The organism is Falsibacillus albus (assembly GCF_003668575.1).
Taxonomy (GTDB): domain Bacteria; phylum Bacillota; class Bacilli; order Bacillales; family DSM-25281; genus Falsibacillus; species Falsibacillus albus.
Genome location: NZ_RCVZ01000006.1, coordinates 1 through 57,671, shown reverse-complemented (window position 1 = coordinate 57,671; position 57,671 = coordinate 1). Strand labels below are relative to the sequence as shown.

The following is a 57,671-nucleotide window of genomic DNA, read 5'->3' as shown; positions in this document are numbered from 1 at the left end:
TAAAATCAATGATTAGCCTTCAAGCAAAAGGTCTTCAGGATTTTCAAGCAGCTCCTTGACCATTTTCAAGAAACCGACCGCTTCTTTTCCATCGATGATGCGGTGATCGTAGGAAAGCGCGATATACATCATTGGACGGTTTTCCATCGTATCCTTATCGATTGCAACTGGACGAAGTTGAATGCTATGCATTCCCAAAATCCCCACTTGAGGACCATTCAGGATTGGAGTGGATAGAAGTGAACCGAACACACCACCGTTTGTGATTGTAAATGTTCCTCCTTGAAGATCGCTCAATGCCAATTTGTTATCACGTGCCTTTAATGCAAGATTGAGAATGTCTCCTTCGATTTCAGAGAAATTTTTGCGATCGCAATCACGTACAACCGGTACAACCAATCCATCATCAGTTGAAACGGCAACGCCGACATCGTAGAACTTTTTAAGGACGACTTCATCACCTTGAATTTCGGCATTCACATATGGAAACTTCTTCAATGCAGCTACAACCGCTTTTGTAAAGAATGACATAAAGCCTAAGCGTACATCGTGCTGTTCAAAAAATTTATCTTTTTTACGCTTCCTTAGCTCCATTACGGCTGTCATATCAATTTCGTTAAACGTTGTTAACATGGCAGCTGTTTGTTGGACTTCCACTAGGCGCTTTGCAATCGTTTGACGCCTTCTGGACATTTTTTCCCTGACTACAGGTTTTGAATCATCTTGCTTGGCTGCCGGAGCAGGAGCTTTCGCTTCAGCTGCAGGCTTAGCCGGTTTAGAAGGTTGGTTTGAATAAGATTCTACATCTTGCACCCTTACTCTACCCATTGGATCGACGGTCGGAACCTGATTTAAATCGATGCCTTTTTCGCGGGCAAGCTTGCGGGCAGCAGGAGATGCAATTGGTCTTTGTGCCTTATCTTCTTCCGCAGCAGCAGATTTAGGTTCTTCCGTTTTTGGAGCCTCAGCCTTTTCTTCTTTCTTTGGCTCTTCTTTCTCAGCCGATTCAGGAGCAGATTTGCTTGCTCCAGCTTCGCCGTTTTCATCGACAACAGCAATAACCTCACCGACTTGGACAGTATCCCCTTCGCCGGCTTTTAATTCCTGGATAACTCCAGCTTCTTCTGAAATAACTTCCACGTTAACCTTATCTGTTTCAAGCTCAACGATATATTCCCCTTTTTCAACACGATCACCTGGTTGTTTCAACCATTGTGCAATCGTACCTTCTGTAATTGATTCTGCCAACTCTGGAACTTTAATTTCAGCCACTGTGATGTCCTCCTCTTAATTATCGCGTTAATGCTTTCTTTGCAGTACGGGTAATTGCTTCATTTACAATGCGTGCTTGTTCTTTGCGGTGGACCGTCGGATCTCCTTCTGCCGGACTGGAACGTCTGCGGCGTCCAATATATTCGACTTTGATGCCATTTGGAGCCAGTTCTGCGATCCTAGGCTCGACAAAAGTCCATCCTCCCATATTTTTTGGTTCTTCTTGTACCCAAACGATTTCCTTCAGGTTCGGATATTTTTCAAAGTGTGATTTGATTTCCTCCATTGGGAATGGATAGATTTCTTCCACCCTCAATACATGAAGCCAATCAAGGGATTCTTCTGAATCTTTGAGCTGATCCGCAATGTCGATCATTACTTTTCCGCTTCCAAGTACGATTCTCTCGACTTTTTCAGGGCTTTGTCCAAGACCTTGCTGTTCTAGCACCGGCTTGAACTCTCCAGTGGTCAAATCAGCTCCCTCTGCTGCTGCCAATGGATGACGCAGCAAATATTTAGGAGTCATAATGACCAGTGGTCTGACTTCTTCTTTTTGCAAAATCGCAGCCTGTCTGCGCAATATATGGAAATACTGGCCTGCAGTCGACAAATTAGCCACTGTCCAGTTATTTTCTGCGCCAAGCTGAAGGAACCTTTCCATCCTGGCACTTGAATGCTCAGGTCCTTGTCCTTCGTAGCCGTGTGGCAGCAGCATGACCAATCCTGATTTTTGTCCCCATTTCGCCCTTCCGGAAGAAATGAACTGGTCAAACATCACTTGTGCTACATTTGAAAAGTCTCCGAATTGAGCTTCCCAAATAACGAGTGTTTCTGGTGCGAAGACATTATAGCCGTATTCGAATCCAACAACTGCTCCTTCTGTCAATGGGCTATTATAAACGACAAAGGATGCCTTTGCTTGGTCCAAATGATGCAGAGGTACAAGTTCCTTACCAGTTTTCTCATCGTGTAGGACCAGGTGGCGCTGAGCAAATGTGCCGCGCTGAGAATCCTGTCCTGTAAAACGGATCGGAGTACCATCTGATATGATCGATCCGAATGCGAGGGTTTCTGCGTGAGCCCAATCGATTTTTCCATCGCCTTCGAATACGTTTTCCCTTCTTTTCAATATCCGTGCTAATTTTTTAAACGGACTGAATTCTTCCGGCCAATTTAGCAATTGGCTGTTGATGGAGCGAATTTCCTTTTCATCGACGGAAGTATCAATGCGAGGAAGTCCATTTACGATTTCTTCCGGCGGTTCCATGGTAGTATCAGGATCTTTTTCTTTTGCAGGGACTTTGTCATATGCAGCCTGCAATCTTTCCTGAATTTCATTTTCTATTTTTTCAGCTTCTTCTTTCGAGACAACACTGCTTGATGCTAATTGATCCGCATACAATGATCGAACGGTAGGATGATCATGGATCAATTTATACATCATCGGATTGGTCACCATCGGCTCGTCCATCTCATTGTGACCAAAGCGTCGATAGCCGATTAAGTCTATGACGAAATCCTTCTTGAACAGTCTTCGATATTCATATGCAAAGTAAGCAGCCGCCAGACAGGCCTCCGGATCATCTGCATTTACATGCAAGATCGGCACTTCGAAGCCTTTCGCCGTATCGGATGCATAAGTAGTTGAACGGGAATCGTAGCTTTCCGTTGTGAAGCCAATCATGTTATTGGCAATGATATGAATCGAGCCGTTCGTACTGAAGCCTTCAAGCTGGCTCAAGTTTATTGTTTCCGGAACGACGCCTTGTCCAGGGAAAGCTGCGTCACCATGGATAAGGATAGCAAAGGATTTAGATCCATCCTTTTCCGGAACTCCGACAACATGCCGCTCTTCCTGTGCAGCACGTGTATAGCCAACAACGATCGGACTTGCAACCTCCAAGTGGCTTGGATTGTTAGCAAGGGTTATACGTGCCCTCACTGAATCACCTTTTTGAAGTTCGCGATCACCGCCTAGATGATATTTCACGTCTCCAGTCCAACCATATGTGATGCCGGTAGAACCTTCTGATGGGATTAAATCTTTATTCGGTGCATGCTGGAATTCAGCGAATATAAGTTCATACGGCTTTTCAAGCACATGCGCCAACACATTCAAACGTCCACGGTGCGCCATTCCAATATTGACGGTGCGTGCTCCGCTTTGAACGGAATATCCAATCATTTCATCAATCATTGGGATCAGTGTATCCAATCCCTCGACTGAGAATCTTTTCTGGCCGACAAATGTTCGGTGGATGAATTTTTCGAACCCTTCCACTTCTGTCAATCTTGTCAATAAACTTTTTTTATGTTCTTTTGTAAAATTAGGGAAGAAATCACCTGATTCAACTGTTTTCCTGAGCCAGTTCTTTTCATCCAAGTCATGGACTTGATGGAATTCAAAAGCCAATTTTTTCGTATAAACGTCCTTCAGATGATTGATTGCATCCAATCCATCTCGGACGTGTGCAGGTGCATCAGGCAATAAAAATTCAACGGGAACACCCTTCAGGTCTTCCTCCGTCAAATCGAACGCAGCCAATTCAATGCGGCGTGTATCCTTTTCACGATCTTTCAGAGGGAAAATATCTGCTGCCAGATGGCCATATGCTCTGATATTGTCTGCCAGCTTGACTGCGGAGACAATTTTATTGAACATAGATGGATTGACGGGAAGATTTGAAAGAGCTTCTCTCTTTTTGTTTGCCATCGCTTCAGACGGCGGTCCCCACTGTTCAAATAAAGCCTTCATTTCAGGATCGACACTTTCCGGGTCTTGTTGGTATTGTTCAAATACCTCCATCACGTACCCGAGGTTAGGACCATATAAATTTTGCCATGGTTCTCCTTGGTTCGATGTTTGTTTTCTCATCATGAAAAACCTCCAACCATATTACCTTGAATAATTTTCGATAAGGATTACATTCATGGATTCATTAATAATGAATAGATGTTTATGTAATTATTATTTCAATGTAGAAATAAAAACGCTTTCACATGTATTTTATCACTCTAAAGCGTCAAGATAAAGGCTTAAAACAAATTTTTATACAAAAAGTTTGAACCGTCATTCAGCGTTTTGATGCCAGTTTTTCTTCATAGACGAAGAAAAAAGCTGCTGAAATCATCGATTATTCTGAAATAACAATTCATTCGTTTTTCTTCTTTCTGTTCCACCTTCTATCGACACTAGGAAACTAGCTATTTTTTTCATTAACCATCTTACTACTATTGCCTTAAAAAACCAACTTTTTTTTCGAATATTGTCTTATTTTCTTTATTTTTCGAATAGACGCAACTGACAATTTTTTCTTTACTTTAAAGTCTACCCTTTTCCACCTTTTGCAAACAAAAATCCCCAGTCATATATTTTATAGATCTTCCCTACTTGTTTTCAACGAACGTATGGGCATGTATCTGCATAGAATACACCATCATGAGAAAAGGATGTGTGTGGATGCAGACAGTGATCAACATCTTCAGCCTGAAAGTGAACAGCGTCTCCAACAACGGCTCTATCAATATCGGTGAAGCCCTCCACAACGCTCCTACAGCAAACTCTAAATCGCAAGGACAAAATTCAGCCTATGGGGATTTTGCTGCTACAAATTCAGCGATGGAGAATGTCTATATCGATCCTGATTTAAACGATCAAGGCGATATCGCCAACCCTTCACCTGTCATTTCCAGCCAAATGTAATTAAGGTCGCTCTAAAGGGGGAGGACCATGCCATTTCAAATAAATGTATTTAATATTAAAACCAATGGATTGGCCAATAATGCGAACATAAATTTAGGTGCAACTGTTCATAACAGCCATACCGCCAACTCTAAATGGATCGGGGCAACATTTGGATTCGGTGACTTATCCGCAGTTGGAGCGATAGTTGGAAACAACTATATTGATACAAACTTTAGCCAGCAGGACCAAATTGCAAACCCATCGGCACCGATTACGTCCCAAATTTGATTTTGGATATTTGTTTAAGAAAGGCTTGTTTCTGGTTAATTGTTGTTTTTAGGAAAGGATGACCAACTATGTTTCCATGGAATATGATGTTTCCATTCAATAAAGACACGAAAAATGTAATGAAGCAGATGAAACCGGAAGAAGTCGAGGGATATGTGGAAGGGATGATGTCCAAACTATTCCCTGGCCAAATGCAGTCCATGTTCAATCCCGATGATTTGATGAAGCAAATGAATCCATTCTTTCAGCAGCAAAAAGAGCAAAGGCCACAGGCATCGTCATCCATCGACGCCCAGGTTTTCGAAACGTTCGAAGATGTTTATGTACGCATTCCTGTCAAGGAAGATGAAAGCATCAGTCATATGCGGGTATACCATACTTCCAATCAGGCAATCATCGAAAATATGCCAAAGTTAGGGGACCGCCATGTGGTCACCTTGCCTTCCCTCGTCAAGAAAAAAGGGTCATATGCACAATATAAAGAGGGTATTTTGGAAATCAAGATTCCCAAAAGCCTAGATATGCAGTTCACTGAAGTTGACGTCTCTGAAAAAGTCTGAGGCGTTTTTCTTTTTTAAAAGCTGTTTTTTAAAGATGAGTGTGTCAACAGATTTTCTTTAAAATAACTCATCATACGATGTTGATTGGAGCGGCAGTTGCGAGACTCCGTGGGGATCACCGCCCGCCCTCCGAAATATTTTATTTTATTCCGCTGAAGAATCATGAAGTATTCTTTTTACCAATAAAATAGTGTAAAGGACCTTTTAAGGGAGTTGAATATATGGACATGGAAAAACTCAAGCAGTGGCTTGATTTGACTAAACAATACCAATCAGAAAATTTCTGGCATCAAGTTTTCGATCAAAGTACGGCCAGTGATGAATTGTTCGGAGCCTTTCCTCAATCAGCTGATCAAAAAAGAGAAGTCTTTCAAGGGAATTCAACGTTTCCCCTCTGTGATGTTTATGAAAAGGATGATCTTTTCATCATTGAAGTAGAAGTCCCAGGTCTGAAAAAAGATCAGATTGAAATCACATATGAAGAGAAATATATTTTGATCAGAAGTGCATTCAGAAACTTCCAACCTTCCATTCGATATCACAAAAAGGAAAGGCTGAATAAAGCGTTTGAAAAGAAAATTTTTTTGCCTTATGAAATGAAAGCCCACTCCATCAAATCTTCCATTCAAAATGGCGTTTTAACCATTCAATGCCCTTTCCAAAGACATCAAAATAAAATGTCAATCCAGATCGACGAGGTGGAGGAGCCATAGGAGGCATGAGATGTTTACCTGGGGAAAGAAGAAAAAGATAAAACAACTGGAAAAGAAGCTGGATCATGTTGCTGAATCATATACTGCCTTAAGCCAATGGAAGGAACATATCGACCAAACACTGGAGTCGCTTAAAAAGCTTCCTAACCAGCCAAACATTCAGATTGAAACACTCCAAGTGGATAAAATAATTGTGGAGCAGCTCCAATACAGCAATAATTTTGGCCAGCTCGGCATAAAGGAGCTTACAGGCAAATTAAATATCGGAACAAGCTATGAAGGAAAGACTGAAAAGGATGAGGATTCCGCTCCAACTTCCCCACCTCAAGGGCCGAAGTTGAACATGATGCCGAGAAAGGTGGAAGAAAAATTAGAAAAGACAAATAAGAAGATTCGCTCCGTTCAAAAAAATCTCAAAGAAAAACCAGTGAAGAAATGATCCTCACTGGCCGCCATGACGGAAAGGCAAAATAAATTGTACTTTTGTTCCTTTTCCCACTTTGCTTTGAGCAGAAATGGAGCCCCCATATCCCTCAATAATTTGCTTCGCAATGGCGAGCCCCAATCCATTGCCTCCTTTTTCCCTGCTTCTCGCTTTGTCCACACGGAAGAACCGATGAAAGATACTTGATAGCTGATCTTCTGGAATTCCAATCCCGTGATCCTCAATAACGACCTTGACATCCTCTTCTATCTCTTCAATCGTAATGGAAATATCTTTTTCCTTATCGGAATACTTTACGGCATTATCCAATAAGATGATTAGAATCTGTTCTAAATGATGTTCGCTGATACCCACTTGATGCGTCAAGTTCCCTCTCGTATCAAATATGAAAGTAAACTCCTTATGAAGCAGCTGAAAGTTTTTCAGCACTCTTTCAATTGTAGCGACAATATCCGCAGACACTTCCCCGTCGCCTTTTTGAATTTGCTCGGCACGGGATAACTCCAGAAGCTCATGTACCAAGTATTTGATTCGATCAAGCTCCTGGAGGGATGCCAAGAGTGATTCATCCAATATCAATTGATCCTTTTTCCCCCATCTATTCAATAATGAAAGATGACCTTCCATAATTTGAATCGGGGTGCGTAATTCATGGGATGCATCTTCGACGAACTGTTTCTGCTGAGCAAAGGATTTTTCAAGCTTATCCATCATTTCATTAAAAATCACGGTGAGATCTCCAATTTCATCCTGTGACGGACTCGATTCCATTCTTTGATGGAATCCCCTCCTCTGGATGGCCCTCATCGTATTGGACAGCCTCTGCAATGGCTTTAAGAAGTTCTTGGCCATCAGGAAACCGAAGAGTGCACTCAACACCAGAGCACCCAAGCCGAACATGCTCATGACAAACCATAAGTTTCTCATCATTTGGTGGTACCTTGTCAATGGATAAATGACCTCGACATATCCATTGAATTGCCTTGATTCAATGGGCATCCTTCCTACATATAATTTCTTCCCGTTAGTTTGAAGCTGCATGATTGTTTTTTCGTTTACAGGCTGAAATGGAATATAATAAGAAGGCTCTTGATCACTCTGAACCACAAAGACCTCTTTCCCTGATGTATCCGTGATTCGGATGGTCTGATTTTTCTCCACGATTTGTTTAATTAAATCTTCACTGTCATAAATATCAGACATTGTGATATTCGGTCCACGCTGTTTATAAAAAATCGCCAATTCATCTAGAACTTGGCGGACATTGTTTTCTTCTTCGTTCAAAAGCCAATTGCTGATCACATGATATTGAAAAAAACTAAAAATAAAAAAAGTGAAAAAGATGGCAGCGCTAGCTCCTATCGACCATTTGACCTTTAGGGAACGATTATTGATCCACTCCATGAACTTATTCATTTCCTCATCACATAACCCGTTCCCCTTACGGTCTGGATATAGCTCTCTTCGTCGGGATCATCGATTTTATTTCTGAGATAACGGATATAGACATCCACCACATTCGTTTCAACCTCAGTTTCATAGCCCCAAATTTTATTTAACAAAGCTTCACGGGTCATGACTATATTTTCATTTTCCAATAGCGTGAGAAGCAATTCATATTCCCTTTTGGTGAGGTCGATCACTTCTTCACCTTTTTTTACAATTCGTGATTCTTTTTCCAATGTAATATCCCGATAGCTGTAAGTCGTGATGGAATGCTTTTGGGGTGCCGCAGTCTCCATTCTTCTGAACACCGATCTCAACCTTGCCAGCAGTTCCTCGATTGCAAATGGTTTGACGATATAATCATCAGCACCATGATCCAATCCAGAAACACGATCCATTACGCTGTCACGTGCTGTGATCATCATGATCGGAGTTTGTCTTGCATGGCGAATCCTTCTGCATACCTCCATCCCGTTCAAGCTGGGCAGCATTAAATCGAGCAGAATCACATCCCACTCCTGATCCAATGCCAGCTGCAGCCCTTCCCTGCCATCATTGCAAACGATTGTTTCATAACCCTCGTATTGAAGTTCCAGCTCAATGAACCTAGCCAAATTCTTTTCATCTTCTATTATTAAGACTCTTTTCATTCTGTACACACCTGCTTTATAGACAAATAAATCTCTTACCTACTATTTTAATCGACTTTTTTGAAAAATTAAATCGGTAAAAGCATGAATGATTTCAACTGATTGAAAAGCAATTAAAGAAATAGCCGATAAACCGAAGAATGCAATCGGAATGAGTCTTAACCAAAACATATCCATGCGCCTCCTTCTATAATTATCTTCATTTTGACAAATAAACATTAAAATTACATGAAAATCACCTGATAAACAAATAAAAAAAGAGGCTGATCGAGACAGACTCACCATAAGAGCCTGTCTTAATCAACCAAAGCAGAAACTTTAGAATGGGTATTATCGAGATTAACACAAAAGAGATCCACCGAGTTGGCTGCAAGGTTGCTCGGCGTCTTCTTGAGAGTCAATCCAATCCTTAATAAAAAAGGGGTTTTCCATCCTTGTCCTAACTGAACACCATAGTCATCATAAAACACTAAAAAGAAAATCCAATGAAAACAAGATTAAAATTTCATGAGAATCAAATATTTTCATAGAATTCAACCTATAATCCTGGAATCCTTCTACATTCAGAGAATCATAGTTTACAAGTTGCAGCATAACGGATTGAACGTCCTTAGTGAATTTGATACGATAACACTATTACTGTCAGAAAATTTAGCGAAATGAGGCGTTCGATATTGGCTTCTTTCTATTATATTGCTCCATTGGGAGATCAAGCAATGATCGTTTCCTTTACAAATGAAATTTCAAATGAGATCAATAGGCTTGTCCATTGGGCTGCCGAGCAGATTATAGATGCACAAATACCAGCGATCACAGAGGTCGTTCCTGCTTTTTGTACATTAACCATCCATTATAATCCCCTGAAAGTAGATGGCGAATATCCATTCGAAATTGTGAGAACTAAAGTATCCGATGCTTTAACAGATGATCCTTCACAGCTTCAGTTGAATAAGGAATTGATCAAAATCCCCGTCTGCTATGACTTGAAATGGGGAAAAGACCTCGAAGAAGTGGCGAAATATAACAATCTTTCTGTAGATGAAGTCGTCAAAAGGCACTGTCAAAAAAAATATTTGGTTTACTTCCTTGGATTCACACCAGGGTTTCCTTTTATGGGGGAAGTCGATCCAAAAATCGCCATGCCCAGAAAGAACACGCCGAGAACCTCCATTCCAAAAGGATCTGTCGGCATAGCTGGGATTCAGACAGGAATATACCCTGTTTCCAGCCCTGGCGGCTGGCAAATTATCGGCCGCACTCCAGTAGACCTCTTTAACCCAAATAATGAAACTCCTGCCTTATTGAAACCCGGATATCAGGTTCAGTTTTTTCCTATATCTGAAAATGAATTTATTAATTGGGGGGAAGATTGAAATGGGGATTTTGGTTCTTAAGCCAGGGCTGCTGACAACGATTCAGGATCTCGGGCGTATAGGGTATCAGAATTTGGGTGTAATGATCGGCGGTGCAATGGACAAATTCGCACACTCCGCTGCAAATGTGCTTGTTGAAAATGATGTGGATGAACCTACCATTGAGGCCACACTTGCCGGACCGCACCTGCAATTCAGACAATCCGCACTTATCGCTTTATGCGGCGCCGACTTCCACCCCTTATTAAATGACAAAAAAGTGGAAATGGGGAGTCCGCTACACGTGAATCAAGGTGATATATTAAAATTAAACAACGCCTCCAATGGTGCAAGGGCTTATATTGCAGTTAAAGGAGGCATCATCTCTGAAACATTCCTGGGAAGCTGCTCTACAGACATGAAAATGCAGCGCGGAGGATTAAATGGAAGAAGATTCAAGAGGGGCGATGTGATTGAACTGAAGGCCACCCATTTGAAATCCAGCATTCATTCCGGCTGGAAAGCATCAGCCAGTCTTTTCACTTATCTGGAACAAAAAACGATCCGCGTCAATGAAGGATTGCAATACAATTGGTTTTCCGAAGAAAGCCGACACCGGTTCTTCGAAGAGAAATTTACTGTCCTTCCCCAATCAGACCGGATGGGCATACGACTGCAAGGTCCAAACCTTTCAAGATTAAGCAAAAATGAACTTTTAACGGAAGGCGTCACAATGGGAAGCATCCAGGTCCCCCCATCAGGTGCTCCAATTGTACTGATGGCCGATCGTCAAACGACCGGAGGATATCCTAAAATAGCCCAGGTCATCAGCCGTGATTTGCACGCTTTGGCCCAAAAAAAACCTGGGGACACATTGTCATTCGAGTTCATTTCCGTTAAAGAAGCGCAAAGATTAATTAAGGAAGAGAATAAACTGATGTCACAGCTGAGTTTTGCTGTTACCGCCAAATCATGAGGAGTGGGAAACTTGACGAAGAAAATCGATCTCAATTGTGATATAGGAGAAAGTTTTGGCCAATATAAACAAGGAAATGACCGGGATATTATGCCGCATGTAACATCAGCCAATATTGCGTGCGGATTCCATGCCGGCGATCCAAATGTAATGGCTGAGACCATTGCATTGGCAGTAGAAAACAAAGTGGCGATCGGGGCACATCCCGGCCTTCCCGACCTTGTCGGATTCGGAAGAAGAAAAATGGAAATCACACCAGAAGATGCCTATTGTATCACAACGTATCAAATCGGCGCCCTCGAAGCATTTTTAAGGAGGTACGGACGTAGATTACACCATGTAAAGCCACACGGTGCACTATATAATATGTCAGCAGTGCATCGAACTCTGGCAGAAGCAATCGTGAAAGCGGTCCATGATTTCGATTCATCACTGATCCTTTACGGTCTCTCAGGAAGTGAACTGACCCACTCTGCGGAAAAAATCGGTCTCCAAGTCGGGTATGAGATTTTTGCCGACCGCACATACCAACACGATGGCACATTGACTCCCAGGAATCATCCACGTGCCATGATCACCGATATTAACCAATGCATAGAGCAATCTATGGAAATTATGACTCATCAACGCGTGAAAACCGTAGACGGCAGCGTCATCCCTTTAAAAGGAAATACTATTTGCCTTCACAGCGATGGCAACCATGCCTTATCATTTTCCAAAATGCTGAAAGATACATTCCAAAGTCAAGGATTTGAAGTCGCTGCTCTGTAGGGATCCCCCTTTATTGCCATCCAATTGAACCAAACCTAAAGATGACAAAGAAGATGGACAAAAGTATTTTTGACGAAGAAAAGCCCGAACTATAATGCGAAATCTTCCCTTAGATTTCGCATTCGTTCGGGTCTTCATGTTAAAGCGTGTTTGTTGTTTTTAGCATATTCCAGCTGTTGATTGGAGTGCAAGACGAAGACTCCGGCCGCCCGCGGAAAGCGAAGTCTTGCGCGGGACAGCGGTGTAATAGAAACTAACAACATGTTTTTTGTTTACTTTGTTCTTCTCTAGAGTGGAGTGAATAAATTATGTCAAACCTCTTTAGCTTACAAACTGAAACAGAATCATTTGGTCACATATTTATGCTGGAATTTCGCAATTTCGCTATATTCCTGTTCCAATAATCGGGAAATCCTGATGAACATCGGAATCAATTCCTCATAAATCTCAGCAGCTTCGGAACTTGGCTTGTGTGAATGAACTGAGCCAACCATCTCTTTGACCACAGAAAAATCTTTTATTTCACCCATACCATACATCCCCAGCACAACAGCTCCCAAGCATGAACTTTCAAAGCTTTCCGGTACGGTCACTTCATGTCCGAAAACGTCCGCAAGCAATTGTCTCCAAACTTGTGACCTTGCAAAGCCACCGGTTGCTTGAATCTGCTTCGGTTCCCCGACCAACTCTCCGAGTGCCAATAGAACGGTATATAAATTCATGACTATTCCTTCCAACACTGCTCTGACCATATGTTCCTTCTTATGATGCAAGCCAAGGCCGAAGAAAGATCCTCGCGCATCTGCATTCCATAAAGGTGCCCTTTCACCAGCCAAATATGGGTGGAAAAGTAAGCCTTCGGAACCTGGTCCAACTTTGTCGGCCATTTCAGTCAATAAATCGTATGGATCGACTCCAAGTCTTTTTGCCGTTTCAATCTCTGATGCTGCCAATTCATTCTTCGCCCAGCGGAAGATCATTCCTCCATTGTTCACAGGTCCGCCGATTACCCAATGATTCTCAGTCAACGCATAACAAAAGATCCTGCCTTTAGGATCCGTCACAGGATGATCGGAGACGGTCCGTATTGCACCGCTTGTCCCGATCGTCAAAGCCACAACACCAGGATCAATTGCGTTCACTCCCAGATTGGATAATACGCCATCACTCGCCCCCACGATAAATGGAACGCGGCGTGTCAACCCCATAAGTGATGCATGCTCCTCCGAGAGCCCTTCTAAAGCATATGTTGTCGAAACAGGTTCAGATAATTTATCTTTGGTTACATCGATCAAGGCGAGAGCCCCTTCGTCCCAATCCAATTCGTTTAAGTTGAACATCCCTGTTGCTGACGCAATGGAATGATCCACAACATAAACACCAAATAATTTATAAAAAACATATTCCTTAATGGAAATATATTTGGCTGCCTTCGAAATCAATTCAGAATGTTCTTCATTTAGCCAGAGAATCTTGACCAATGGCGACATCGGATGAATGGGAGTACCCGTACGCAAATAAATATCGTGGCCATTGCCATTCTTTAATTTCTCAGCCCAGGCCGCACTTCTATTATCTGCCCAAGTTATTGACTTCGTAAGGGGAGTACCATTTTCGTCCACTAAAATCAAACTGTGCATCGCAGCACTGAATGACACAAACTCGATATCTTCAGGTCTGATGCCCGTTTCATCGATACAGCCCTTAATCGAGGCCAGCACCGCACGGAATATTTCATCCGGATCTTGTTCGGCAGTCGCAGGATTAGGGGTTAATAAGGGGTATTCAACTGCATGTCTGCTCAGAGCACTGCCGTCTTTTTTAAATAGGACCGCTTTTGTACTTGTAGTCCCGATATCGACACCGATCATATAAGGTTTTACATTGTTTTTCATTTGACTGCCTCCTAGTTGAAGAAAGGAAGAGCGGCAAAGATGCCACACTTCCTTTCATATTCCTCTATTAGTCTATATTATGCAATAAATAATCCGATTACAAATACGGTGATGAATCCTACCACCGCGATTATCGATTCCATCACTGTCCAAGATTTCAATGTATCTTTGACATCAAGACCGAAGTAGCGGTTGACCAGCCAGAAACCAGAGTCATTTACATGCGAGAAGATTGTTGCACCTGATGCAATCGCAATTACAATCAGGCCAAGAACTGGACCTTCTAGCCCTAAAGTGCTGATTACCGGTGATATCAATCCTGCTGCAGTGACCATCGCTACTGTCGCAGACCCTTGGGCAACCCGAACAATCGTTGCAATGATAAAAGCCAGCAAAATCGGCGGCAAGCTTGAACCTGCCATCATGTTTCCGAGAACATCACCAACACCTGAATCAATTAATACTTGCTTGAACACACCGCCGGCACCAGTGACCAAAATAATGATTCCAGCTGGCTCGAGTGCTTTTGTTGCGATTTCTTGAACATCGTCACGGGAATATCCGCGCTTCGTTCCCAATAAAATGAAAGTTGATATCGTAGCGATTGTCAATGCCACGAATGGATGACCTAAAAAGGTAAAGAATGTACGTACTTTATTACCTTCAGGAAGTATTGCACCAGTAAATGTATTCAATAAAATCAATACTAGTGGAATGGATATCAATGATGCAACCAGTGCAAAGCTCGGCAAATCTTTACTATAGATTTTATCCGTATTAGCATGTTCTTTCATATATTCAGGCATTTCTGCATGAATCTTCTTGGCTATGTACTTACCAAAAACCGGGCCAGCCAAGATCATAGCTGGAACCCCAGCAATCGCCCCGAATAGGATTACCCAGCCCAAATCGGCGCCAATCAGATTTGCAACGGCTATAGGCCCTGGAGTTGGCGGAATGAAGCTGTGTGTGACCGCTAATCCAGCCAATAATGGAATTCCATAATACAATAATGATTTACCTGTTTTCTTAGCCAATCCGTAAACAATCGGAACAAGAATGATGAATCCAACATCAAAGAATACAGGAATTGCAACTAAAAATCCAGTAATCCCTAATGCCCATTGAGCATTTTTTTCACCGAATTTCCCGATCAATGTTTGAGCCAGTCTTTCTGCTCCCCCAGATACTTCAAGCATCCTGCCAAATATTGCCCCGAGACCAACGACCACTGCTACGAAACCGAGTGTTCCCCCCATTCCTTTCTCAATGGTTTTCACAACATCGCCGAGCGGCATGCCTGCGCCAATACCTACCAGCAAGCTCACTAAAAGCAAAGATACAAATGCGTGCAGCTTTGTTTTCATGACAAGAAATAATAATAAGAAAATTCCGGCTAACGCTACTAAAATTAATGTAGAATCTGACATTTCGTTTTTCCCCCGATCTAGTTTCTATTAACTTAAAAGAAAAAAATTTTCTATCATTCTAGAGAAAGCCCTTTCAAAAATCATCATTTTCATATTTTTATAGTAATATTTAATGTTTTTAAAAGAATTTTTTTCTCTGTTAACTCTATTATAGAAAAATATTTTTCTTTTGCAACCGTTTTCAAAAAAATATTTTTCTTTTTCTTCATCTTCTGTATAATATTTTATAGAAAGCCCTTACAGGAGAGGATTATTTTGAACCAACAATATTGTATAGCCAGCATTCGTTCTCATTATTCTCAGTTCAGTGATACAGAGAAGAAAATCGCTGATTATATACTGGGGAACCCTGATAAAATCATCCATAGTACAATCAATCAGCTGGCAGAGGATCTTGGTGTTGCCGATTCGACTGTCTTCCGTTTCTGTAAACGGATCGGTTTTAAGGGGTATCAAGCAATGAAGATTGCCCTCGCTTCAGAAATCGTCACCCCCATCAAGGATATACATGAGACAATAACTGAAGAGGACACAGTTCAGACGATTACCGAAAAAGTGTTTCGATCGAACATGAAGACGATAGAGGATACTCTGCATATCACAAATGAAAGCGCTTTAGAGTCTGCGGTGAATATGATTTGTTCCGCTAATAGGATTGATTTTTTTGGCAATGGCGGTTCTGGGATCATCGCCATGGACGCTTATCATAAATTCATCCGAACCGGGCTTACCGTGTATGCGTCGAATGACAGCCACATTCAATTGATGACAGCCTCACAGCTCACAAAAAATGATTGCGCCGTTTTCATCTCCCACTCCGGGTCGACGACTGATATTCTCGAGGTATTGAAAATAGCAAAAGACGCAGGTGCGACAACAATCGGAATAACCAATTATGGAAAATCCCCTTTAAGCAAAAGTGTGGACATCCCATTATATACGGTTTCGGATGAAACAGATTACCGATCCGAAGCACTATCTTCAAGGATCGCGCAGCTTACCTTGATCGATGCACTTTATGTAAATATCATGACCAAGAGACAAAGTGAAGGAAAGCAAGCACTCAAGAAAATGAGAAGTGCCATATCCCTTAAAAGATTATAAAATACAAGCCTCCCAGTGGTTCGTTTCAACGAACCATTGGGGGGCTGTTTTTCTTTTTCAACCAAAGCACATGAAATTCCGGATTTGATTATATCGATAACTGACCTTTTGCCTGCGTCCACGGTTCCATGTATATCCGGATACGCCGTTCTTGCGGATTTCTGTCGGGTAGAACCAAAAATCCCTTCCCGGGCGGCGCAATCCCATGTATCCCCACTGCCCCAGACAATTACACATCCATCTTCTCAGCTGATCTGATTGCTGCTGTCCTGACTTAAATTGAGCGGGCACCTGTGGAACCTGAGCCGGTGGAGGTCCAGGGGGTGCATCTTCTGCATCATCCGGACGGTATATCTGTTCTTCTAAATCCCTAACATCGAAATTGCCATTAGCTTCAACACCGGAATAAGGCCAATAGTGTGGGTGCACACTATAGTTCGGAAACTGCATCGGGTGGTTGTTCATTTATCATTTTCCTCCCTTACCAAGATAAACATCTATGGTAAAGTATGTTTTGCTTTCCGAATTTGAAGCTTATTTTCCGGTAAAATTTCCTCTAATCCGCTCCGGTTGAAATGATTGCATTCAATATTCCCCCAAGGATGATGATCATGGCAGACAGATAAAACCACAGCATCAAAACGACGATGCTTCCTACTTGTCCATACAAAACAGAGTAATTATTTTCCTTTACATATGCGGCAAAACCCAATGATACAAGCTGCCAGCATATAGTAGAGAACACCGCCCCCGGAATGACCGTGCTCCATTCCAGCTTTATGTTTGGAGAAAAATAAAAGAGGATTAGAAAAAACAATAATAAAAAGAGACTTCCCATTCCCCATTGGACGATCAATTGAAGCTTATAAAATTGCTCCATCGGAATGGCTTCATTAAGCGTGTGGCGCAAAAGGCGTTCAATGACAGGGACAAAAACAGATATTAAGATGGCAAACATAAACCCGACCGTCATGATGAGTCCTTCCAATACCTCTTTCAGAAAATGATGCTTCCCTTTGATGCCATACGCCTCATTCAAGACTCTTTTCATGCTTTGGAAGCCCATTGAGGATAACCATAACGTAAAAAACAGGCTCAATGATAATAGATTGCCTTTATGTTCCGTCACTGTATATGCCAAAGTATCGTTTATCAGGCGATAGGTGCTTTCAGGTGCATACGGTTTAATCATCTCAAGAATCGCATTTTCTTGAATCGGGATATAACCGACAAGGGAATAAATGAGGAGCAGAAATGGAAACACGGAAAGTAAAAAATAATAGGCCATTTGAGCAGATAAATCATATACTCTCAAAGTAAAAAAACGGAGACCCATCTCTTTTAATAAATTTACGCTGTTCATCCCCCACCTCCACAGGAGCAATTTATCATTCATTAATTCCCCTTACAAATGCAGTTTCCCTATTTTTAATGAAAAATAAACCAGCATTAAATTATCATGAGATTGAAACATAAAAAAGGCTGCCATGAATTTCATGACAGCCTGAGTCCATGAGGTGTCAAACCCCTTTTTTATTTCCCCATACATACGTATGAAGCTGCGGCAATACACGTACATTGTTCAAGTCGCTGCTGCCCATCGTTTGTTCGATAAGCCATTCATATCTTTTGACCAGATGCTGAAGCAGCTTTCCGTCGTCATCTTCCGCAAGTAAATCATTACCAGCTTGCAAATAAAAGGGAACATCAGGATAACGCTTATGCACATCTTTTGCATAAACAAAATCTTCTTCATTGAAGATGACCACTTTTAGACTGAAATTGCTTCGATTTTCCTGTAAACGGGAAATGATTTCGCTTAGGATGTGAAAGTCGGTTTTCATCAAAGAACTTGGTGGTTTAGGAGAAATGGTCAGGTCGTCAATATGGAGGAACCAATCCTGCCACTTGCTTCCTTGGGTTTCCAACGCAACTTCTATTCCGTTTTCATGCAGCAAACCTACAAGTTCATGAAGGTTCTTCAATAAGGCAGGGTTTCCCCCGGAAATCGTTACATGGGAGAAGCGGTCTTCTCCAATCATTTTCAGCTGATGAAATATTTCCTCTGCCGTCATCATTTTGATTTCATCTTTGGCAGAACCATCCCATGTAAATGCGGAGTCACACCATGAACAGGAATAATCGCATCCTGCAGTCCGCACGAACATCGTTTTTTGGCCGACTACCATTCCTTCCCCTTGGACGGTAGGGCCGAAAACTTCGAGCACAGGGAATTTATTCATTCTTCCCACCTCTTTTTGGCCGGTAAACAACATAGCTGGTAGGTGTTTCCCTGAGGAAAACCTGTACACAACGCGGCTTATTCTCCAGCTCATCCAAATGATTTTGGATCACTTCAAAGATGGATTGTGCCACTATTTCTGTCGTCGGATATTGTTCGGGGGCTTCATCCGAGAATAGGCTGTCATCATTGAGAAGTGTATGATCGAATCGATCATGAATCAGTTTTTTTATCTGTTGGAAATTAACCAGGAAACCAGTATCATCCAACTGATCCCCCACGATAGTCACATTTGCAAAGTAAGTGTGCCCATGCACTTGATGGCACTTTCCTGCACGTTCATCTGGAATATAGTGTGCAGCAGCAAATTGAAAATCCTTGTTTAATTCAAATGAGAAGCCATGGTCGACGGAAGGATAAATCTGTTGGATCATGAATCCATTCCCCCTTCTTTTGCAGCTAGGTATTGATCAAGGCCTCTTTTTCTTAAGTGGCAAGCTGGACATTCTCCGCAGCCGTCCCCTTTAATTCCGTTATAGCACGTTAATGTATTTTCACGCACATAGTCAAAAGCATCCAATTGATCGGAAAGCTGCCATGTTTCAGCTTTGTCCAGCCACATTAGCGGTGTATCAATTACAAATTCATAATCCATAGCCAGATTCAGCGTTACATTTAAAGATTTTACGAATACATCGCGGCAATCAGGATACCCGCTGAAGTCTGTTTCACAGACACCCGTTACGATATGCTTCGCCCCTTTTTGCTTTGCCAAAACAGCAGCAAACGAAAGAAATAATAGATTCCGTCCATCGACAAATGTTGTCGGCAGCTCCCCTTCATCCTGCTTGATTTCCATATCCTTTCTTGTTAAGGCATTTGGGGCAAGCTGGTTCAGAAGGGACATATCCAAAACGTGATGTTCTATATTTAAATCCTTGGCAATTTCGCTTGCACATTGAAGCTCCAAGTTATGACGCTGTCCATAATCAAATGTTACTGCAATGACTTCCTCAAATCTTTGAAGAGCCCAAAAGAGGCAAGTCGTACTATCTTGTCCTCCACTGAATACTACAATTGCTTTTCCTTTTTTCATCATCCTCGATCTCCTCCATAACTATTGTGAAGAAGAAAGAGATTCTTAGAACAACTCTATTGATTAAAAGAAATGTAAAAAAACCATATCTAAGGAGATATCGTTTTTCCTTAGTTTTTTATAGAGGGAGTTCACGAACCTCTCCTGCCATAGAAGGCAGAGTTCTTCTAATATTTACACCTATGTACTATAACATAAAACGCTTGGATTGGCACCTTGTTAGAATATTGGAAACATATCTATAAGCTGCTTTCATGGTTATGTGCTCCTGGAAAAATGTCGATCTTATCAGACTTGATTTTTTGTAGTCGGTTGCAAACGATATCAAAAATGACTGCCCTTCCTGCAGGCAGCCATTTCTTATATATCTTTTTAAGCGATAAACAGACCTAGAACAAAGACAACTGCAAAGCCAACAACCGCAATCAACGTCTCCATTACGGTCCATGATTTCAGGGTATCCTTCACGTCCATGCCAAAATAGCGGTTGACCAGCCAGAATCCAGAATCATTCACATGGGAAAGAATGGTTGCACCTGAGGCAATCGCAATAACGATCAGACCAAGGACCGGCCCCTCCAATCCTAGACTGGAAATCAGCGGGGCTATCAAACCGGCGGAAGTTACCATGGCAACCGTCGCCGATCCCTGCGCCACCCGAACGACGGAAGCAATCAAAAATGCAAGTACGATCGGCGGCAGTCCTGAATTTCCCATCATGTCGCCGATCACCTGGCCGACACCTGAATCGATCAATACTTGTTTAAACACACCACCTGCACCGGTGACAAGAATAATGATTCCTGCTGGCTCGAGCGCTTTGGTAGCAATTTCCTGGACTTCGGACCTTGAATAGCCTCTTTTTGAGCCTAAATAATAGAAGGCAAGCAAAACCGTAATGGTCAATGCGACAAAGGGATGGCCAAGAAAGGTTAAAAACTCTCTCCATCCATTGCCTTTATCCAATAGCACTCCGGAGACGGTATTCAACAAAATCAAAATGATCGGGGTAAACACCAAGCCGGCAACAAGACGGAAGCTTGGCAGCGGATGCTTGTAGCTTTGTTCGACTTTGATGTATTCAGGAATGTCTGCCTTGATTTTTTCCGAAATATATTTTCCAAACAACGGTCCCGCAATGATCATGGCTGGAATACCTGCAATCACCCCAAATAAGATGACCCACCCAAGGTCTGCTCCGATAAGGTTGGCAACCGCAATCGGACCAGGGGTCGGCGGGATGAAGCTGTGAGCTACTGCAAGACCTGCCAAAAGTGGGATTCCATAATACAAAAGTGATTTTCCTGTTTTCCGGGCCAATCCGTAGATTATCGGCACGAGAATAATGAATCCTACATCAAAAAAGACCGGTACAGCCACGATAAAACCAGCAATCCCCAAGGCCCATTGTGCGCGGTTCTCGCCAAATTTGTCGATTAACGATTGCGCAAGCCGTTCAGCTCCACCTGAAACTTCCAGCATCCTGCCTAGCATGGCTCCCAATCCGACAACCACTGCCACAAACCCGAGCGTTCCCCCCATCCCATTTTGGATGGAAGCCAGGACACCAGAGAGCGGCATATCTGCAGCTATCCCCACTAATAAACTTACGAGCATAAGTGCAACAAAGGCATGTAATTTTGTACGTATGACTAAGAATAATAGCAAACAAACACCGGCTAAAGCGACAATAATCAAAGTTGAATCCGACATATCCCTCTTCCCCTCTCGCCACGATGTTTAATTTGAGCAGCCTGGCTAGACTGCCTAATTCAAACATATTCATCACAAGCAAGAAAAGTACAGGTCATTGCAAATAATCCGGGCACACTCCCCTCCCGCAATCCAAATTCAAGCTGCGCACCCAAATGTTTCCATTCTCATTCATGGAGCTTTTCATTATTTAACAAGGCATCCTTCAGCATAGCCTGCATATCCCCAATTCCTCTTGTGCCAAATAAGGGGTAATGGAAATGTACGGCAGTCGGAAAACATGTCTCGATTATCGGTTTGAACTTCTTTCCACCGAGCATCACGATTTCCGGAAATGCATCCAAGTACTTCTCCGTTGCCTGTGCATTTAGCTCCTCAATGGAAATGGTATATTCCTGATCCCCTCTCCTCGAAAATGATAAATCATATGTAGAAGGAACGAGTTCACCCGGAAGCAAAAATCCGTACTTTGGGGAAAGAATAATCCACTGCTCAAAGTGAGTTCTTGCATATTTTTGACATAATGAATGCAAGGTTCCTACATAGGCGTCATGTGCCGGCACTGGACCTGCCCCTGGTGTTCGGTCCCAAATCTTCGGCTTGCCTGATGGGATGATGCATAATGTCTGCATGTTGTAAAACTCTCCAATCTATATGTAATTTAATTTCACAGGATGTTTTTTTATTCACTGACCAAGCGAAAAAGGTTGAAATAAATGTTTTTCTTGCATATTTATTCACACGAGACCATCGCTCGATTATTATTCAGTTGAAGCTTACGATATTTTTTAGTAAAATGGTTCACTGTGTGAAAAGTATGAACGGATAGATTATACAATAACAAACATGCCCAAGGAAGGTGACATATACATGTCCATTTTCGCTGAAGCGCTTGTAGATCAACAGGAAAAATCAAAATCAGAGCTTAAGGAAGAAATCGATCAGCTTGAAATACAGATGTTCAGAATGCAGCAAAGCATGAAGGAAATCGCAAAAAAATGGGATGTCCTTGGCATCGATCAAACGAAAGAAGACAATTGGGTCATAGTCTATGCGCAAAATGATGGGAATCAGTGCAAAGTAATGGTAAACGATTGTGAAACCAGGTTTGACGGCGTTTGGGATTTCTCGATTCATGCAACTTTTTCCGAAGAAGAAACGATTCACATCGGCGATATTAAAGGTCCAGCCAATAAAGGCTACGGTTCCATCTGCATGAAACACCTAAAAGAAATTGCGCGAGACCAGAATATTCCCGTCATCACTGGTGATATTGCCAAGAGAGATTGGGACCACGTCGATCGTCTCATTCATTTTTATGAAAAGCATGATTTTGAAGTTGAAATTGATAACAGCTCCCAATCAGGAGAAATCGTTTGGAAGGACTATTAAAAAAGCTGAATCGTTTTGATTTGGCTTTTTTTCAATTTTCAACTATTGGTTGGAGCTGAATGTGCGAGGTTCCGGAGCGCTCCCCTCCTCAGAGTGAACTTAAAAAATGTATAAAATGTTTATCCTCTTACGAAAAAGTGTATATGTAAAGTATACCTCGTCTAGGAGGAGATCGATTTGTCAGCTATATTCAGTGAACAATTTGAAAAACCCAAAGGATTCCTTGGCCGGATCGCCGGAAAGATCATGGCATTCGACAATAGAAAAATCAATCATTGGACACTATCCAAATTAGGTGCCCAGAATGGTGATTGCATTTTAGAAATAGGATATGGGCCGGGACATTGCATTCAGACGCTGTGTAAAGAAAAGCTTAATATCCATGTACATGGTGTCGATATTTCATCCACCATGTATGAAGAAGCGAAAAAGAGGAACGAAAAATATATTCAAGAAGGTAAAGTAAAGCTTTTTAAAAAAGATATAGCAAGATTTAATACGAATCAAATATACGATAAGATATATTCTGTCAATAACTATCCATTGTGGGAAAAGCGGAAACGTTCGTTGGGAAAGATGTATGCCCTGTTGAAAACAGGAGGAAAGGTCGCCATTACCGTTCAGCCCCGTGAGGATGATGCGGATTCAGATAAAACCCACAGGCTTGCGAAAGTCATTTCAGATGAATTAAAGTCGGCAGGTTTTACCCATGTTCGTGTAGGTTTCAAAAAGGTTCGCCCTGTCCTGACTGTTTGTGTAACAGCAATGAAAATCGAAAAATAGGCAGCCCGTTTACAGGCTGCCTATTTTTCTTTTATTTTGAGATGATGATCCCATCTCCTATTGGCCTTTCACCTGTAGCATCAGATGGATGATTTACAAGTTTCCCATCCACTACCATCGTGGAAGAGCCACCGCCATCAAGATTCATCCCGTCGACTGCCCCAAGATCCTTTAATAATTCTGCACTTTCCCGGAAGTTGACACCAATACTTTTATTTGGGTTTCTACCATCTACCGTCACAAGTAAAATATGTCCATCTGCTTTTACCCCCACAAGCGTTCTCGGATGGCGATATAAGGCAAAATGGTAGTAAAAATCAGAACTCCAATCAAAACCTTCCTTTTTTGCATCAATATCAATTTCTCCTTGATGAAGCAAGGAAGGTCCTCCATTCACAACATCCATTCCCTTTAGGAGGTCCATTTCCTTTCCATTTTTATAAACCTTATTGGACAAGGTCCATACTTGCTTGGATTTTGCCTGCTCTTTTAGCCAGTCTGCATCTTCACCAGTTGCTGATAAGACTGTTTGTCCTTTGTCGATAGCACCACCTCGACTATCACGAGTGGATACCACGTTGCCGGCATCATCCAGAACGATCTCGAATCCTTTGCCTTTTGGTGTATTCTTCCCATATGAAGAGTTATATTCAATCAATTCACTATCATCCTTACAGGTCACATCATGTTGAGGGGCATTGGTTGGCGCATCTTCGGTCCCCCCACAACTTCTGATTTTACCGGGTGTTCTATTCATTCCATCAATAATATGACTTTGGTGGCTGGAAGTTTGAACCGAAAGCATCGTCTTCGTTTCACTTATTTCAGCATGGTTATCATGAAGAATAAGGCTCGTTCGGTTCCCGACAGATTCACTTAGCAATTTGCCATCCGCAACTGAGATGCCAGCAGGATCACCAGGAGTCCCATCCTCTTGTCCGACTACAAAATAACCGCCATTCGTTCCGGCAATAGCTTGCTTTCTGGCGACCATCGAGGTTACGGTTTCTTTACCTTCTATTTGATCATTTGCTAATGAGGAACCTATTTTCCCCTGAAAAGTTTTTGGGTTGATTTCAAGCACATGAATATCCCAAGGACCAGTCGACTCTGTGGTGCCATCATACCCTGAAAAGGTCACGCTTGTTCCTTCGATCCCTTTTTGGGACAGGTTTTCCTGGAACTGTTTCGCTTTGTCTTCAGATTCAAATTGACCGATCCGCACTACATACCCGATCTCTTTTTGATTAACGTCTGTCATAGAATGATTTTTTTGATTAACAGGATGTATCGTTGCTTCATACCCCATTTTGCGTAATTCTTTCTTTTTAGTTTCCGCTATTTGATGATCTTCGTAAAAACCTGCATCCACCGTATAAAATGATTTCTTCGATAAATATCCTCGATGAATATGAGTGTACGTGGCCCCTTCAGCCAGACGGCTTACTTGGCGTGTTTCTGGAAGGTTTTCCTTGCCTAATGAAAGCTGGTCTGATCGATCCGTTGACATCCTTCCATGATGGATGCCTTCCGCTAAAGCCGTGGTAGATAAAGTGGCGGCTGCCAATAGGGTAACGAATGTTTTTCTAAGAATGGAATTATGCATGTTCATCCTCCTTAATTTTATAACCTAGACACTAAGGGTAACGTTTCTTTGTTAAAGGCAAATGTACTTGTTCATTAATTTTTTTAAAGAAAATTTCATGAGTGTAAAAAGGGCAGAAAAAAAAACTGACCGGAAGCGGCCAGTTCATGATATTTTCTCCAAATTTACTGGAGACTCAGTTAATCGGAAATCAATATTAATATTGGAAGCCTTGAGGCTTGCCTGGATTCCATTTGGCAAAATCATCATCGGGTCCGTGTGCCCAAAATCTGCTCCGATTATAACGGGAAAATTGTATCCGGTTGTAACCCTCTGCAAAATTGACTCCAGCTGCCCTTCTTTGAATCCTACATTGGAATGGAACCGGCCAACCACAAGCCCAGAGATTTTTCCGAATATCCCCATTTGCCTCATTTGAGTAAGATAACGGTCGATGGATGAAGGCGTTTCCCCTTCATCATCCTCAATGCAAAGTATCTTTCCTTCCAGGTCTGGAAAATAAGAAGTACCTGCCAGCAATAGCATGACCCCCATATTTGCTGCGATGATTTCTCCTTCTGCAGTTCCTTCCTTTAAAACTTTCATCCCAGGATTTGAGGTCATATCCCTTTTCCGGTTATCTTCTTTGTCCCACCATAAATGCTCCATTATGAAGGAGTGTGAGGATTTATATTCGACTTTATTCCCTTTCACTAATAAATCTTCGAATGCTTTGTTTGTATAAGATAGGAGACCCCCAAATTCGCCAAACTGCGGAAGGATAGCCGGCCCTAAATAAGTGACTAATTGTGACCTTTTTGATATCGCTAAATGAAGCGCGGTAATATCACTGTAGCCCATAAATATTTTTGGATTGTCCCTAATCATCGCAAAATCCAAGTATTCCAGCATTTGATGGGAACATGTCCCGCCTATCGTCGTAATGATGGCTTTCACTTCGGGATCCTGAAACATAACATGGAGGTCCTCAACCCTCTCTTCAATCGACCCTGCCATATATTCATCCTTTTTTAATGCATTCCTTCCGCATTTCACTTTCAAGCCCATACTTTCGATTGTTTTGACACCTCTCTCGAATCTCCGCGGACAGACTGCTGCCACTCCTGCAGATGGAGAAATAATGCCGATTGCATCCCCTTTTTTTAAACGCTGTGGTTTTATCATTCATTCTCTTCCTATCTATCTAAAAATTTCGATATCTTCAACAATATCAAATTTTAGATTTTTTTGGAAGTGACTGTGGCCATGAACCATCCTCAAAGAAAGTATGAATGATTCCTTCAAAAGCTTGAATGGCATCCCTCACCGCTTTCTCCCTCCACGATGAATCATTTGGATCATACAGTTTCTTCAGGCATTCTCTTGTTTTATCGCGGCTCTTCCGATCTCCATAAAAATAGGCAGCATTTTCTTCGATTGTGGTTTTCAATGATTGAAGTTGAGCTAGCAAGGTTTCGCCGAGCGTACCAAATTCAAAAGTCGTAGCAAATAATTTAGTGGATGGCGATACTTGATTTTTAAACTGATATAAAAAGTCAATCATATCGCCATTAATTTTATAGAAGGAATCGGCTGTCGTCTCTGAAATATAGGGATATTTCAGTGCCTGCTTCCAAAAATCCGGCGATTCATCATCAAACCTTGAGTTGACAAGATGCATTTGTTTTGATGGGCCATACCCGGTATGCATGTCCAGCAAGACTACTTGGTCATACATTAAAAAGAACTTTTGGAAATAGTCTTGCAAATAAACCGTGGCCGATTCACACCGATCACCACCGTAATAGACGCCCTCTTTGTTTATATATTGCCCCATTGTCACTGCAGCAGTAAGTTCCTTTTTATTCATACTCATCATCGTTTTGAGCAGCCGGCTGCCAAATTCAAACCAGCCGAGCCCCCCTTTAGGCTCTAATAAAGATTTCGCTTTGACATAGGATTCATTGGAAAGATCATCTGTTTCCCTATTAAATATAAAATTCCGGTTCAAGTCCACGTTATGTTCATTCACTTTGCGAAAATATTTCATTCCCCATGGATTAATTGCATGCATAAGAATAAGGCTAGTATCCATTTCATCCAGCATACCAGAAAACCTTTCAATAAAAAGGTTCATCATGGCTGATCCTACATAACCTTCAATTCCATGCAGCCCCGTCGTTATCACAAGCGCACGTTTTGATAGGTTAGCTTTGCAATGGATCAAATCAAGTGTCAATGTTTGATCATCGCATACATTGATCGATTCCCTATCGACTTCACTCCATTTCTTTTTTAATTTCTCCTCTTTACGCCAGAATTCTTCTTTTGACTGCTCGTATGTTTCCGTAAATAATTGGTTCATAGAGCCTCCTTACACTGGACCATATTTAAAATGAATAGCAGCAAACAAGAAAATGAGTGTAATGACAAATAGGACTGCCTGAATAAGAATGGTCCATTTAATCCATTTTGTAAAATTGACGGCTGCCAAGCTTAAAGCAATGAGTAATGCGGGATTTGTAGGATACAAAAGATGACTGAAGCCATCGCCGAAGTTAAAAGCCAGGACGACACTTTGTCTTGTCACGCCAATAATATCACCAAGGGGGGTTAAGATGGGCATGACCAGAAAGGCTTTTGCTGTTGCAGATGGAATAAAAAACTGGAGAAGGAAGACAAACATGTACATGAAAAATCCTGCTGAAATCGGTGCAGCACCTTTCAAGTGTTCGGATACTGAAAATAAAATCGTGTCCATGACCCCACTTGATTCAATGATGTATTTTATGCCCATTGCCAATAAAATCAACAAGCTGCTTGGGGCTAATTGGAGCGCTCCTTTATTGAATACCTTCCCTATCTTACTGAGTCCGTTTCCGTTGGCAATGCCACAGGCAAAGCTGATGATGAAAAAGGCTACGGCAATCAATGGCATCGAAAAATCTGAAAGCCCAAAAACAGGCATCAGGATCATTGCCAAGGTCAAAATCAAGAATCCGATTGCCAATACCCGAATACTACTTTCGGTAACATCATCGCCCAGAGCATTCATTTGATCATACTGCTCATATTGATTATTAGATTTGTTTTCAAGCTTATTCGCATACCAAAATAAAAATAAAATAAGGACGACATATGTAACGATAAAAAAAGAACACGATATAAAATCCCTGAAAACATTGGGACATCGGCAAGTTTTTGAGCAACGCCAATTGTAAAGGGGTTATAAATAGCTGCAGAAAATCCAAATCCAACTGACAACAAACTCAGCCCAAGTCCCATGAATTTATCCCACCCTAACCGATAAGAAACTTTTATCATGATGGGAATCAAAGGTATCACTTCTTCTAAAATCCCGAACACTGCACCCAATAGCATAAAGAACAAGGAAAAAAGGGCGATCAACACATATCCGGATTCCCCAAACCTTATTAAAAACCTACCGATTACTGCATCAAGGACCTTCAGATAATCAAATACTGCAAATGCACCGCCAACGATGAGAATGAACAAAATAATTGTAATTGTAATTAATGCATCATGGGAAAATAGCACTTCAAAAGGAGCAGTAAACCAATGAAATATCGGAAAATCATGTTGATCGGTATAGTATTGAAAGCTTGCTGGATCAATCACAAGATGACCGTCTTTTTGAATTCTCTCAAAGTGTCCAGGATGAAATATCCTGGTCAACACCCCGGATAACATTAACAGTGCAAATAAAATGATGAACGATTGAATGAACGCTTTTTTATTTAATTTGATTCCAAAATCCTCTTCCATCTTACAGCCCCTTACGCAATGAGTGAATATTCAGTCATTTATTTTCATTATAAATCCTACCATCATTAAAATCTATTAAATAATTCCTTTTTCTATCCAAAAATGCCAGGCATCAAAGGGCCCTGCCCTTTGGTGCCTGGCACCGGGGTATATACCTTACTTTACTGCAGCAACAAGCTCTTTGATTTCGTCTTTTTCGCCGTTATTTAATAGTTCGATGATTTTACTTCCTACAATGACACCATCGCAGTGACTGGCCATCGATTCTACGTGTGCTGACGTAGAGATTCCGAAACCAGCAAGGACAGGCACTTTACTTATCGCTTTGATTTCTTCGAGGTACTCTTCTACATCTACATTGAAAGCAGCACGGGCACCTGTGATGCCTTTTACCGTGACCGCATATAAAAAGCCTTCTGATAACGAAGATATTTTTTTAATCCGTTCAATCGGACTGGTCAAAGTCGCCAGCTGAATGATCGCAATCTCTGCTTGTTTGAGACTCCCCGAAAGAATCTCCATTTCTTCGACAGGAACATCCGGAATGATCACACCAGAAACACCTGCTTCCTTGCAATCTGCTGCAAATCTCGCGATCCCATAAATGAATATAGGATTCACATAGGTCATTAAGATGATCGGCACTTCAATGGAGCTCTTGATGCTTTTCAATTCATTCAATACTCCAGTTAATGTCGTTCCCTCATTTAAGGCTCTCTTTCCTGCTTCTTGGATTGTCGGTCCATCTGCAACGGGATCTGAAAATGGAATGCCTAATTCGATTGCCGTCACCCCAGCCTCTTGAAGGAAAAGTATTTGCTCCTCCAGTGCTCTCAATCCGCCATCCCCTGCCATGATATATGGGATGAATACCTTTCCTCCTTTTTCTATCTTGGAATGAATGGCATTTTCAAGTTTCACCTTACTCATCTTTGCTTCCCCCCAACACACGTTTAACTGATTCTACATCTTTATCTCCCCTGCCTGATAAACAAATCACCATGATTTGATCTTGTTTCATTTCTTCCGCTAGCTTCACAGCATAGGCGATAGCATGGGAACTTTCCAATGCAGGGATGATCCCTTCCGTTTTTGAAAGAAGCTTGAAGGCATCCAGCGCCTCTTGGTCTGTCACGGATTGATAATTGACTCGATTGATTTCTTTTAAGTAGCTGTGCTCAGGTCCGACACCCGGATAATCCAATCCTGCTGAAATCGAATGGGCTTCCTGTATTTGTCCATGTTCATCCTGGAGAAGATACATCAAAGATCCGTGAAGGATTCCGATTTTCCCTTTCGTCAAGGACGCCGCATGTTTTTCGGTTTCAAGTCCAGCACCAGCGGCTTCCACACCAAACATCTTGACGTCATCATCTTCGACAAATGGATAGAACATCCCCATTGCATTGCTTCCTCCACCGATGCAGGCGACAACTGCATCCGGCAGTTTTCCTTCTTGCTCTAGAATCTGCTGCTTCGTCTCGGAGCCGATCACACTTTGAAAATCACGTACCATTTTAGGGAATGGATGAGGTCCGAGCACAGACCCCATAATATAATGGGTATCATCAACATTGGTCACCCAGTAGCGCAAGGCTTCATTCACAGCGTCTTTCAACGTTGCACTTCCTTGCTTGACCCCTTTTACTTCTGCTCCAAGCAATTCCATTCGGAAAACGTTCAGCTTTTGCCTGCGAATATCTTCCTCTCCCATAAATATCACACAATCCAAGCCCAGCAATGAACATACAGTCGCTGTTGCCACTCCATGCTGACCGGCACCCGTTTCTGCCACAACTTTCTTTTTTCCCATCCTGACTGCCAAAAGGGCCTGCCCGACAGTATTGTTGATTTTATGGGCACCCGTATGATTCAGATCTTCCCTTTTCAAATAGATTTTCGGTCCATTTAATTTTTTTGTTAAATTTTCAGCATAATACAGTGGGGTTTCCCGTCCGACATATTGTTTTAAATAGTATTTTAGTTCTGCTTGGAACGCTTCATCCTTCATAGCATCTTCATATGCTTGTTCAAGTTCTAGCACAGCTTGCATTAGCGTTTCTGGGATGAACTTTCCTCCGAAAGTACCGAAATGGCCTTTTTGATCAGGTTGTGTATATGTTGCCATGATTATCTCTCCTCCAATTGATTAAATGCCTTTCTGGCATGAGATATAAAGGATTGCATTTTTTCGGCGTCCTTTTCGCCATCCGTTTCAACACCGCTTGAAACATCAACCATAGCAGGGCGGACTGACATGATTGCTTCGGCAATATTTTCAGGGTCAAGCCCTCCTGCCAAGATGATCCTGTCGGTCGAAATCGGAAGTTTCCCAACCAATTTCCAATCGAATGTATTCCCATTTCCGCCCCGATATGGACCAGCTGGGCTATCAAGCAAAACAAACATTGGGTCATATTCCTGTATTCTGAAAAAATCGTCCTCACTGTGAATGGAAAATGCCTTGATATAAGGAACTGAAAGCTTTCTGCAATATTCAGGGCTTTCATCGCCATGCAGCTGGACCAGATCCAGTCCTGCCTCCTGGATGATGTTTTCCACTATGGAAAGCTCTTCATTGACGAATACCCCGATTTTCTTTATATTGCCTGGAATCGATTTGGCCATGCTTTTTGCTTGATTAACGGAAATTTTCCGTTTGCTTGCAGCAAAAACAAATCCCACTGCATCTGCTCCTGCTTCTACTGCATTTGCTGCTGCTTCCACATTCTTTATTCCACATATTTTGATTTTCATCTTTTTCACCTCAAAGCTGAACCTTCAATGATGCTAGTGTAGAGGATATATCCTCCGCTTTCATAAGCGTTTCTCCAACAAGGATCCCTTTTACACGGGAAGACTTGACTTCTTCGGCATCTGCTCCGGTTTTAAATCCACTTTCACTGATCACCAAAATCTCCTCATTTCTTATCTTGGATGCCAAACGTTTCGTATTTCCCAAATCCACTGTAAATGATTTTAAATCACGATTGTTGATGCCAATGATATTTGCCCCGATTTCGAGTGCCCTTTCCAATTCTTGTTCATCATGTACTTCTAAAAGAACCTCCAGGTTGCGCCTCCTTGCTTCTTCATAAAGATGTATTAATTGATCCTGCTCGAGCGCCGCAGCAATCAACAATATCACATCCGCACCATTTGCCTCCGCTGCTTCGATTTGAATCGGATCAATGATGAAATCCTTGCATAGAATCGGCACAGATACATGCTCCCGGACATTTCTCAAATCTTCCATGCTCCCTTTAAAATACGGACGATCCGTCAATATCGATATCGCGTCTGCACCTGCCGCTTCATATTGTTTCGCTTGAAGGACCGGATCTACTCCAATATTGATATCCCCTTTCGATGGCGAAGCACGTTTAATTTCGGATATGACATTCATCTTGTCTGATTTCATGAAACGGTCGTATAAAGAGACCTTCTCTCTAATTACTGGCTTCAATGAAGTTCCATTCGTTTTCAGTCGAGCGACTTCATTTTTCTTCTCTTCTAGAATCACATCCAGAATCGTCATGTTAAATCACCTTTCTTTCAGCTTGTCGGCTGTAATCGATCAGATATTCAAGCTTTCCGATTGCAGCCCCGCTATCTATGCTTTCTTTCGCCAATCTGATTGCTTCATGAACATTCCTTGCTTTTCCGCTTGCAAAGATCCCCAATGCTGCATTTAAAATCACGGTATCGCGATACGCCCCGCTTTCCCCTTTAAGGACGGATTTTAATATAGACGCATTGTCTGCAGCATTTCCGCCAATGATTTCTTCATTATCATATTGAGGCAAATCGACATCTTCCGGAGACAATTTAAACGGGATCAGCTCTCCATCATCCACTAAAACCAAATGGTTCTCCCCTGCAAGTGATGCCTCATCCATATAGCCGGCCCCATTCACTGTGATTCCTCGCCTCCTGCCGAGTTGATGAAGGGCCATAGCCATCTTTTCAAGCATATCCCTGCGATAAATTCCAACCAATTGGGTATCAAGAGTGACCGGATTGGTCAAAGGTCCTATCAGATTAAACATCGTTGGAATTTTTAATTCATTCCTGATTTTCATGACCCTTTTTAAGCTGGGATGAATACTCGGTGCAAAAAGAAATGCAATGCCATTATCTTCAAGAATTTCTTCCGTTTGCTGCATCGATAATTGCAGCGATACCCCTAAATTCTCGAGCACATCCGCACTCCCTGTCCTGCTTGATACACTTCGGTTTCCATGCTTTGCGACCGGTATTCCTGCTCCAGCAATGACGAATGCCGCAGTTGTACTGATATTGAAGCTATGAGATCCATCTCCTCCCGTACCGCAGTTGTCCATTACGCCGACAGGAACATTATGGAGCTGATGTGCTTTTTCCCTCAATATCGATACGAGTCCGCTCATCTCCTCCGTCGTTTCACCTTTTGTCTTAAGTCCCATAAGGAATGCAGCGATTTCACTGTCAGATACTTTATCAGAGAATAAATATTCCGCCGCATCCATCATTTCTGCCAATGTCAGCGACTCATGATCAGCTAATTTTTGTAAGTGTGTTCTCATGATTACTCGACCCCTTTTCAACATGATTCAAGAAGTTTTCAATTAATTTTTTTCCCGCCCCTGTACCGATGGACTCCGGATGAAATTGAAGTCCAAAAACCGGGTATAATTGATGCTTGATGCCCATGATCACTCCGTCATCCATGGAAGTCCCACTCACTTTCAGTGAGGACGGCAAGGTGTCAGGATCAATGATCAGTGAATGATAGCGCATCACTTCGATTGGCTGTGGCAGATATTCGAATAGGTCCAGCCCGGAATGCTTGATATTTGACGTCTTTCCATGTTTCGGGACAGACGCTTTGATGATTTTTGCACCGAACGATTCTCCGATGACTTGATGCCCCAAACAGATCCCAAGAATCGGTGTTTTATCGTAAAATGACTTTACAACCTCCAGACAATTTCCGGCATGAGCTGGATCTCCGGGACCTGGTGACAAAATGATGGCATCGGGATCCAAGGTTTCGATTTGCTTGGCGTCGATTTCATCATTCCTTTTTACGAGGACGTCGCCTCCCAGCTCCGAAATATATTGATAAAGGTTATAAGTGAAAGAATCATAATTATCGATCAGTAATATCATTTTGCAACCTCCAATAGCGCTTTTGCTTTATTCAATGTTTCTTGATATTCGCTTTCAGGATTTGAGTCATACACGATCCCCGCACCTGCCTGCACATAAGCTTTTTGATCCTTGACTACCATCGTTCTGATCGTGAGCGCGAAATCCATATCTCCATTTGCGTTGATATAGCCGATCGCTCCTGAATATACTCCCCGTTTTGTATCCTCCAGGTCATTGATGATCTGCATGGCTCTTATTTTCGGAGCGCCTGACACCGTCCCCGCCGGCAGACAAGAAATCAAGGCATCAACACCCGATAAATCATTCTTGAGCGTTCCAGAAACCTCCGATACGATGTGCATGACATATTTATAGCGCTCAATCGCCATGAACTTCGGAATCTTGATGCTGCCCACTTCACAAACCCGACCGATGTCATTCCTACCGAGGTCAACGAGCATCTTATGTTCGGCTATTTCCTTTTCATCATTCAACAGCTCTTTTTCAAGCAAGGCATCCTTTTCTCTCGTTTCCCCCCTCGGTCTTGTACCTGCAATGGGGTTCGTCGTAAGCTTTGAGTCCTTCAACTTAATGAAGCTCTCCGGCGAAGAACCAAGTACTACATAATCCTCAAAATCAAGATAAAACATATAGGGGGAAGGATTCGTTTTACGAAGCTTCCGATAAAGGGCAAATGCGTTTCCATTGAATTTCCCTGACAAACGCTGCGAAAGGACCACTTGGAATATATCTCCATTCACGATATGCTCTTTTGCTTTTTGAACCCTTTGTTCAAATTCTTTCTTGTTTATTTCTGGAACAAATTCGATAGGGCTGCTTACAGCTTCATCCTCCTCCTCAGGAGTGGCAACCATTTTCTTGATTGCATGCAATTCGTTTTCGAGGTCCTCTTTTGTACGGCGGCCGTCTTGACTCGTACAGACGATATGGACTTCTTGGCTGATATGATCGAATACGATGATATCCTGATAAAACAAGAAGTGCAGATCAGGAATTGCTGTTTCATTTTCTTTATCCGGGCCGATGAATTCATGCTGGCGAATGACGTCATAGCCGATGAATCCAACAGCTCCAGAGTAAAAAGGGAAGCTTCCTTTTATATTCATCTCAGGCAGCTGTTCCTTTAATATGTTTAATGCCTTTCCTTCGACTTTCTCCTCTTTCAGATTGGATTTGACCGTTGTTTGATCTCCAAACGAAAATATTTGTTTATAAGGATTAAGGCCGATAAAAGAATACCTGCCGCTTTCCAAATGCTTCAACGAGCTCTCCAGAAGACATTTTTTCCTCCCCTTCAACCTTTTGAAGATGGAGATCGGGGTCAAGAGGTCCCCTTCTATTTTTAAAGTTCTCATTGATTCTGACCTTGTTTGTTTTTGTTTCACATTCATTGAAATCTCTCCTCGCTGCCTTTTTCTTTCTCAATAAAAAAAGTCCCCTAGAAATCACATTTTCCATGTGTTTCTAGAGGACGATTTTCCGCGGTGCCACCTCATATTGAATGCAATCAACTTATATTGACAGCATCCCTCTCATTCGAATACAGGTCCCGACATTGAACCGATATCCTATCCCTTTAACGGTGGAATTCCGTGTTCTCCTACTCTCATTCAAAGAACCTCTCGCAAGCCCATTCAATAATTCCTATCGCACCGGGTTCCCACCATCCCCGGTTCACTGCAGCGCATCGGAAAAACCTACTCCCCTTGCTCAACGATTTATAATATTCAACTATGTACTTTGGTGCCTGGCACCCTGATAAAATACAAAAAGGTCCCCCATCCGAAAAGGACGAGGAACCCGTGGTACCACCTTTATTAGCTTAAAAGCTCACTTTATCGTATCAAGTATGGACACAGCCTACTTTAATACTTGTCTCTTGTATCGATGAGACACATTCGCCAGAGCCTACTGATTCAAAAAACGTTCGGTCTGGAGGCTCGGAAGGCCATTCACCCATACTCCCACACTGGTTCACACCGGCCACCAGCTCTCTTAAGTGTCAGTATCAGCTACTCTTCTTCTTCAACGCCAAAATATTTTCGTTTTGATTGATTATTATACTAGTACCAGATGTATCGATTGTCAAGGGGAGATTTCAAAAAATTCATTACCTCTTCAATAACATATTCAGTGAAGGCCTTTTGGTGATGGGCTCACTCAATTTTTATGAGGGGCCATTAATTTTTTTTGTATGGCTTTTTTCCAAGCAGAAGCCAACTCCTTCACTTCCATGATTTTCTCAAGTCTTTCTTTATTTTTAAAATCGTGGAATAATGTTTGATTTGCTTCCAAAATGGATATTTGAAGTGGATGCTGATCAATTAGAATGATTTCAGAACTTTCGCTGATGCTTCCTTCTTTGATCACTTTTCCAAAATACCCTGTAAAGCCTGTCTCGATAATTCTTTTCAGCAGAGGATCGACTCCATTGAATTTGGAGATAGTCGAACAAGGGATCCTCCCTTGGCAGATTTGAATGACTGCTTCTCCGATCTGAAAAATATCCCCGATGAAAACTTCATCTTCTTTCATCCCTGTAACTGTGAGATTTTCACCGAAGGCAGGGATATTCAGTGTTTTATTGAATTCAGTCTCCCATTTTTGATAATGCTCGTACGGATAAAAGCATACGGCTCTTTCTTTTCCTCCATGGTATTCATGGTTTTCTACATCATCACCGACGAATCGCTCCTCCGTTACCATAACTTCTTGTACGGACCGTTTAGAAATCCCGGACCTATATGTATTTTCATTATAAGAATGTTCTTTCGGTTTACCGACATTGACCCTGATAATCTTCATGAAGCACCTCGGTTTCATTGATTTATTTTATTCCCAATTTTGTCCAAATCGAGATTTATGACAGTCGTCTTGAATGAATATTTTTTCAACACAGGAAAAAATATCTCCCGATAAATTACTAAAAAAAAGCAAACCCTAAATGATAGTGATAAAACAGAGAAAGGACTTAATTCAATATGGATCAGACTGAATTCATCAATCCAGGCTGCCAGCCTGCTGACACAAAAGAATCGGAAAAGGGAACGAATGGACAACGCTGGGCTATCATCTCTCTTGCATCAATACCATTGATCATGACGCTGGGCAACTCCATGCTCATTCCGGTGCTTCCTGTAATGGAAAAAAAGCTCAACATTAGTTCCTTACAATCAAGCCTAATCATTACCGTGTATTCCATTGTCGCGATTCTTCTGATTCCCATTGCAGGGTATCTATCAGATCGATACGGGAGGAAAATGATCATCATCCCAAGTCTAATTATAGCAGGTCTCGGCGGACTGATAGCAGGATGGGCATCATGGAGCTGGGCAAATCCATACGTGTTCATTCTCATGGGGCGTGTATTACAAGGTGTCGGGGCAGCAGGAGCGGCTCCTATTGTCATGCCATTGGTTGGCGATATGTTCCAAGATGACCGTGATGTTTCATCCAACCTCGGCATCATAGAGACTGCCAACACATTCGGGAAGGTATTGAGCCCAATACTTGGCGCAGTGCTTGCAAGCTTCATCTGGTTCCTGCCCTTTTTTTCATTTCCTGCTTTTTGCCTCATTTCTACACTATTGGTTTTATTTTTAGTGAAGAAGCCAAAAAGTCAAAGCACCGGCTGCACACTTGCAAATTTCATCAAAAATACAGGTGCTATTTTCAAGACCCACGGCAGATGGCTTATTGCTGTATTCATCATAGGTGTCATATTGATGTTCATTTTATTTGGTCTGCTTTTTTTCTTATCATCCAAACTGGAGTCCCCATACGGATATCACGGAGTCAAAAAAGGATTCATTCTCGCTATTCCACTTGGATTTTTATGCGCCTCTTCCTATACGGTAGGAAAGATCATCAAGGATGATCTCGTTTTGATGAAACGGATAACCTTCTATAGCATTCTTTTGAACGGAACATCAGTCGGTCTTCTCCTCTTTGCTGAAGGTTTATGGGTGCAGATGATGCTTTTTGTCTTGAGCGGAATTGGAATTGGTGCTAGCTTGCCATGCTTGGATGCAATCATAACAGAGAGCATCGAGAAGGCTGAACGTGGAACGATAACTTCCATCTATAGTTCGATGAGGTTTGTCGGAGTAGCCGCCGGTCCTCCTATAACGGCGTTAATGATGAAAAACCATTCTGCATGGATCTTCATCACCTTCGCCATCCTTTCCGTTTTTTCATTATTTTTTGCCGGCAAGAAAATAAAGCCGGCTGTTAAAGGGACCGATTAGAAGCTATACAAACTTTATCAAGCTTGAATCTAAAATTGGCTCATATCCGATTTGCATATAAATCTTATTTGAGGAAGGGTTGGCTAAGTCGGTATATAAAGCACAATACTCATAATTTTGCAGCAACAGACGGCTCAAGTTTGATACCATTGCCGTTGCGTAACCTTTTTTTCGTTGTTCATCAGGCGTATAAACCATATTCACAACGGCTACATTTTTGGTCGATCGTGCACTTCTTGCCATCGAAACTGGTTCCCCATCATTTTCCCATAAAAAAACTGTTCCTTGTTCAATCATGACTGCTACACGGAGTTCGGCATCAGCCTTTGTAAGTGCTGGCTCCCCTGTATCAGAAATGAACCTGAGGAGCCATGAAGCAACCAGTTCCTTTTCATTGCTGCGTGCCTTTCTCATTTTTCCTGGTGTATGCTTAAGATCATTTACTTTGTTGAGCTTGTAGATTCTTTGCTTCATGGCAAATGTTGACTCTTGTCCTGTTTTTTCAGCCCATGTTCGGGAAAAATACTCGGCAAGGTTCTTCTCTGCAATGACTCCAGGGACATTTACGCTCTCATAAACAAGCTCCCCGATCGCAAAGTCGACAACCTCTTCATAGTCACTCCCTTTTGGTACAGTCATTATCAAATTATATGGCGGTGTCATTAAGCAAATCAATTTCACCTCCCCTTTATCGGTCGCAGCAGCCATATATATGCCTTTCCGATTGCTTTTTTTCAATTGATAAAGCAAGCCAAGCATTAGATTGTTCTCAGCTTCGTTTTCTTCCAACAATCTTTCAGTTTCTACGAGAAATTCTGCTGCGCTGTCATACCTTCTCCACTGCATCTTCCTACCCCCATTTCTTTTCTATATTTATTAGATAATGGAGTTCATTTTTCCTGTTTTTTATACGATAAAAAGGCTGTTTGTTAAATGAAGGTTGCAAGATGATTTTTTATTGGAGCGGAAGATGTGAGGCTCCAGTGGGATCAGTGGAAAAGGGAGATCCCCGAAGCGGAGAGCACAAACTTTCTCAAAGGCTCTTTTCTCAAAGATTGTTGTTTTTAACAGTTTTTTCTTTAAAATAACTCATCATTTGATGTTGATGGGAGAAGAAGGTGCGAGACTCCGGAGGGAACAGCGGGCCAGTTAGAAAAGCTGCAGGGCTTTGCCCAGGGGCGACACCTCGAGCCCCTAAGCCCTGGAGCTAGACAGGTGAGACCCCGCAGCGAGGAGAAGTAAGGCGGATGTTCGATTAAGTTCGGCACGTCAGGTGACAACATCGAACGACCTCACTTCGTGTGAGGCCCCTCAGAAAGAGAGTATCCTGCAACGTAAATCAACCTTACACAACTTTTGGTGAATAGCTACAAACTTTACGAAAGCACCCTTATCCAATGATCATAAAAAAAGGAATTCCCTATAATCAGGAAATTCCTTTTCATTCAATCCATTTCGGCAATAACAGGCTTGGTAGCCAAAGAAACTGCTACATAGCACAGAAAAGAAAGGATAATCGGAAATACAACCGTATTCATTCCAAGAAAGTTGGGATGAAATTTGTCAAAAATCATATAGGATGTCATACCGACCAACATGGAAGACAATGCTCCGAACTTATTACCTTTTTCCCAATATAACCCAAGGACGATTGGCCATATAAAAACAGATTCCAAGCCTCCGAATGCATATAAGTTTAACCAAATCAAAAGGTTTGGCGGATGTATGGCCAAAGCAAAGACAGAGACACCTACGACAGCCGTCACAATGAACGAAGTCCATTTAACATTATTTTCCGAAGCGGAAGGATTGACGTAGGAAATATATAAATCCTTCACCACTGCAGATGAAACCAATATTAAGAGCGAGTCGACCGTAGACATGATTGCTGCCATCGGTGCGGCAAGCACAATGCCTGCCAGCCATCCCGGAAGTACTTTCAAAGCAACTGTCGGCATGACTTTATCGCCTATTTCTATCCCTGGGACAACTGCCCTTGCAAACACACCTATCAAGTGCATGCCCAGCATGATCATTCCTACCACAATGGTGCCAATGATGATTGCCCTATGCATGGCACGGGCATTTTTGTACGACATAGCTCTCACTGCTACTTGCGGAAGACCTACAACCCCGACCCCGACCAATATCCAAAAAGAAGAAATATATAATGGCGTCAAGCTATGATCATTTCCGTAAGGAGTCAGTAAATTGGGATTTTCATTTCGGAGTGTCTGTACGATTCCATCAATGCCCCCGCCTGCAATAATCGTTGCAACCAGCAGGACGATCGTTCCTATGAGCATCACCACTCCCTGAATACTGTCTGTAATGGCGACTGCACGAAAACCTCCAATGATGACATAAATCAATACCGATGCTGCAAAAATCATCAACGCTGTTATGTAGGGGATTCCGATGACAGATTCGATCAATCTGGCCCCTCCTACCCATTGGGCCGCCATGGAAGAAAACAAGAACACAATAATGCTTATTGCAGCGATGATGCTCACCCATTTACTCTGATATCTTTCTTTTAAAAAGTCGATCAAGGTTATTGCATTATATTTTCTCGCCATGATCGCAAATTTTTTGCCTAAAATCATCAGGACGAAATATCCTGTGACAACCTGGGACATGGCCAACAGCACCCATGCGAGTCCAATGTTGTATGCAGCACCAGGGCCGCCGATGAAGCTACCCGCACTTCCATATGTGGCTATCATGGTCATCGCAAGGATAAATCCGCCCAGCTGCCTGCTGCCTAAAAAATACTCCTGTAAAAAGGAAGCGGAGGATGTTAAATGCCGTGATGCATAAAGACCGGCAATGAAAATAATGACTAGGAACAGGACGAGGGGAATGAGTACTTGCCAATTCATATCGATCCTTCTTCCTCATCGTCAAATGGCACATCTTTAAAAAATGCCTTCACTGCAAACACAACCAATACGACCATGACAATGAACCCAACCACACAGCTGTAAAAGAACCACGCCGGCAGTCCAAATATGTAATGATATTCCGATACATCCTTGCTCCCTAATCCATAAGCAAAACCATACCACCAAATAAAATTAATGATGACAAGAATGACCCCGATGATAGCTTCTTTATGAGCGATGTGAAACCGCCAATCTTTTTTCTTTTTATTTTTCAAATTCATACCTCCTAAAACCGTATACCACAAGTAACAGTACGACACGGACTTCGTTAATGCAACATTTTTTTCTTATTCAACAGCTCTTTTCGTAAAGTTTGGTGTAATTCGTCAAAGACTGCATGCTCATTAAGAAATACTGTGAAAATATTACTGGTCCGCATGTCTATTAACAAATTCCAAAATATATGCATTTATCAAGTCGCTATGCCTGGTTGGAAGCTGGTGGCTTGCCTTTGGAATCATATGCACCTCAGTATCGATATACTTCTTATAGTATTTAACATGGTGGTTGATGTAGTCTGATTTACAGCCGTACAAAAGAAGCATTGGAACGTTCAACTTCAAAAGTTTCTCTTCGAATGAAAATGCCAAGGATGCTCTGTAAAAATCAGCCCAATTTTGATTATCTGCCTTTAGGATATGTTGATAAAGCTTTTTCTGAAAAATATGCGATTGAAAATGGCTGCCAGCAAGCATTTTGGCGAGGAATTTCGGGAAATGGCCGGCAAGAAAGATACCAATATAATGTTCAGCTTTGAACATTTCTGTTTCCACTTTTGGATATGCGCCTGATAACATGATGCCTTTGACGTGATCAAGATACTTAAAAGCGTACTCTTGTGCAACGGTTCCGCCAGCAGAATAACCAAATAAAAATACTTTCTCGACCCCCATGGATTTCCTAATGGATTCAATTTCATCTGCATAATCAGAAATGCCTGTATAACCATGAGTTGATTTCCTGCTATCTCCATGGCCGCTCAAATCCGGCAAAATCAGACGAAGGTCATTTGCTAATAAGCGCTGGAGCTCAAAAGTCATACGTCCCATTCCGGGAGGATGGATAAATATGACCGTTTCTCCTTTGCCAATGTCTTCATAGGCAATATTATTATCATTGACGGTTGTATAATGCATTTCCTTTCACCTCAAAAAGGGGCGCTGATCTGCGCCCCTTGTTTATCATTATTTGTTTTGGTTTGTTTTTTCAGCTTTTTTGTTTGTTTTTGCTTGGGAGAATTCTTGTGAGAATTCAGTATCCCTTTTTGCATTAGTTTTTTGCATACCAGTTTTAGGAGCTTTCTGATTACGTTTTGTCATGAAATATCCCTCCATAATTTGAGATGGCTACCTTTCTATTTTGTGATAATCCACTGCCATTCAACCAAGGGAAATCAAACCACCCCACCCTTTTGGTGCCAGGCACCTTGAGGGGTGGGGTGGTTTGATTAAATGTTTATTTTGCCGTTTTTTTCAGGAATCCTACCATTAGTGCCGTTACGAAAGAGCCAATGAGGATGGCCAATAGATAAAGGAATGGGTTGCCTTGGACGACAGGGAATACAAAGATTCCCCCATGTGGCGCAGGCAAGCCGATTTTGAAGATCATAGTCAATGCCCCGGCGACCGAAGAACCGACAATGGACGCGGGAATGACCCTGATTGGATCTGCTGCAGCAAAAGGGATCGCTCCTTCGGTAATAAAGGATATTCCCATAAAGTAACAAGCGAATCCGGCTTTTCGTTCTGAATCATTGAACTTTTTCCTAAAGAATGTTGTCGCGAATGCCATACCAAGGGGCGGAACCATTCCTCCTGCCATGATAGCCGCGTGGGGTGCATAGTTACCGGCAGAAATCATCGCCAACCCGAAAGTGAAGGCAGCTTTGTTGATTGGTCCTCCCATATCCACAGCCATCATCCCGCCTAGAATCAAACCGAGAATCACTAAATTTCCTGTTCCCAATCCGCCCAACCAATCCTGGATGCCGGTATTGATGGAGCTCAACGGTGAAACAAGATAAAACATGATCAAGCCAGTCATAAAAATGCCAAGTAGAGGAAAAATCAATACCGGCTTCAAACCTTCAAGCACTTGTGGAAGGTTGCGGAAGACATACTTAATTCCAATGACAATGTAGCCTGCCAGGAATCCTGCAATCAAGCCGCCTAAAAATCCTGCATTCCCATGTGCAGCCATTAATCCGCCGACCATACCTGGTGCAAATGCCGGCCTGTCGGCAATGCTCATGGCGATGAATCCTGCCAAAACAGGGACGATCATGAAGAAGGCATTCGCTCCACCGATCGTATTCAAGATTTCGGCAAAGCGGTTGTACTCGTCACTTTTTGGATCAGCAGAATGGATGCCGAACATGAAGGAAATCGCTATCAGGATCCCTCCTCCGACAACAAACGGAAGCATGTTGGATACACCGTTCATCAAGTGCTTATAAAACCCTGTCCTTGACTGTTTATTTGGAGACTTAGCTCCCTCTGCCCCCTGATCACTGCCGCGTTGATAGATAGGTGCATCCTGTTTTGCGGCTTTCTCCAATAATTCCTGGGGCCGGCGAATGCCATCAGCGACAGGAACTTCAATGACATGCTTCCCTTTAAAGCGTTCCATCTGCACCTTCGTATCTGCAGCCACAATGATGGCAGCAGCATGTTCAATCTCACCTTGTGTCAGAATGTTCTTTGCGCCGCCTGATCCGTTCGTTTCCACTTTAAGATCCAGCCCAAGTTCTTTTGCTTTCGCCTTTAGGGCATCTGCAGCCATATAAGTGTGGGCAATCCCGGTCGGGCATGCAGTCACTGCCAGAATCTTGCTGTTGGAGGAGGCTTCTTCTTCAGTTTGATCCACTTCCTTTTCATCCTGATCATATCTTTCAATGACTTGGATGACTTCTTCCTTTGTTTTGGCTGCCATCAATGCATTTCGAACTTCCTCATTCATAAGGATGGTCGATAACCTGCTAAGCGCTTCCAAATGAGTTTGGTTTGCACCTTCAGTAGCGGCGATCATGAAAAACAAATATGCAGGCTGGCCGTCAAACGATTCATAATCCACACCAGCTGTGGATTTACCAAAAGCTATGGCGGGCCATTTGACAGCGCTTGTTTTGGCATGAGGAATGGCGATTCCCTCTCCGATTCCCGTTGTACTTTGCTTTTCTCGATTAACGATTGCCTCTTTAAATGAAGCTTTATCAGATAGCTTTCCTGCATGATCCAATACATCGACAAGCTCTTCAATGACTGTGGATTTATCATCCGATTGCAGATCAAGCTTCATCGTACTTTTTGTCAATAGCTCTGTAATTTTCAAGTTCCTCTCCCCCTATTCAATGTCGTTTATGTGTACTTGTTCGAATAATTCCATGATCTTCACTTTATTTGCCAGCCCTAGAGAAAAAGCTGTGGCTGAACCAGCAGAAGCGGCAAGTTTGAAAGCATCTTTGATTGGCATGCCTTTTTGTATACCCGCCAAAAAACCGGCAACCATGGAATCCCCTGCACCAACAGAGCTGATTAATTCCCCATCAGGGACATCTGCTAGAAGGATTTGATTTTCATGAAATAAAATGGCTCCTTTGGCTGCCATTGAAACGATAAGGTTTTGAACCCCTTTTTCCAAAAGTTTTTTACCATAATAAATGGCTGATTCTGTTGAATCAATCTTTACTCCAAAGAATTCACCAAGTTCATGGTGGTTTGGTTTAATTAAAAATGGCCGGTTTTCCAACACAGGTTCAAGCAGTTTTTTTTCTGCATCTATGATGAGTCGAACATCCTTGTCTTTTATTTGGTTGGCAATCGACTGATAAAAATCTGGACTCACAGACCGCGGAATGCTTCCTGCAAGCACCAGCGCATCGCCAGCTTTGAGTGAATCGAGCCGTTTCAGGAATAGTTGCAAGTCATGATCCGTTATGCATGGGCCGTTCGCATTTATCTCAGTTTCATCCTCAGCTTTTATCTTGACATTAATCCTCGTTGTACCATCAACCTCAACAAAATTTGTAATGATTTGTTCCTTTTCAAGAAAATCAGAAATATATTTTCCGGTGAATCCACCTACAAAGCCGAGCGATGTAGTCCCCACATCCAATTGGCTTAGAATTCGCGATACGTTAATGCCTTTTCCCCCCGGAAAAATATTTTCGTTGTTAGAACGGTTCAGCTGCCCGCTTTTAAACGCATCAAGCTCCATCAAATAATCCAAAGAGGGGTTCAGCGTTACTGTATAAATCATGATGTCACAACCTTTACCATAGTTTTTCTTTGATAGGACCGGAGATCTTCATCATGCTCATCTGTAACCAGGCATGCTTTATTTAAATCTGCTATCTTGGCGAATGATATTTCCCCTAATTTAGAATGATCGGCCAGCACAAATGCTTCTCTTGCCAATTCCATTGCACTGTTTTTCACAAACGCTTCCTCAGGATCAGGGGTCGTATATCCCGAATCAGGATGAATGCCATTTGCCCCCATGAAGGCTTTATCAAACCGATATTCCTTCAATGAATTTACCGCGCCCTTACCGATCATGGCATTTGTCTTGGGCTTGACGTAACCTCCGATCAAATAGGTCTTAAAGCCTTTTTTTACAAGCTGCCCCACATGCTGCAGCCCATTTGTCACAACCACGATTTCAAGATCAGGCAAATGATCGATCATTTGTAATGTAGTGGTTCCTGCATCCAAATAGATGCAATCACCTTTTTCAATTAAACTGCATGCTTTTTTCGCAATCAGCTGTTTTTCATGATGGTTTTTGAAGGTTTTTTCCGTAACACTTAATTCATTCAATTTACCTTGCAGCCTTGATGCCCCACCATGTACCCTTTTCAAAAATTTCAATTCCTCAAGCTGTGTCAAGTCCCTCCGGATTGTTGATTCTGAGGCGTTAGTCAAGTCAATGATCTCCTGTATTTTCACGACATCCTTTTGCTTCAGCAAATCAAGGATTAGTGTCTGTCTCTCTTCGGTAAGCATGGGCTCCTCCTATCGCTTTTATGAACATTATAATGGAATCGCTTCCATTTTTCAATCATATTCAATCAATTACATTCATTTTCAATCAAAAATCATTTAGGAGCCCGTTTATGATAAAGATGATATCCGATCCAATCAGCTTCATATGATGAATTTTCATCAAAATAACTTTAAAAAACACAATCTTCGAGAAAACAGCCTAAAAAAGGGTCCCAACCATCAAAAAAAAGATGATCGGGACCCGTTTTCATTATTTCTGGGCAGAGATGCCTCAGCTTCTATCCAGATATCATTCAGTTTTTAGGGATGGCATTTGATCGATGATGAAATACCATGCCCCATCCTCGTACTTGTTTTCGCCTTTGATTTCTTTTTCTTCAATATTTCTTACAGCGTCAAGATCGTTTTGGTAAATCCGTTTCAAGTCGTCTTCCGTCAAATTCCATTCAAGGTAGGAGGAAAACTTCCCGGCTGTATGCAGCAACGTACTTATATCCGGGTGATTCAACATTTTCTTGGCAATGCCTTCCATCACCGCCCTTTGTCGCTCATTCCTGCCTGCATCTCCTTTCGGATCTTGTTTCCGCATCCTGACAAAATCGAGCGCTTCATTTGGCTCCAACGTCTGCATCCCTTTAACAAAATGATGGCCGTTGAATGTGAAATCGATATCGCTTTTCACATCTATTTCTCCAATATCATTCAAGATTTGCTCAAAACCGTTCATATTTACCTTCCCATAATAATCAATCGTAATCCCAAACAGATTTTGGATTGTTTGAACAGTCAATGGGACATCCCCATATGTATAAGAATGATTCAATTTCGTGAATCCCTCCCTGCCGGGTATATGAACTTTCGTATCCCTTGGAATGGATATCAACGTGGTCTTTTTCTCCTTTGGATCAATTTGGGCAAGTACCATGACATCCGGTCTTCCTTTGTCACCAGGCCGCTCATCCACGCCCATCAAAAGGATATTCAAGATTTTCCGCTCTTGATCACCGGGTTGTTTTTCATTCTGGTCGATTTCCTTTTTCACTTCAGTTTCACTCTTCACTTCCGTCGGCAATGGTTTATATGTGTTTTCAAAGAATGCGTCTACTTGGTGGACTACCTGATAGAAAAACACACAGGCCGCTGCTGATAAAACTGTGAATATGGCAATGGCGATTTTTAATCCCTTCTTCATTCTTTTACCTCCTGCATCAATAAGATTCAAATTGTACTGGTTTAATTTCTTCATTTAAGGGCAGCATTGTATAGCCCTCTTTCTGGAAATACTTCAAGATTGATTCCAAATGGGCAAGTGTCGTTGACTTTTCGTGCATCAGAACAACTTTAGGCTGATGATATGGGAAGTTTTCGACTTGATGAATAGTATTTTGGACGAATTCCCCATTTGGATATTTCCAGTCTTCACTGTCAATATTCCAATCCCAGAGGACAAAACCGGCTTCATCTACAGCCTTCATATAATTTGGCTTCATATACGGCGCGGATCCATAAGGGGTTCTAATAAGATGAGTATCTACGCCTGTCAGGTTGATCAAGGCTTTTTCATCTTCTTTCATCTCGTCTACGACGGTTTGGGGTGATCGATAAATAAGACTGGCTTGATGGGTCACACCATGCAGCCCCATCCCTTCCCCATTCTTCTTCATATCCTGCAATGCTTCAGGATGCTTTTTCATATTTGGCTCAAGCATAAAAAATGTTGCTTTTGCATGGTATTTATTCAATAAAGAAATAAACTGTTCAGATTCAGCACTTGGACCATCATCAAAGGTTAAATAAACGACTTTTTCATGATTCGCTTTTTGATCGTCCTGATTTTCAGTCTTATTCCCCGATCCATTATCCTGACGATCAGTATTTTCTGATTGATCTTTTTCTTTTTTATCACCGACAGGCTTATTCACCACATTGGAATCATCTTTTTTGTCTGATGACTCGAGTTGTTTTTTACTTGATGAAGGATTGCTTTCAGGAAGATTAGTATTTGTCTCATCCTTTTCGGTATGGTTTGAGGAATTGGTTTGTGTTGTTTCCTGTTTATCACCTTTATTAGATTCACTTTTTTTCTTTTTAAATTCCATCGACTCTTTCAACTCTGGGGTGAGGACAATATCATATTGGTAAGACCAACTAGGGAGTTTCATTTCTATCGTTTTATCAAACTTCCAATCTTCCAAAATTAATGGAGAATAATAATTTCTTGCTGACATGGCGTCAGCTTTTCCTTCATTTGTATGTAAAATTTGATATCCGCAGGTGATGGTCAATAACGCCGCAGGAACCATGATCATAAATTTTTCAAACCTCTTCATTTTTCTCTGTTTTCTTCTTTTACTCACCCTTTTTCAATCCTTTCAACTCGTTTGTAAACTCAATGTGTTTTTGTCGTTTTCTGTTGTCGAAATTAATGATATCGTGAAGGGAGTGGAAAAGGGTTACATGAAAGTTACAATCTTCTTGTTACCGGATTGTTACTTGCATAATGGCCAAAAGTAGTATAATGAAGGATGTTTATTCATGAAGGGAGTATTACGGATGAAATACATAATTGCAGGGGTCATTTCCCTCACCGCTTTCCTATTGAGCGGCTGCAGCATATTTGAAACCAATACTGCACTGCTTTCTCCCCCATCTCTCCCTGTTCAAAAGGCTGAATTAAAGGAATCACTGACTAAATTCATTCCAAGTGATGCCGTTCAGCTGACCCCGGTGGACAGCAAGAAAACAAATAATATTTTCTTAAGCGACCTGGATAACGATGGGACTAATGAAGCAGTCATATTTTATAAAGTGATTGACAATTATTCTCCAGTACACGGAGTGATTTTAAAAAAACAGAACGGCTGGAACAAGATTGGAGAAATCGTGGGCAGCGGTTCTACCCTTGGAAAAGTCGAATTTGCCGATTTAACCGGAGACGGGAAAAAGGAAGTTATTATAGGCTACGGATACAATGAACAAAGCGATGACCGCGGTTTAAATGTATATGAATTGTTCAATGGACCAAAACCGGCCAAGCTGCTCGAAAGCGCCTATAATAAGTTCGTCGTCAATGACCTTAATGAAGATGGCCAGATGGATTTGGCGATTGTCCAGCTGAGACGGAACGAATTGAATAAAGTTCAGCTCTATGAAAATAAGAACGGAAAACTTGTCAAAATAGATGAGCTTTCGTTGGATCCATTCATAAATGGGTACGAAAATGCAGTTGCCGGGCGGATTTCCGACAATAGGAAAGGGATCTTGCTGGATGCTTCGATAGGTGCTCACTCAGCAGTCACTTTTGTCGTGGCCATGGAGAAAAACCATCTGATCAATGTGTTTCCAACTTCGAGTAATCCAACATTTAAACCGTTCTCTGTTTACAGCCAAGATAAAAACAAGGATGGCATCCTTGAAATCGGCTTATTAAAGGAACCTATCCTTGATTCAAGCAAGAGTCTTTCAGAACTTCCTTATATAACTGAATATGTTCAGCTGGATGAAACGAATAATTTAGTGACGAAAAGCAAATGGTTCATCAATAATGATTTTTTATATGACTTTCGATTACCTGATGAGTGGCCGGAGATAAAAATCGAACAATCAAAAGATAAGAAATATACAAAGTTCATTCAGCCTCAAACAGGAAAAATCTTATTCGATGTATATGTGACGAAATCAGGGAAGGAGCAATTAAGTAAATGGAAGGTTCTCGCGAAACAGCCTCCCTATATCTATCTTTCAAAAACAGCAAATAAAACGACGATTCAACAGTTCCATGTTCGTTAAGAATCAATGAAATGAGGTGATACAACATGAATAAAATATTGGTGATTGAAGATGAAGAAAATATCCGAGGTTTTATATTAGTAAACTTAAAGAGGTTTGGCTATCAAGTCTTCGAAGCAGAATCTGCCGAAGATGGATTGAAAATTTATGAACAGAACGAGGACATTTCCGTCATCCTGCTTGACGTCATGCTTCCCGGTATGGATGGATTTCAGGCATGCCAGCAGATCAGGGAGAAGGATCAAAGTGTCGGCATCATCATGCTGACAGCAAAAACCCAGGAAATGGACAAGGTTCATGGACTGATGAATGGTGCAGACGATTATGTCATTAAACCTTTCAGTCCTAATGAACTTGTTGCGCGAGTACAGTCTTTGATGCGCAGGATGCGATCGGCAACAAATTCTTCCTTAAAAAATGAGACACACGGAGTGAAGGTTGATTTACAAAAGCGGATCGTGAAAAAGGATGGGGTGCATATCGACTTATCCCCCATTGAGTTTTCCGTGTTGGAATTATTAGTGACTGCCCAAGGTTCTGCCATCAGCCGCAATGATCTACTGGATGAAGTGTGGGGGCTGAATTTTGCAGGCGACCCAAAAGTCGTAGATGTTAACATTCGCCGCATCCGGCAAAAGATTGAATACGATCCATCAAATCCGAAAATGATTGAAACAGTGTGGGGCTTCGGCTATCGGTGGAACGATAAAGGACTGGACACAAATGGGAATTAGAAAAAGGTTGTTTTTACAGCATTTATTCATCATTTCGATGACAGTATGTTTATTCGAAGGTATTTTCTTCTATGGACTCTATAGCTATTACTATGATGGAACGACAGAAATGCTGAAAAATCATGCCGCAAATTCGGCCCAGTTTGCCAATCGCTATATGGATATCTCCCCCTATAATCTAAGGCAGACGATTCCAAAAATGAGGAATAACTTTGAAATCCCGCAAGCGGAAATGCAGGTGCTTTCAACCAATGGAAATGTCCTGATATCTTCTACCGGATTTTCGACAAACGAAAAGATCTTGACCCCGGATGTAAAAAAAGCAATCAATGATCAAAATGGAGACTGGAAGGGGCATAACGTCAAAACGAATGAAAGAATTGTGGCAGTATCGGTACCAATAAAGGATAATAACCGTGTTCTCGGTGTGTTAAGATTTGTTTCTTCATTAAATCAGATAGACGTTGAGGTCAGAAAATTAACATTGATTGCGATTTCGATAGGAGCAGGCGTGATCTTGCTTGTCATGTTATTCAGCATCGGCCTCGCCTCCACCATCACTAAGCCGCTTAAGCAATTGACTTCTGCTTCTAAAAAAATGGCCAAAGGTGATTTTCAGACAAAGATCAATGAACAATATGTTGGTGAATTCGGCGTACTAGCAAAATCATTTAACAATATGGGGCAGGAGCTTCTAAACCATGAAAAGATGAAAAACCAATTCATCTCCTCTGTATCCCACGAGCTGAGGACTCCCCTCACCAGCATAAAGGGATGGAGCGAAACATTGTTGACCGGGAATCTAGAGGATACAGAAGAAACGAGGACCGGGATCAAAATCGTTTCCAGTGAAGCCGAAAGACTGATTGGTCTTGTTGAAGAGCTTCTCGATTTTTCACGTTTCACGAATGACACGATGAAGATTCAAAAGCAGCATTTCAATTTCTGTACACTAATTCAAAATATCGTGTTACAGCTGGAAAAGCAGGCTTCGAGGAAAAAGCTTCACATTCAAATAGAATCCTCTGAGGACTGTGAAATTAAGGCCGATCCGAATAGAATCAGGCAGGTATGCATCAATTTATTGGACAATGCCATCAAATACAGCAATGAACCTGGTACAATCAATATCCGCTTCAAGAAATCAGCGCATACATTTCACTGTGAAATCGAAGATGAAGGAATTGGAATTGACCAAAATGAACTTCCAAATTTAAAAAAAATGTTCTATAAAATCAACGAGAGTTCATCAGGGGCAGGACTCGGGCTTTCCATTTGCCAATATATCATTGAACACCATCAAGGAAATCTGGAATTCAAAAGTAAAAAAGAAAAAGGAACTACTGTAAGCTTCACGATTCCTTTATAAGAAGCTGGAAGACTTGCACGGAAAATCAACATCAGTGTTTAACACAGCAAAAAAATAAAGGAAGTTCCATTCAGGAACTTCCTTTATTAGATGGACAAAAGGGATGAATCATTCTCATCTTTATAAGAGGGGTAAAGATTAAGCTATTAATATTGAATAATAGTGAGAATGATTTTCAATTTCATTATAGTATATGGCTAACCTTCTCGTCAAACCGATAATCTAAAAAAATATTTCCAAATTGGTTTTTTTATGTTATGATGGTCCCAACACAACATATAGTGATGATTACGAAAATCTCATCTACATATAGTCCATCCATCACTATAGGTTTCCTCTTTTGACCACTCATTCATTTGGGTGGTTTTTTTATTATGGTTTTTGAATAACCCGAAGAAAACATTGCCATAAAGAAGGATTTATTCCTACTATATAGAAAAAGTAATATTCACGTTAAGGAGGAGAAGAAATGAGGCAAGAAGAAATGAGCGATCTCAATAAAAGAGGATGGAATCATTCTGCATATCAAGCCTGGTGCTCACGGCACGGATCACCAACTGAGTTTTCTCAAAAATCAAAGATGATCCCACACTACAAGTAGATCATTATTTGGGATACATGACCGATATTAAAGGAAAAAAATTTTGAACTTATTAGGTTCCAAAGGATCCAAGGCAGTGGCATTTGCATTGCTTGGAGCTGATGTAACGGTGGTGGATATTTCGGAAAGCAATCAAAAATATGCTTTGGAACTTGCGGCATCTGCTGGAGTTAACATAGATTATATCGCATCCGATGTGCTATCCCTCTCAGGCGCACCGACCAACTTTGATTATGTCCTGCTTGAGCTTGGTGTTCTCCATTATTTCGTTGACCTTCACCCAGTATTCGAGCTTGTCTCTCATTCACTACAAAAAGGCGGGAAATTCATATTAAGAGATTACCACCCTTTCGTTTCGAAAGTATTAGAATTGAAAGACGACAAAATGGTAGCAGGCGGAGATTACTTTAATGACAACATTATCGAGAATGATGTAGCCTATAGCATCCTGCTTCGTGAAGAACAACGAGAAACTATCCCTAAAACCGTGATTAGACGATGGACTTTGGCTGAAATCATCTCGTCTTTGTCTCCGGTTGGCTTAAGCATCCGAACATTGGAAGAAGAAAAAGGAATACGTTGGCCGCTGCCAGAAGGAGCTCCGGATGGTATTGAAAACAAAGTGCCCTGTCTTTATACATTGACCGCATTAAAAAACTGAACTGCTGACGTATAAAATGTCCAGGTAATTTTTAATGTACGCTCCCTTCTATCCCCATCAATTTCATTCACATCGAATATGCCTCCTTTTTCAAGCAAATACTTTACATATCCCAATGAAAAGGAGGTTTTTGATTTGGACGCTAAAAGAGCACAAGAAATATCGACTTCCAGAACGATTGCGAATGTAATATGTAATGGAAATCAAGTATATATTGAACACGTCGATCAGGATAATGGGATGGCTACCATCCACCCCCTGAATGATGCCAATAGTAAACAAAGTGTTTCCATCGATAGCTTGAAAGAAGAATAAAATCATTTTTTAGGGGTGTACCGTGATGCATCCCTATTTTCATTTATTGAGTACTGCTGAAATATTGACACATTTTCCCGATTATGATAATTATTTAGTAGTTAGCACTCTTTGAGAAAGAGTGCTAACCACTGCAAATAAAGGGACCATCGAAAGGGGAATTTGTATGACAAAGAAGCAATTTAGAGCTGAATCAAAGAGATTGCTGGAAATGATGATTAATTCCATCTATTCTCAAAAAGAAATTTTCTTGCGGGAGCTTATATCCAATGCAAGTGATGCCATCGATAAGATTTACTACAAAGCTTTGACAGATGAATCACTTTCCTTCAATAAAGATGATTACTACATAAAAATCATCCCGAACAAGGATAACAGAACCTTGACGATTGAAGATACTGGAATCGGGATGACAATGGAAGAGCTCGAGACAAACCTGGGCACGATTGCTCAAAGTGGTTCACTTTCATTCAAAAAAGAAAATGAAATGAAGGATGGCCAAGACATCATCGGCCAGTTCGGAGTTGGCTTTTATTCGTCCTTTATGGTCGCTGATGAGGTGACTGTCATCACAAAGTCTCTTGGCAGCGATTCAGCATACAAATGGCAGTCAAAAGGCGCCGACGGATATACAATCGAAGCATGTGAAAAAGATGAAATCGGGACGAAAATAACACTGAAACTCAAAGATAATACCGAGGATGACAGCTTTGATGAGTATTTGGATCAATACCGCCTGAAAGCGATCATCAAGAAGTATTCTGATTTCATCCGCTATCCGATTAAAATGGATATCACCGAGAAAAAGCTGAAAGATGACAGTGAGGATGAGTATGAGGATGTTCAAAAGGAACAAATCATCAATAGCATGGTTCCAATCTGGAGGAAAAACAAAAACGAGCTTACAGCAGAAGATTACGAAAAGTTCTATTCCGAAAAGCATTATGGATTTGATAAACCCTTGAAGCATATCCATATTAGTGTGGATGGTGCTGTCCGCTACAATTCAATATTATTCATTCCTGAGCAGACGCCATATGATTTCTATTCAAAAGAATTTTCAAAAGGTTTGGAGCTTTATTCAAATGGTGTATTGATCATGGAGAAATGTGCAGACCTCCTTCCAGACTACTTCAGCTTCGTAAAGGGAATGGTAGATTCAGAGGACTTATCACTAAACATTTCAAGAGAAATCCTGCAGCAGGATAAGCAATTGAAGCTGATTGCAAAAAATATCAAGAATAAAATCAAAAAAGAATTGCTGTCCCTTTTAAAATCGGATCGTGAAAAGTACGAAAAATTCTATCAGTCTTTCGGCAGACAATTAAAATATGGCGTATACAGCGACTTTGGGAGCCATAAAGAGGATTTGCAGGATTTATTAATGTTCTACTCTTCTTCAGAGAAAAAACTTGTCACCTTGGATGAATATGTTTCAAGGATGCCGGAAGATCAAAAATTCATCTATTATGCTGCTGGTGAGAGCAATGCTCGTATCGAGAAGCTGCCGCAGACCGAAATGATTGCAGATAAAGGCTATGAAATCTTATATTTCACAGATGAAGTCGATGAATTCGCCATCCGGATGCTGATGAACTACAAAGAAAAAGAATTCAAGTCTGTTTCCAGCGGCGACCTTGGTCTTGAAGATTCAGAAGAAAACAATGATAAGGAAATGGAAGAAAAAGAAAACAAAGAGCTTTTTGAAAGCATGAAAGATATATTATCTGGAAAAGTGAAGGATGTACGAATTTCAAAACGCCTAAAATCTCATCCTGTTTGCTTGACTGCTGACGGCGAAGTTTCAATCGAAATGGAGAAAATCCTCAAAGCAATGCCGGATAATCAAAATGTCAAGGCAGACAAGATTCTCGAGGTGAACAGCAGCCATGAGGTGTTTCAATCGTTGAAAGATGCATTCGAGAAAGATAAAGCCAAATTCGACCTATACACGAATCTGTTATATAATCAGGCCCTTTTAATCGAAGGATTGACGATTAAAGATCCGGTCGAATTTACGAATGACATTTGTAAAATCATGGTGTAATCAGCAAAAGACGTTATGAAATAACTAAGTCACTCCTCTATAAAGACAAACAACACCTAGCACAAGCTTAAACAACAACCAGATTCAATGATCACTAAAAAAATCCGAACTGCTTCGAATCTAATGAAGATTCGAAGCAGTTCGGATTTTTATTCGACTAAAATACTTTTGTCCCAGCCTTTTAAAGACAATAAAAAAGACGCCTGTAATCCGACAGACGCCTTCATTGCAAAATTTTGAGGCGATAGGTTTTCCGCAGGCCACATCCCGCGTCAGCTTCGAAAGCTTAGTCTATCGACTTACACAAATAGCTCATCGCTTGATTACTATAACATGGTTAACAAACAAATTCAACATAATTTGCAGAGTTTGAACTACTAGTGCTATCAACGTAAAACTACCCTTCCTGCTGATCAGGCTCAACATAATATTTTTTGCGGATATATTTTACAGACCAATATATCAAAACAATTGCTGCAGCTGCACCTAGGAGCCACCAGGAAACATTTTGGATCATCTTGTTGATGACTTTTACATCTCCAAGGGTCCCTAAGTAAACAAATAGAAATGAAAGCGGGAATACACCGATAAACGTTAGAAGGGCATATTTTAATGGTTTGATTTTGCAGAAACCACCGATAAACGCAATGTAGCCCATCCCGAATATCCTGCCTAGGGTAATGGTCCAATCTCCATATTTATCAATCCATTTCATTACTTTTTTCATTTTCTTTTTGGAGATTTTCTTCGTCATTTTGTCTTCGAACTTTATGCTCAACCAATACGGGAAAAAGCTGCAAAGGACATAGATAATGCTGATTGCCAATGCAATAAGCAGCATTTCCAGGAAGCTTGGCTTAAGCAGATAGCCATACAATAATATGATGAATGAAGCTGGAAAAGGAATTGATAAAGCTTCAATGGATACCCCTAGAAGCAATCCTATCCAGCCTAGGTGGACAAGGAAATTAAAAACCGTCTGCAGCATGTCAGCATTCCTCCATAAAGTTTTTACGGAAACTTCTTATTTTTTCAATATATTTATTCTTTACCCCTAGCAATAAGATAAAAACAAAAAATCATAAAGAAAAAATGAGAACTTTTTACCAGTCGGAATGCGTAATGCCTGAATTATAATGGTATCTTTTTTGAAGCTTGCTCCGATTCTTTTGGCATCTTGCCCAACAAAATCAAAAAATACATTTGGAAATCCGCTCTCAGTGACCAAAATGGATGACCAAATGTTGCAGGTTTATTTCCTTCTATAAAGAAATGGGAAAACCATGCAAAACCATATGCTATGACTGGAGCGAGCAATATAATCCATGGGTTTTTCAAAACCGCTGCCAAAATCAAACAGACAAAAACAAATGATGTTCCTACAAAATGCCATGCCCTCGTACTTTTCTTGCTATGCTGAGAGAGATAAAATGGCCAAAATTCTGCAAATGAATGAAATTCTTTCACAACTCACACCTCATTTTATGAAAAAGTCTTATTATTTCATTCGCTATAACCGAAAGATTCCCTGCTTCGGAATGCTTGCTTTCGTTCCTTAAAATTGAGTAGGAGGGAGTGATTAACTCCCGACCTCTCACACCACCGTACATACGGTTCTCGTA

At 41.5% G+C, this 57,671-nt stretch carries 56 protein-coding genes, 1 pseudogene, 1 riboswitch and 2 other annotated features; of the genes and pseudogenes, 18 read left to right on the top strand and 39 right to left on the bottom strand.

What is annotated here, in order from left to right; all coding sequences use genetic code 11:
- Positions 1–12: 12 nt before the first annotated feature.
- On the bottom strand, positions 13–1,272 hold the full coding sequence (gene odhB, locus D9X91_RS10190) for a 2-oxoglutarate dehydrogenase complex dihydrolipoyllysine-residue succinyltransferase (RefSeq protein WP_121680514.1): 1,260 nt from the start codon (positions 1,270–1,272) through the stop codon (positions 13–15).
- A 19-nt stretch (positions 1,273–1,291) separates the two neighbouring features.
- The gene (locus tag D9X91_RS10185) at positions 1,292–4,147 is read right to left on the bottom strand and encodes a 2-oxoglutarate dehydrogenase E1 component (RefSeq protein ID WP_121680678.1); all 2,856 of its coding nucleotides are present in this window, start codon (positions 4,145–4,147) and stop codon (positions 1,292–1,294) included.
- 585 nt (positions 4,148–4,732) lie between these two features.
- Here D9X91_RS10185 and D9X91_RS10180 point away from each other — a divergent pair.
- The 5 genes from D9X91_RS10180 to D9X91_RS10160 all read left to right on the top strand — a co-directional run bounded on the left by D9X91_RS10180 (position 4,733) and on the right by D9X91_RS10160 (position 6,957).
- Complete coding sequence (locus tag D9X91_RS10180) at positions 4,733–4,975, top strand: spore germination protein (protein ID WP_121680513.1); 243 nt, start codon at positions 4,733–4,735, stop codon at positions 4,973–4,975.
- A 27-nt stretch (positions 4,976–5,002) separates the two neighbouring features.
- Positions 5,003–5,245, top strand: coding sequence for a spore germination protein (locus D9X91_RS10175; RefSeq protein WP_121680512.1), 243 nt, complete (start codon positions 5,003–5,005; stop codon positions 5,243–5,245).
- Between the two features lie 68 nt (positions 5,246–5,313).
- Positions 5,314–5,805 (top strand): Hsp20/alpha crystallin family protein, encoded by a 492-nt coding sequence (locus D9X91_RS10170; RefSeq protein ID WP_121680511.1) that lies wholly within the window; start codon positions 5,314–5,316, stop codon positions 5,803–5,805.
- Between the two features lie 221 nt (positions 5,806–6,026).
- Entirely contained in the window at positions 6,027–6,518 is a 492-nt protein-coding gene (locus tag D9X91_RS10165) for an Hsp20/alpha crystallin family protein (protein WP_121680510.1), read from the top strand.
- A gap of 10 nt (positions 6,519–6,528) precedes the next feature.
- Complete coding sequence (locus tag D9X91_RS10160) at positions 6,529–6,957, top strand: hypothetical protein (protein WP_121680509.1); 429 nt, start codon at positions 6,529–6,531, stop codon at positions 6,955–6,957.
- 3 nt (positions 6,958–6,960) lie between these two features.
- Here the strand turns inward: D9X91_RS10160 and D9X91_RS10155 are convergent, their stop codons facing one another.
- From D9X91_RS10155 to D9X91_RS23040, 3 genes are read right to left on the bottom strand one after another with little or no spacing between them, the layout of a single operon-like run.
- Complete coding sequence (locus tag D9X91_RS10155) at positions 6,961–8,379, bottom strand: HAMP domain-containing sensor histidine kinase (RefSeq protein WP_121680508.1); 1,419 nt, start codon at positions 8,377–8,379, stop codon at positions 6,961–6,963.
- Positions 8,376–9,059, bottom strand: coding sequence for a response regulator transcription factor (locus D9X91_RS10150; RefSeq protein WP_121680507.1), 684 nt, complete (start codon positions 9,057–9,059; stop codon positions 8,376–8,378). The genes D9X91_RS10155 and D9X91_RS10150 overlap by 4 nt, the downstream gene beginning before the upstream one ends.
- Positions 9,060–9,101: 42 nt before the next feature.
- The gene (locus D9X91_RS23040) at positions 9,102–9,230 is read right to left on the bottom strand and encodes a hypothetical protein (protein ID WP_267900809.1); all 129 of its coding nucleotides are present in this window, start codon (positions 9,228–9,230) and stop codon (positions 9,102–9,104) included.
- 503 nt (positions 9,231–9,733) lie between these two features.
- Here D9X91_RS23040 and pxpB point away from each other — a divergent pair.
- Genes pxpB through D9X91_RS10135 form a run of 3 tightly spaced genes read left to right on the top strand, consistent with a single transcriptional unit; the run spans position 9,734 to position 12,158 of the window.
- Complete coding sequence (gene pxpB, locus D9X91_RS10145; protein ID WP_158598279.1) at positions 9,734–10,432, top strand: 5-oxoprolinase subunit PxpB; 699 nt, start codon at positions 9,734–9,736, stop codon at positions 10,430–10,432.
- A gap of 1 nt (position 10,433) precedes the next feature.
- Positions 10,434–11,387 carry a 5-oxoprolinase subunit C family protein gene (locus D9X91_RS10140; RefSeq protein ID WP_158598278.1) on the top strand — a complete coding sequence of 318 codons (954 nt, stop codon included), beginning with the start codon at positions 10,434–10,436 and terminating at the stop codon, positions 11,385–11,387.
- Positions 11,388–11,399: 12 nt separating this feature from the next.
- Positions 11,400–12,158 carry a LamB/YcsF family protein gene (locus D9X91_RS10135; RefSeq protein WP_121680504.1) on the top strand — a complete coding sequence of 253 codons (759 nt, stop codon included), beginning with the start codon at positions 11,400–11,402 and terminating at the stop codon, positions 12,156–12,158.
- Between the two features lie 344 nt (positions 12,159–12,502).
- Here D9X91_RS10135 and gntK read toward each other — a convergent pair whose 3' ends face one another.
- On the bottom strand, positions 12,503–14,029 hold the full coding sequence (gene gntK, locus D9X91_RS10130; protein WP_121680677.1) for a gluconokinase: 1,527 nt from the start codon (positions 14,027–14,029) through the stop codon (positions 12,503–12,505).
- 101 nt (positions 14,030–14,130) lie between these two features.
- Positions 14,131–15,483, bottom strand: a complete 1,353-nt coding sequence (locus D9X91_RS10125) for a GntP family permease (protein ID WP_121680503.1) — start codon at positions 15,481–15,483, stop codon at positions 14,131–14,133.
- 252 nt (positions 15,484–15,735) lie between these two features.
- Between D9X91_RS10125 and D9X91_RS10120 the strand changes: the two genes are divergently transcribed.
- Positions 15,736–16,587 (top strand): MurR/RpiR family transcriptional regulator, encoded by an 852-nt coding sequence (locus tag D9X91_RS10120; protein ID WP_199738099.1) that lies wholly within the window; start codon positions 15,736–15,738, stop codon positions 16,585–16,587.
- A 57-nt stretch (positions 16,588–16,644) separates the two neighbouring features.
- Here the strand turns inward: D9X91_RS10120 and D9X91_RS10115 are convergent, their stop codons facing one another.
- The 7 genes from D9X91_RS10115 to D9X91_RS10085 form a co-directional block, all read right to left on the bottom strand.
- Entirely contained in the window at positions 16,645–17,052 is a 408-nt protein-coding gene (locus D9X91_RS10115; protein ID WP_121680501.1) for a hypothetical protein, read from the bottom strand.
- Positions 17,053–17,143: 91 nt separating this feature from the next.
- Positions 17,144–17,950 carry a YihY/virulence factor BrkB family protein gene (locus D9X91_RS10110; RefSeq protein ID WP_158598277.1) on the bottom strand — a complete coding sequence of 269 codons (807 nt, stop codon included), beginning with the start codon at positions 17,948–17,950 and terminating at the stop codon, positions 17,144–17,146.
- Between the two features lie 157 nt (positions 17,951–18,107).
- Positions 18,108–18,830, bottom strand: coding sequence for a 7-carboxy-7-deazaguanine synthase QueE (gene queE, locus D9X91_RS10105; RefSeq protein WP_121680499.1), 723 nt, complete (start codon positions 18,828–18,830; stop codon positions 18,108–18,110).
- A complete protein-coding gene (gene queD, locus D9X91_RS10100) occupies positions 18,823–19,263 on the bottom strand; it encodes a 6-carboxytetrahydropterin synthase QueD (RefSeq protein ID WP_121680498.1) in 441 nt (146 codons plus the stop codon). Before queD ends, queE begins: the two co-directional genes overlap by 8 nt.
- Complete coding sequence (gene queC / locus D9X91_RS10095; RefSeq protein WP_121680676.1) at positions 19,260–19,925, bottom strand: 7-cyano-7-deazaguanine synthase QueC; 666 nt, start codon at positions 19,923–19,925, stop codon at positions 19,260–19,262. The genes queD and queC overlap by 4 nt, the downstream gene beginning before the upstream one ends.
- A 104-nt stretch (positions 19,926–20,029) precedes the next feature.
- A riboswitch (PreQ1 riboswitch) is annotated at positions 20,030–20,073 on the bottom strand.
- Between the two features lie 224 nt (positions 20,074–20,297).
- A complete protein-coding gene (locus D9X91_RS10090; protein WP_121680497.1) occupies positions 20,298–21,638 on the bottom strand; it encodes a GntT/GntP/DsdX family permease in 1,341 nt (446 codons plus the stop codon).
- A 167-nt stretch (positions 21,639–21,805) separates the two neighbouring features.
- Complete coding sequence (locus D9X91_RS10085; protein ID WP_121680496.1) at positions 21,806–22,270, bottom strand: DUF6884 domain-containing protein; 465 nt, start codon at positions 22,268–22,270, stop codon at positions 21,806–21,808.
- Positions 22,271–22,508: 238 nt separating this feature from the next.
- On the opposite strand from D9X91_RS10085, the gene D9X91_RS10080 reads away from it, so the two are divergent.
- Positions 22,509–23,030 (top strand): GNAT family protein, encoded by a 522-nt coding sequence (locus D9X91_RS10080; protein WP_121680495.1) that lies wholly within the window; start codon positions 22,509–22,511, stop codon positions 23,028–23,030.
- A 177-nt stretch (positions 23,031–23,207) separates the two neighbouring features.
- Positions 23,208–23,813, top strand: coding sequence for an SAM-dependent methyltransferase (locus D9X91_RS10075; protein ID WP_121680494.1), 606 nt, complete (start codon positions 23,208–23,210; stop codon positions 23,811–23,813).
- Between the two features lie 31 nt (positions 23,814–23,844).
- On the opposite strand, the gene D9X91_RS10070 is transcribed toward D9X91_RS10075, so the two are convergent.
- The 13 genes from D9X91_RS10070 to D9X91_RS10010 form a co-directional block, all read right to left on the bottom strand.
- Positions 23,845–25,419 carry a phosphodiester glycosidase family protein gene (locus D9X91_RS10070; protein ID WP_158598276.1) on the bottom strand — a complete coding sequence of 525 codons (1,575 nt, stop codon included), beginning with the start codon at positions 25,417–25,419 and terminating at the stop codon, positions 23,845–23,847.
- A gap of 144 nt (positions 25,420–25,563) precedes the next feature.
- On the bottom strand, positions 25,564–26,583 hold the full coding sequence (locus D9X91_RS10065) for a S66 family peptidase (protein WP_121680492.1): 1,020 nt from the start codon (positions 26,581–26,583) through the stop codon (positions 25,564–25,566).
- A 46-nt stretch (positions 26,584–26,629) separates the two neighbouring features.
- Positions 26,630–27,763, bottom strand: coding sequence for a M14 family metallopeptidase (locus D9X91_RS10060; RefSeq protein ID WP_121680491.1), 1,134 nt, complete (start codon positions 27,761–27,763; stop codon positions 26,630–26,632).
- Between the two features lie 9 nt (positions 27,764–27,772).
- A complete protein-coding gene (locus tag D9X91_RS23035; RefSeq protein ID WP_267900812.1) occupies positions 27,773–28,525 on the bottom strand; it encodes a hypothetical protein in 753 nt (250 codons plus the stop codon).
- A complete protein-coding gene (locus D9X91_RS23030; RefSeq protein ID WP_121680489.1) occupies positions 28,450–29,184 on the bottom strand; it encodes a hypothetical protein in 735 nt (244 codons plus the stop codon). The genes D9X91_RS23035 and D9X91_RS23030 overlap by 76 nt, the downstream gene beginning before the upstream one ends.
- Before the next feature lie 156 nt (positions 29,185–29,340).
- A complete protein-coding gene (gene trpA / locus D9X91_RS10045) occupies positions 29,341–30,114 on the bottom strand; it encodes a tryptophan synthase subunit alpha (protein ID WP_121680488.1) in 774 nt (257 codons plus the stop codon).
- Complete coding sequence (gene trpB / locus D9X91_RS10040) at positions 30,107–31,312, bottom strand: tryptophan synthase subunit beta (protein WP_121680487.1); 1,206 nt, start codon at positions 31,310–31,312, stop codon at positions 30,107–30,109. Before trpB ends, trpA begins: the two co-directional genes overlap by 8 nt.
- 2 nt (positions 31,313–31,314) lie before the next feature.
- Positions 31,315–31,941, bottom strand: a complete 627-nt coding sequence (locus D9X91_RS10035; protein WP_121680486.1) for a phosphoribosylanthranilate isomerase — start codon at positions 31,939–31,941, stop codon at positions 31,315–31,317.
- A gap of 10 nt (positions 31,942–31,951) precedes the next feature.
- Positions 31,952–32,722 carry an indole-3-glycerol phosphate synthase TrpC gene (gene trpC, locus D9X91_RS10030; protein WP_121680485.1) on the bottom strand — a complete coding sequence of 257 codons (771 nt, stop codon included), beginning with the start codon at positions 32,720–32,722 and terminating at the stop codon, positions 31,952–31,954.
- Position 32,723: 1 nt separating this feature from the next.
- Positions 32,724–33,749 (bottom strand): anthranilate phosphoribosyltransferase, encoded by a 1,026-nt coding sequence (trpD, locus tag D9X91_RS10025; RefSeq protein ID WP_121680484.1) that lies wholly within the window; start codon positions 33,747–33,749, stop codon positions 32,724–32,726.
- A complete protein-coding gene (locus D9X91_RS10020) occupies positions 33,721–34,335 on the bottom strand; it encodes an anthranilate synthase component II (RefSeq protein ID WP_121680483.1) in 615 nt (204 codons plus the stop codon). The genes trpD and D9X91_RS10020 overlap by 29 nt, the downstream gene beginning before the upstream one ends.
- The gene (gene trpE / locus D9X91_RS10015) at positions 34,332–35,729 is read right to left on the bottom strand and encodes an anthranilate synthase component I (RefSeq protein ID WP_199738096.1); all 1,398 of its coding nucleotides are present in this window, start codon (positions 35,727–35,729) and stop codon (positions 34,332–34,334) included. The genes D9X91_RS10020 and trpE overlap by 4 nt, the downstream gene beginning before the upstream one ends.
- Positions 35,730–35,802: 73 nt before the next feature.
- Positions 35,803–36,061, bottom strand: a binding site (T-box leader).
- Positions 36,062–36,122: 61 nt separating this feature from the next.
- Positions 36,123–36,376: a binding site (T-box leader), on the bottom strand.
- A 122-nt stretch (positions 36,377–36,498) separates the two neighbouring features.
- Complete coding sequence (locus D9X91_RS10010) at positions 36,499–37,143, bottom strand: MOSC domain-containing protein (RefSeq protein WP_233569762.1); 645 nt, start codon at positions 37,141–37,143, stop codon at positions 36,499–36,501.
- A gap of 176 nt (positions 37,144–37,319) precedes the next feature.
- Between D9X91_RS10010 and D9X91_RS10005 the strand changes: the two genes are divergently transcribed.
- Positions 37,320–38,585, top strand: coding sequence for an MFS transporter (locus D9X91_RS10005; protein WP_121680481.1), 1,266 nt, complete (start codon positions 37,320–37,322; stop codon positions 38,583–38,585).
- A gap of 3 nt (positions 38,586–38,588) precedes the next feature.
- Here the strand turns inward: D9X91_RS10005 and D9X91_RS10000 are convergent, their stop codons facing one another.
- The 10 genes from D9X91_RS10000 to D9X91_RS09960 form a co-directional block, all read right to left on the bottom strand.
- Positions 38,589–39,431, bottom strand: a complete 843-nt coding sequence (locus D9X91_RS10000; protein ID WP_121680480.1) for a GNAT family N-acetyltransferase — start codon at positions 39,429–39,431, stop codon at positions 38,589–38,591.
- Between the two features lie 599 nt (positions 39,432–40,030).
- Complete coding sequence (gene panF, locus D9X91_RS09995; RefSeq protein WP_121680479.1) at positions 40,031–41,467, bottom strand: sodium/pantothenate symporter; 1,437 nt, start codon at positions 41,465–41,467, stop codon at positions 40,031–40,033.
- Entirely contained in the window at positions 41,464–41,751 is a 288-nt protein-coding gene (locus D9X91_RS09990; RefSeq protein ID WP_121680478.1) for a YhdT family protein, read from the bottom strand. Before D9X91_RS09990 ends, panF begins: the two co-directional genes overlap by 4 nt.
- Positions 41,752–41,895: 144 nt before the next feature.
- Positions 41,896–42,666: an alpha/beta fold hydrolase gene (locus D9X91_RS09985; RefSeq protein ID WP_121680477.1), complete on the bottom strand. Its 771-nt coding sequence runs from the start codon at positions 42,664–42,666 to the stop codon at positions 41,896–41,898.
- Between the two features lie 48 nt (positions 42,667–42,714).
- On the bottom strand, positions 42,715–42,849 hold the full coding sequence (locus D9X91_RS23025; RefSeq protein ID WP_267900808.1) for a hypothetical protein: 135 nt from the start codon (positions 42,847–42,849) through the stop codon (positions 42,715–42,717).
- A gap of 136 nt (positions 42,850–42,985) precedes the next feature.
- Positions 42,986–44,860, bottom strand: a complete 1,875-nt coding sequence (locus D9X91_RS09980) for a PTS fructose transporter subunit IIABC (protein WP_121680476.1) — start codon at positions 44,858–44,860, stop codon at positions 42,986–42,988.
- A gap of 12 nt (positions 44,861–44,872) precedes the next feature.
- Entirely contained in the window at positions 44,873–45,787 is a 915-nt protein-coding gene (gene pfkB / locus D9X91_RS09975; protein WP_121680475.1) for a 1-phosphofructokinase, read from the bottom strand.
- Positions 45,784–46,533, bottom strand: a complete 750-nt coding sequence (locus D9X91_RS09970) for a DeoR/GlpR family DNA-binding transcription regulator (RefSeq protein ID WP_121680474.1) — start codon at positions 46,531–46,533, stop codon at positions 45,784–45,786. Before D9X91_RS09970 ends, pfkB begins: the two co-directional genes overlap by 4 nt.
- Positions 46,534–46,822: 289 nt before the next feature.
- The gene (locus tag D9X91_RS09965) at positions 46,823–47,725 is read right to left on the bottom strand and encodes an LCP family protein (RefSeq protein ID WP_158598275.1); all 903 of its coding nucleotides are present in this window, start codon (positions 47,723–47,725) and stop codon (positions 46,823–46,825) included.
- 16 nt (positions 47,726–47,741) lie between these two features.
- Complete coding sequence (locus tag D9X91_RS09960) at positions 47,742–48,890, bottom strand: polysaccharide deacetylase family protein (RefSeq protein WP_121680472.1); 1,149 nt, start codon at positions 48,888–48,890, stop codon at positions 47,742–47,744.
- A 178-nt stretch (positions 48,891–49,068) separates the two neighbouring features.
- Between D9X91_RS09960 and D9X91_RS09955 the strand changes: the two genes are divergently transcribed.
- From D9X91_RS09955 to htpG, 6 genes and pseudogenes are all read left to right on the top strand, one after another.
- A complete protein-coding gene (locus D9X91_RS09955) occupies positions 49,069–50,322 on the top strand; it encodes a hypothetical protein (RefSeq protein WP_121680471.1) in 1,254 nt (417 codons plus the stop codon).
- A 26-nt stretch (positions 50,323–50,348) separates the two neighbouring features.
- Positions 50,349–51,056 carry a response regulator transcription factor gene (locus D9X91_RS09950; RefSeq protein WP_121680470.1) on the top strand — a complete coding sequence of 236 codons (708 nt, stop codon included), beginning with the start codon at positions 50,349–50,351 and terminating at the stop codon, positions 51,054–51,056.
- Entirely contained in the window at positions 51,046–52,425 is a 1,380-nt protein-coding gene (locus D9X91_RS09945) for a sensor histidine kinase (RefSeq protein ID WP_121680469.1), read from the top strand. Before D9X91_RS09950 ends, D9X91_RS09945 begins: the two co-directional genes overlap by 11 nt.
- A gap of 469 nt (positions 52,426–52,894) precedes the next feature.
- Positions 52,895–53,687, top strand: a pseudogene (locus D9X91_RS09940) (class I SAM-dependent methyltransferase).
- Positions 53,688–53,822: 135 nt separating this feature from the next.
- On the top strand, positions 53,823–54,002 hold the full coding sequence (locus tag D9X91_RS09935) for an H-type small acid-soluble spore protein (protein WP_121680468.1): 180 nt from the start codon (positions 53,823–53,825) through the stop codon (positions 54,000–54,002).
- A gap of 166 nt (positions 54,003–54,168) precedes the next feature.
- Positions 54,169–56,049: a molecular chaperone HtpG gene (gene htpG / locus D9X91_RS09930; RefSeq protein WP_121680467.1), complete on the top strand. Its 1,881-nt coding sequence runs from the start codon at positions 54,169–54,171 to the stop codon at positions 56,047–56,049.
- Positions 56,050–56,446: 397 nt separating this feature from the next.
- Here the strand turns inward: htpG and D9X91_RS09925 are convergent, their stop codons facing one another.
- Positions 56,447–57,037 (bottom strand): DedA family protein, encoded by a 591-nt coding sequence (locus D9X91_RS09925; RefSeq protein WP_121680466.1) that lies wholly within the window; start codon positions 57,035–57,037, stop codon positions 56,447–56,449.
- Positions 57,038–57,180: 143 nt separating this feature from the next.
- Entirely contained in the window at positions 57,181–57,516 is a 336-nt protein-coding gene (locus D9X91_RS09920) for a DUF962 domain-containing protein (protein WP_121680465.1), read from the bottom strand.
- Positions 57,517–57,671: the final 155 nt, after the last annotated feature.

Coding starts and splice junctions, on each gene's coding strand:
- D9X91_RS10185 (WP_121680678.1), bottom strand. CDS start 4,147: ATGAGAAAACAAACATCGAACCAAGGAGAACCATGGCAAAATTTATAT.
- D9X91_RS10180 (WP_121680513.1), top strand. CDS start 4,733: ATGCAGACAGTGATCAACATCTTCAGCCTGAAAGTGAACAGCGTCTCC.
- D9X91_RS10175 (WP_121680512.1), top strand. CDS start 5,003: ATGCCATTTCAAATAAATGTATTTAATATTAAAACCAATGGATTGGCC.
- D9X91_RS10170 (WP_121680511.1), top strand. CDS start 5,314: ATGTTTCCATGGAATATGATGTTTCCATTCAATAAAGACACGAAAAAT.
- D9X91_RS10165 (WP_121680510.1), top strand. CDS start 6,027: ATGGACATGGAAAAACTCAAGCAGTGGCTTGATTTGACTAAACAATAC.
- D9X91_RS10160 (WP_121680509.1), top strand. CDS start 6,529: ATGTTTACCTGGGGAAAGAAGAAAAAGATAAAACAACTGGAAAAGAAG.
- D9X91_RS10155 (WP_121680508.1), bottom strand. CDS start 8,379: ATGAATAAGTTCATGGAGTGGATCAATAATCGTTCCCTAAAGGTCAAA.
- D9X91_RS10150 (WP_121680507.1), bottom strand. CDS start 9,059: ATGAAAAGAGTCTTAATAATAGAAGATGAAAAGAATTTGGCTAGGTTC.
- D9X91_RS23040 (WP_267900809.1), bottom strand. CDS start 9,230: ATGTTTTGGTTAAGACTCATTCCGATTGCATTCTTCGGTTTATCGGCT.
- D9X91_RS10140 (WP_158598278.1), top strand. CDS start 10,434: ATGGGGATTTTGGTTCTTAAGCCAGGGCTGCTGACAACGATTCAGGAT.
- gntK (WP_121680677.1), bottom strand. CDS start 14,029: ATGATCGGTGTCGATATCGGGACTACAAGTACAAAAGCGGTCCTATTT.
- D9X91_RS10125 (WP_121680503.1), bottom strand. CDS start 15,483: ATGTCAGATTCTACATTAATTTTAGTAGCGTTAGCCGGAATTTTCTTA.
- D9X91_RS10115 (WP_121680501.1), bottom strand. CDS start 17,052: ATGAACAACCACCCGATGCAGTTTCCGAACTATAGTGTGCACCCACAC.
- D9X91_RS10110 (WP_158598277.1), bottom strand. CDS start 17,950: ATGAACAGCGTAAATTTATTAAAAGAGATGGGTCTCCGTTTTTTTACT.
- queE (WP_121680499.1), bottom strand. CDS start 18,830: ATGAATAAATTCCCTGTGCTCGAAGTTTTCGGCCCTACCGTCCAAGGG.
- queD (WP_121680498.1), bottom strand. CDS start 19,263: ATGATCCAACAGATTTATCCTTCCGTCGACCATGGCTTCTCATTTGAA.
- queC (WP_121680676.1), bottom strand. CDS start 19,925: ATGAAAAAAGGAAAAGCAATTGTAGTATTCAGTGGAGGACAAGATAGT.
- D9X91_RS10090 (WP_121680497.1), bottom strand. CDS start 21,638: ATGTCGGATTCAACTTTGATTATTGTCGCTTTAGCCGGTGTTTGTTTG.
- D9X91_RS10085 (WP_121680496.1), bottom strand. CDS start 22,270: ATGCAGACATTATGCATCATCCCATCAGGCAAGCCGAAGATTTGGGAC.
- D9X91_RS10080 (WP_121680495.1), top strand. CDS start 22,509: ATGTCCATTTTCGCTGAAGCGCTTGTAGATCAACAGGAAAAATCAAAA.
- D9X91_RS10070 (WP_158598276.1), bottom strand. CDS start 25,419: ATGCATAATTCCATTCTTAGAAAAACATTCGTTACCCTATTGGCAGCC.
- D9X91_RS10065 (WP_121680492.1), bottom strand. CDS start 26,583: ATGATAAAACCACAGCGTTTAAAAAAAGGGGATGCAATCGGCATTATT.
- D9X91_RS10060 (WP_121680491.1), bottom strand. CDS start 27,763: ATGAACCAATTATTTACGGAAACATACGAGCAGTCAAAAGAAGAATTC.
- D9X91_RS23030 (WP_121680489.1), bottom strand. CDS start 29,184: ATGGAAGAGGATTTTGGAATCAAATTAAATAAAAAAGCGTTCATTCAA.
- trpA (WP_121680488.1), bottom strand. CDS start 30,114: ATGAGTAAGGTGAAACTTGAAAATGCCATTCATTCCAAGATAGAAAAA.
- trpB (WP_121680487.1), bottom strand. CDS start 31,312: ATGGCAACATATACACAACCTGATCAAAAAGGCCATTTCGGTACTTTC.
- D9X91_RS10035 (WP_121680486.1), bottom strand. CDS start 31,941: ATGAAAATCAAAATATGTGGAATAAAGAATGTGGAAGCAGCAGCAAAT.
- trpC (WP_121680485.1), bottom strand. CDS start 32,722: ATGACGATTCTGGATGTGATTCTAGAAGAGAAGAAAAATGAAGTCGCT.
- trpD (WP_121680484.1), bottom strand. CDS start 33,749: ATGAGAACACACTTACAAAAATTAGCTGATCATGAGTCGCTGACATTG.
- D9X91_RS10020 (WP_121680483.1), bottom strand. CDS start 34,335: ATGATATTACTGATCGATAATTATGATTCTTTCACTTATAACCTTTAT.
- trpE (WP_199738096.1), bottom strand. CDS start 35,729: ATGAATGTGAAACAAAAACAAACAAGGTCAGAATCAATGAGAACTTTA.
- D9X91_RS10010 (WP_233569762.1), bottom strand. CDS start 37,143: ATGAAGATTATCAGGGTCAATGTCGGTAAACCGAAAGAACATTCTTAT.
- D9X91_RS10005 (WP_121680481.1), top strand. CDS start 37,320: ATGGATCAGACTGAATTCATCAATCCAGGCTGCCAGCCTGCTGACACA.
- D9X91_RS10000 (WP_121680480.1), bottom strand. CDS start 39,431: ATGCAGTGGAGAAGGTATGACAGCGCAGCAGAATTTCTCGTAGAAACT.
- panF (WP_121680479.1), bottom strand. CDS start 41,467: ATGAATTGGCAAGTACTCATTCCCCTCGTCCTGTTCCTAGTCATTATT.
- D9X91_RS09990 (WP_121680478.1), bottom strand. CDS start 41,751: ATGAATTTGAAAAATAAAAAGAAAAAAGATTGGCGGTTTCACATCGCT.
- D9X91_RS09985 (WP_121680477.1), bottom strand. CDS start 42,666: ATGCATTATACAACCGTCAATGATAATAATATTGCCTATGAAGACATT.
- D9X91_RS23025 (WP_267900808.1), bottom strand. CDS start 42,849: ATGACAAAACGTAATCAGAAAGCTCCTAAAACTGGTATGCAAAAAACT.
- pfkB (WP_121680475.1), bottom strand. CDS start 45,787: ATGATTTATACAGTAACGCTGAACCCCTCTTTGGATTATTTGATGGAG.
- D9X91_RS09970 (WP_121680474.1), bottom strand. CDS start 46,533: ATGCTTACCGAAGAGAGACAGACACTAATCCTTGATTTGCTGAAGCAA.
- D9X91_RS09965 (WP_158598275.1), bottom strand. CDS start 47,725: ATGAAGAAGGGATTAAAAATCGCCATTGCCATATTCACAGTTTTATCA.
- D9X91_RS09955 (WP_121680471.1), top strand. CDS start 49,069: ATGAAGGGAGTATTACGGATGAAATACATAATTGCAGGGGTCATTTCC.
- D9X91_RS09950 (WP_121680470.1), top strand. CDS start 50,349: ATGAATAAAATATTGGTGATTGAAGATGAAGAAAATATCCGAGGTTTT.
- D9X91_RS09945 (WP_121680469.1), top strand. CDS start 51,046: ATGGGAATTAGAAAAAGGTTGTTTTTACAGCATTTATTCATCATTTCG.
- htpG (WP_121680467.1), top strand. CDS start 54,169: ATGACAAAGAAGCAATTTAGAGCTGAATCAAAGAGATTGCTGGAAATG.
- D9X91_RS09925 (WP_121680466.1), bottom strand. CDS start 57,037: ATGCTGCAGACGGTTTTTAATTTCCTTGTCCACCTAGGCTGGATAGGA.